This window comes from Shewanella indica (assembly GCF_002836975.1).
In the GTDB taxonomy this organism is placed as follows: domain Bacteria; phylum Pseudomonadota; class Gammaproteobacteria; order Enterobacterales; family Shewanellaceae; genus Shewanella; species Shewanella indica.
In genome coordinates this window covers 1-50,491 of the sequence record NZ_NIJK01000050.1, presented here as the reverse complement: position 1 = coordinate 50,491, position 50,491 = coordinate 1, and the positions used below count along the sequence as shown (strand labels likewise).

The following is a 50,491-nucleotide window of genomic DNA, read 5'->3' as shown; positions in this document are numbered from 1 at the left end:
GACCCTGTCACGTCTTTCGCGTTGCCGCTGTGCCGTGTCAGTGGGAGCGCATTATAGGGAGCCTGAACTTTTGTGCAAGGGGGATTTTTGCAAAACCACACCAAGCGAACACTATTTAGGCATTACCAGGTTACTGTCAACTTTTAAGCAACACAGACATTACCCTAAAGTCCCTTTTCATCTCGATGAGTAACTTGAACCAACTGAGATGGCTATGCAAACTGACTTGCTCACTAACCTGAGTTGCTCGTCAAAAGGCTATTTCACTCAAGGTGGGATCTAGGTTTAGCACATATTTCGCCGCTTTGCAGAGTAAAAGCCTTTTGAAATGGCAGCCCAAAGTTATCATTATCACGAGAGAATCATGACTTGAGCTTGTCTAGACTCGCTTTATCTACCGTATCTTCTTTTTCTTCGGCGCTTTCTTTGTTATCGCTATCTCTATTATCTCGGGCATGGGAAGTGGGAGAACCCTCTGCACTTGATGCTTTGCCATCACTGTCATCTGTCTCATCGTCATCACCCAAAACGTGAGACACCTTGAGTTTTCTAACGCTGCGAATGGTAACCACAGGCCCCGAGAGAGCATAGAGATAAAACAGCAGACAGAGAATTAATGCAGGTTCGACCGAGATCACCACAAATACGGCCACTACCAGCAGAATCACCAGGAAGTTCACCTTGCCACGCCAATCGACTTCTTTAAAGGAGTGATAGCGGAAATTACTCACCATCAACAGACCGGCAACGGCCGTGACCAGAGCCACCAATATACCTATATCATGCCCTGAGACGCCGTAGCCCTGCCCCAGCCAGACACTGCCGGCAATAAGAGCCGCTGCGGCCGGACTGGCAAGCCCTTGGAAGAAACGTTTATCGGCCACTCCTACTTGGGTATTGAAGCGCGCCAGACGCAAGGCAGCCCCGGCGCAATAGATAAACGCCGCCAACCAACCTATTTTGCCCAATTCAGAAAGCCCCCAGTTATAGGCTATCAAGGCCGGAGCCATACCGAAGGACACCATATCTGCCATCGAGTCGTACTCGGCACCAAAGGCACTCTGAGTGTTGGTCAAACGCGCCAGACGACCATCCAGTCCATCAAATAACATGGCAACAAACACAGCAATAGCCGATGCCTCAAAGTGCCCATTCATGGAAGCGATAACAGCATAGAAGCCCGAGAACAATCCTGCCGTTGTCATCAGATTGGGTAACAGATAGATACCACGGGTTTTTATTGTTGGCTTGGATAAATTTTGCATACACTTAACCTGATGGTGTAATCAAACTCATAACGGCAAAGATAACACACTTGCTCAGACAAGCTCACCCTGCAGAAACGGAAACAAACAATGATAAGGATCAGCCTATTTATGGCTCTGCTGGCATTACTCGGAGCCAACGCTGCCTCGGCAACCCCCATTTATACTTGGGTCGATGAAAATGGCGTCACCCACTACAGCCAGGAGCCGCCGCCACAACAGCAAGCCACCGAACTGGACAGCCAAAATCTGCAACCCGCCAGAATCGGCACGGTCGCGCCGCAGCGAAAAGATGACATTGTGCTGGAGACTGAGTCTGAGAAACAGGCCAAATTGCTCAAGGAGAAAGATGCAGTCCAGGCTCAGGCTATATGCGATAAGGCCAAATTCCAATTGGATGTCCTCAATACCCACACCAGGCTACAACGTAAAGATGAGGCCTCAGGTGAAATGATTAAGATGACTGAAGAAGAACGGCAGGCGCAGATAAAGGAGCAGCAGGAAAGAATTCGGCTATTTTGCCAAAGAAACTAGCCAGCAAGGCCAGAGTAAAATAGGTTCTAGTAGCAAAAAGGAGCGCCGAAGCGCTCCTTGTTATTCCCGGAGTCGACTTACTTAACGAAGTCTACACCCAGTTTGATATCCGCCTTCAAGGTATCCAGCATGGCATCACGGGCGTTGCTTTCAAACGCGCTCAGTTCACCATATGGAAGAACCTTTTCGATACCATTTTTGCCGAGTACCACTGGCTGGGCAAAAAATTCAGCGTGTTCACTGCCACCGTCTACATAGGCGCACTCGATCACATTGGCTTCACCCTGCAGACCGCGGATCAGCGACAGACCGAAACGGAAAGCGGCCTGGCCCATGGACAGAGTCGCGCTGCCGCCACCGGCTTTGGCTTCAACCACTTCAGTACCGGCGTTTTGAATACGCTTGGTCAGGGCAGCAACTTCTTCATCGGAGAAGCTGACACCTTCAACCTGAGACAACAGAGGCAGAATGGTCACACCGCTGTGGCCGCCAATCACATTGACTTTAACATCGGCAACGTTCAACCCTTTGGCTTCGGCGATAAAGGTTTCAGAGCGGATGACATCGAGAGTCGTCACACCGAATAGACGGTTCTTGTCGTAAACACCGGCTTTTTTCAGTACTTCAGCCGCAATGGCCACAGTGGTGTTCACTGGGTTGGTGATGATACCGATCAGCGCCTTGGGACAAGTCGCAGCCACCTTTTCAATCAGGTTACGGACGATACCGGCATTGATATTGAACAGATCAGAACGATCCATGCCAGGCTTACGGGCAACACCGGCAGAGATCAGCACCACATCAGCACCTTCCAGTGCAGGTGTTGGGTCTTCACCGGCAAAACCTTTAACTTCAACTGCTGTCGGGATATGACTCAGATCCACGGCAACCCCAGGCGTTACGGGGGCGATATCATAGAGTGACAGCTGAGAGCCGGCAGGTAATTGGGTTTTCAACAGAAGGGCAAGAGCCTGGCCAATACCACCAGCAGCACCTAGTACAGCAACTTTCATAGTTATCTCCGTCAATTCTCGGAATTATGTGTGACATAGATCTAATTCTGTGATGGCGCAACATTAAAGGATCGTCACAAAAATAGCAATTATCCCTTAGTCATATGACTCTGCTTCATCAAAAGCTGAATTAACTTCAGCATTTGCTCTCGCCTACTGAGGCTTCTTTTACCCAACAAATGACCCAAACTGCATTTTTATGCAGACATCCTGGGTATTTGTTGACACTTACCCGTTTGATATGCAGAATGAGCGAGATTTTCTGAATAACGACAGAAGAAGATAATGCAAGCAAGCAAAAATCAGGATGAGCTAATCAGAACCTTCAAGGCTCTGCTTAAAGAGGAGCGCTTCGGCTCCCAGAGTGAAATAGTCAATGCACTGCAAGCCGAAGGCTTTGCCAATATCAACCAGTCCAAAGTCTCGCGCATGCTGAGCAAGTTCGGTGCCGTGCGCACTCGTAACGCCAAGCAGGAGATGGTCTACTGCTTACCGGCTGAACTAGGGGTACCTACCGCCGGCAGCCCGCTGAAGAATCTGGTATTGGATGTGGATCATAACCAAGCCATGATAGTGGTGCGTACCAGCCCGGGGGCGGCGCAGTTAATTGCCAGGCTGTTGGACTCCATCGGCAAGCCAGAAGGTATTCTGGGCACTATCGCCGGTGATGATACTATTTTCATCTGCCCTTCCAGCATCAAGACCATTGATGAAACTCTGGAAACAGTGAAGTCGCTGTTCAATTACACAGACTGAGTTGAAAATGCCATAAAAAAACGCCCTTCAATGAGGGGCGTTTTTGTTTTTATCGCGCTATTAATCATCAAACTGGATCATGAAATCCAGAGATGGGGCAAAGAAAGAGGAACCAGTTACCGCCTGAGTAAAGTGCATCAGGTGATCATGGTGTCCTTCTCCGTCACCGAAAACCATACTGTGAAGCATCTTTTCAAAATGGTTAGGTGTCTTACAGGTGGAAATAAACATCAAACCCTGCTGTTTTACAGAACCATAGGGCATGCTCTGACGCAGGATCTCCATCGACTCACCATTGTCATACTTGAGATTTACCCGCTTGATATGTGCCGTCAGCGGTTTGTCTTCCGAAGCGTACTCTATGTTGTCCTGCTTGGTGCGGCCTATGATGTCTTCCTGCTTTTTCTGCGGCAGTCTGTGCCACTTACTCAGATTATGGACATATTTCTGTACATGAATGTAGCTACCGCCGCGAAATGCATCGTCTTCATCACCTACCAGGGCCACAGCTTGACGGCCTCTGCCTTTGGGGTTTTCTGTGCCATCGACAAAACCGGTCAGATCGCGGCTGTCCATAAAGCGGAACCCCCGCTCCTCCTCTTCCAGCTCGGCCAGGCCTTCCAGCATTTCGTTGACCTCATTGGCCACCAGATGAAGAATATCCAGGCGATCACAACGCAGGTGAATAAAAATATCGAACTCTATCGCCGGCGCATCCCGGTTACCCGACTCCATAGCAGGGAATGGCTTGAGTTCAGTTGGCCTGCTTCCCGGATAGAGATGATCCCAAAAATTGGCACCAATCGCCACAAAGGCGTTAAAGGCACTGTCAGCATACTGATCTGCCAGCTCATACAAATACTGGGCAACATTGGCCAGACAAGGGCGCAGTTGTGACTCCCCGCCTTCGTTGGCATTGAACATCAGATAAACACTGTGCAGATTTCCCTCTGCGCAGATCCCCAGCTGTTCCCGTGGCATAACCTGTGTATCCATTTGCAATCTACCCTTTCAGATTAATTCATCTTCGGCCTTATTATCCGCAACTTGAGCATTAATTTGAATTAGCTCACGCACGTTTTTGCCGATTACTTTCAATAACCTGATGCTTGTCCGTCTTTACGGGACTCGGACGCTCCCCGATAAACGCCACTTTCAACATTGACGCCTATGGCCTGATAACCACCGAAAGCCCCGAGAGAATCACTTAAAGTATGCCCCTTTTTCATCAGCTCACGGCGGGTTTCCATGGAAAAGCCCGACTCGAGGCTGATATAACCGCCATCTGTCATCTGCTCGCCGGTCGGTTGGCTGGAACCTGTATGCAATATTCTCGGAGCATCGCCCGCCTCCTGCAGGTTGAGGCCAAAATCAATCAGATTAATCATGATCTGGGCATGCATCTGGGGTTGGGTGGCTCCCCCCATGACACCAAAGCTGAGCCAGGGCTTGCCATCTTTGGTGACAAAGGCCGGAATTATGGTATGAAACGGTCTTTTACCCGGTGCATAGGAATTGGCACGCCCGGGAGTGAGATCAAACAGTTGGCCTCTGTCCTGAAGCACAAATCCCAAATCCGGAGGCGTCATGCCTGAGCCCATGCCACGATAATTGCTCTGGATGAGGGACACCATATTGCCTTCTTTATCGGCGGTAGTGAGATAGATGGTATCACCGTGTAAAAGATTGGGATTACCCGGCTCAACACTGGCGGCGGCTTTGTCAGCATCGATAAGCTTGGCTCTGGCGTAGTTGTATTCTTTGGAGATAAGTGACGCTACCGGCACTTTGGCAAAGTCCATGTCAGCGTAGAACTTGGCTCGGTCGGCAAACGCCAGCTTTTTTGCTTCCACGAAATGATGCACATATTCGGCGCTGTCCAGCCCCATGGCCTTGAGATTAAATGGCTCCAGGGTTTTAAGGATCTGCAGTGCCGCTATCCCCTGGCCGTTGGGGGGCAGCTCCCAGATATCATAGCCCCGATAATTAACCGATACAGGTTCAACCCACTCACTCTTGTGAGAAGCGAGATCTTCATAGGAAAGATAACCGCCCTGTTGTTGCATATAGGCGGCAATACTGCGGGCTATCTCTCCTTTGTAAAAGACGTCCCTGCCCCCCTTGGCAATTTTTTCATAGCTGTTGGCCAAAGCCGGATTTCGAAACAATTCACCGACGGCCGGCATGCGGCCGCCTGGCATATAGGTTTCTTTAAACCCCGGGTATTTGGCCAGCTTGTCACCGCTTCGCGCCAGATAGAAGGCGATGAGCTCGGAAACCGGAAATCCTTCACGGGCATAATGAATAGCCGGCGCCAGGTTATCCTTCATGGGCAATTTGCCGAACTTGTCATGCAGTTCATACCAGCCATCCACGGCACCGGGCACGGATACGGGCAAAGGTCCATAAGGCGGCAGATGCTCAAGCCCTTTGGCCTTGAGCATCTCCAGCGTCAGAGAAGCCGGACTGCGGCCAGAGGCATTAAGCCCATAGAGCCGCTGCTCTTTGGCGCTCCAGACAATGGCAAAAAGATCGCCGCCTATGCCAGAACCCGTAGGCTCCACCAACCCCAGCATGGCATTGGCGGCAATCGCGGCATCCACGGCGCTGCCACCTTGTTTGAGAATATCGACCGCCACCTGAGTCGCCAGTGGTTGGCTGGTTGCCGCCATACCATTAACCGCATAGACTTCAGAGCGGCTCGCAAAGGCCGCGCCCGTGATTCTATCCATCGCCATGCTTCCCGTGCTGCAGCAAACAGCCAAACTCCCGATGACGCCGAGTAACAGCTGACGACATGAGCTGTTGCTGATATTCCGTATCCCTTGTGCGTCCTGCATTTTATTATTGCTGTGGTTATGCATCTCGCCTCCGCTCTCATCCCGGAGCGGCGCATGGGCGAGTCCGGGGTTCAGTGAATACCTATGGTGAATTCAATCAAACCGATTGTTTGGTATAACACAGAGACAAACAAATTATCACCCACAGCAAACTTATGAAACAATTGTTGTTAACAGCCATTACCGAACAACACCAGCGGATGTTCCAGTGTCGACAGCCTGACTCTCTGCCCTGGAGAAAACTGTACCTGATGACTACGGACCTCTAGAGTGACGCCCTCTTGCTGCACATCATAATGGCAAACATTGCCCAGAAAACGCCGCTCGGTAACCACAGCCAGGCCCTGTTCGTCGGGTCGTAACTCCAACTGCTGTGGCCGCAGCAACAACTCGCCCTGCCAGTTCAGTGGCAAACCATGGGGCAAAGAGCTTTTAAGTCGACCGATTTGAGTATCGACACAGTGTTCGCAGCTGACCAGGGCCTTAAGATAATTACCGCTGCCGAGAAAGTCCGCCACATAGCGATTGACCGGGTTGGCATAGAGAGTTTCAGCACTGCCTTGCTGCACTATTTTTCCATCTTCAAACAGCGCCAGGGTATCGGCAAAAACAAAGGCCTCATCCTTACTGTGGGTCACAAATACGGCGCTGACGTTACGGCTTTTGAGGATCGCGCGAATCTCCAGCATCAGCTCGCCGCGTACCTGGGCGTCTATGTTGGAGAATGGTTCATCCAACAACAGCAGTTCAGGCTCATAGGCAAGCGCCCTGGCAATCGACACCCTTTGCTGTTGACCGCCGGACAACTCGTGGGGATAACGTTCAGCAAGCCCCGGGAGCTTGACCAAATCCAACATCTCCTCGAGCCGGCTCAGACGCTGCGCCTTGTTCAATCCATTGACACCAAAGAGGATATTCTGCGCGACCGTCAAGTGGGGAAACAGGGCATAGTCCTGAAAGATCATCCCCACGCCACGCTCCTCTCCCGGAACCTGCAGCTTATCCGTGGTTACTGCACGGCCGCTGATATGAATTTCACCGGCGGAGACCGGCTGCAGTCCGGCAATGGCTCTGAGCAGAGTCGTTTTACCACAACCACTGGGTCCGAGCAGGGCGGCAATTTCACCGGCTTGCAAGGTAATGCTTAGCCCTTTGAGCACTTGCTGGGTGCCATAATGGCTGTGGAGTTGCTTGACACTCAGGGTCGACATCAGTTGTTTTGCTCCAGCGAACGGTTGAGATAAATCAAGGGCACCAGCCCCACCAACACAATGACAATAGCCGCCAGCGCCCCCTGCTCCAACTGCTCATCGGAGACGTATTGGAACACTTGGGTAGCCAGGTTGTGAAACCCGACAGGGCTTAGCAGCAAGGCAGCCGGCAACTCTTTCATCGCCTCGATAAATACCAGTAGCAGAGCGGCAAAAATACCGCTGCGCAGCAATGGCAGATGGATTAATGCCAGTACTTTACCCGGTGTCTTGCCCAGGCTGATGGCCGCCATGTCGAGAGAAGGCGACAGCCGTTTGTAACTGCTCTCTATGCTGCCGATGGCGATGGCGGCAAAGCGAATACAAAACGCCAGCACCAGGGCGGCGATACTGCCGGTGAACAAGAGCCCCGGGCCTTGGCGCTCGAACAGAGCGTAGAGCTCATCGATTCTGAAATCGAGCCAGGTCAGCGGAATAAGCACGGCAATCGCCAGCACTGTGCCCGGCAGTGCATAGCCGGTACTGACCAGACGGGATGGCAACATGTCCCACTTTCTCGGGCTCAGGCGGCGAATGAACATCAAGAGGATAGCCAAAAGCAAACACAATATACTGCTGATGGCGGCGACCGTTAGGCTGTTGAGACTGTACTGCCAAAAGTCGCTGTTCCAGCTCTGTTGCCAGTAATCCAAGGCGTAACTGCCGAGAATGACAAATGGCAAAACAAACGCCAACAGCAGCAACAGCGAGCAGTAGCCGAGCGCCAACCACTCACGCCAACCTTTGAGCCGGTAAGGCTCTGGCGCCTCCAGCAACAGCTGCTTTTGAAACAATTGCTGTTTACGCCTCGCCATACGCTCCAGCGCAAACAGAGTAAAGACACCAAGCAACATCAATAGCGAAATTTTAGCCGCGGCCGCCAAGTCACCATAGGCTCGCCAGGTGTCGTAAACAGCCGTGGTCAGGGTGGATACCGCAAAATAATTGACCGTCGCCAAGTCAGCCATGGTTTCCATGGCCACCAGGGCGACACCGGCCGCCAGCGCCGGGCGCGCCATTGGCAGCGACAAACGCCAGAAACTCTGCCATGGCGAGCAGCCCATCACCTTGGCTGCATGCTGCAAACTTAAGGATTGTTCCAGAAACGCGGTGCGCCCCAAGAGGTAAACGTAGGGGAAGAGTACCAGCGACAACATAACAGTAGCGCCGCCCAGAGTTCGAATATCGGGAAACCAGTAGTCGGTTACCGATTGCCAACCAAAACTTGCGCGTAAAAACCTCTGCACAGGCCCGGCATAATCCAGTAAATCGGTATACACATAAGCGACGATATAGGCCGGCATGGCCAGCGGCAACAACAGAGCCCACTGGAACAGGCGCCGGCCCCGAAACTCACAGCGCGCCACCAGCCAGGCAGCCGGCACCGCCAAAAGCAGACTGCCGACACTCACCCCCAACATCAGCCAGAAGGTATTGGCTATGTATGACGGCAACACAGTGGCAAACATCTGCCCAAAGCGGGTTTCACCCGGTTCGAATGCCTGCATGACCAGCGCCAGCAAAGGCGCCACCATAAGGCCGCAGACGGTAAACCCCGCCCACGACCAGCTCCTGGAGAAGGTCAGGATCACAGCTATTCCCCTACAACCTTTGCAAAAACGCCTTCAAGCTCAGAGATCAAACTTAACCTCATCGAGCAGTCTCAGCGCCGCCTGATGGTGCTCTGCCAATTTGTAGACAGGCAAGTCATCGGCTTTGAAGTCACCCCAGGATGCCACCAGTTCTGAGACAGGCACATCGACCTTGACCGGATATTCCATATTGACCTCGGCATAACTCTGTTGGGCGGCATCCGAAGACAGATACTCCATCAACTTGAGGGCATCGGCCGAGTTAGGTGCATGCTTGGCCAGCGCCATACCCGAGACATTGATATGGGCACCGCGATTTTCCTGGTTCGGGAAGTTGATCACCGCCGCTTCGGCCCATGGCCGCTGTTTGGGGTCTTGCAGCATCTTGCCATAGTAATAGCTGTTACCGATGGCGATATCACACAAGCCTTCTTTTACCGCCTGCACCTGCGCCCTATCGTTACCCTGAGGCTTACGGGCCAAGTTACTCTTCAGCCCCTGAAGCCAACTCTTGGCATCGGCTTCACCATGGTGGGCTATCATGGAGGCCACCAGCGCTATATTGTAGGGATGCTTGCCACTACGCATACAAACCTTGCCCTTGTAGCGGGCATCGGCCAGGTCTTCATAGTTGATCGCCAGCGGCCCGAGGCGCTCCTTGCTGGAATAGAGATTACGCACTCTCATGGTTAGGGCGTACCAGTTTCCTTCTGGATCCCGGTATTGGGCCGGAATATTCTGCTTGAGCGTGTCGCTTTCCACCTGTTTGACCAACTGCTTGTCCACCAATTCCTGCAAACGGGAAAAGTCAGACGTCAGCACCAGATCCGCCGGTGACAAACGTCCTTCACGGGCCAATCTATCGGCGATGCCATCTTTGGCAAACACAAAATTAACCTTCACCCCGGTAGCCTGACTGAAGTCATCCAGAATGGGCTTGACCAAAAACTCCTGACGATAGGAATAAACCGTCACCTCTCCGGCGGCGGCCACCGGCAGCGTCAGGCTGGATGCGGCCAACGCACTGCAAAGTATCAGACCTGTTTTGTAGCTCATATTCTTCGGCACTCCATGTTGGGATGAGTAATTTAATGAGAACTATTTCTAATCTACTTTGTTTTCAGCCTAGTGCAAAAAATTCTGGCAAGGGGAATACAAATGAAATAGACAGAATGGCAGCAGCTGGGAGCAAAGCGATTGGAATCGGCCGAATTGTCGCAAACTAAACTAAACTGAACCTTAAAACCCATGCATGGCGAGGGGGAAAACGCCTTGGATATGTTGGAAATCTTGCTGGCTGTGGTGTCTTTGCTGCTGATCTTGTTTCTGTTCCGCCACAGATTAAGGCCAGGAAAGCGACGGCTGGCCAAGCCTGTTACGCCGCAGGAAAAGCAGTATCACTGTGTCTCCATAATGTTGACACCAACTGCCTGCCAGGCGATAAGAGCGCTTGAAGGCAAGCGTTTTTTGTCGAAGGAGGCGCCCAGGCTTCCCTTGCCTGAGTGCGATTGCAGCCAATGCGACTGCAAGTATCAACATCATGAAGATAGAAGGGTTCCCTTCAGCGACCGACGGCTGGATTATGGCATGAGCCATGATCTCTACGGTGCCTTCGGTGAAACCAACCGCAGGGACAACCCCAAAGGTAGGCGTTACTCCGACTTGGCCAAACCGCAAATTACCGAGAAATCATCTAGGACGAGTATCTCGGAAACTCTGCCTGAGTGACGCCGATTCCTGCCAGTGTGCCAAGGCTGGCACTACTTTACGCCAATCGAGATCCGGATGACGAAAATCAAGGTATTCGAGTAGCACCAATAGCAGCACCTGCCTGGCATCGAGTGGACCGCTTGCGATGATTCCCTGACGCTCCACCTCCATCAAGGCTCTGAGCAGGGCCTGCTCGAAACGGCCGCTCCAGAAAGGAGAACGAACCCCCTCCTCTTCACGCATCTGTTCCTGCCTTAGGCCTACGGCGCTATCCAGCGCGCCTTTAAGCAGTGAGAACTGGCACTCATAAGCCCAGTTTCTGGATGACCCAAAGAAACGATCCTGGCCGAATCTGTCGTCCAGAAAGCGGGCTATGACTTCGCTGTCGAACAGTGCGGCGCCATCTTCCAAAAGCAGACAGGGAATTTTCCCCAAGGGGTTAACTGACAGTAACTCGTCACTGTTATCGAAGGGATTGACCAGCTTTTCATCCAGCGCCAAACCCAGCTCGCGGGCAATGACCCTGACCACGCGGGCATAAGGCGAAGCTGTAGAGTAATAGAGCTGCATCCAGACTCTCCTGTTACCAGTATTTTTCGACTGTTATCTGTCCAGGGGCCCGGCGCAGGTTTTTGGCCAAGCCTTTATCGATAAGCACCGCCGTAGCCCCCTGGATCATCCCGGGATTACCACAAAGCATCAATTGCGAGTCCTTTGCACTTATGCTCAGTTCGGCCTTGGCCTCTATCTCACCGCTTTGCAACCCATCCGGGATGCGACAACGCAGCGCACCGTCAAAGTCTTCACGAGTGACACTGGGCACAAACACAAATTGCTCGTGATAGGTCTGTTGATAGCCGCGGATCTTATCGAGATAGGCGAGATCCTGCACTTCTCTTACCCCGTAAACCAGAACCACTTTATCAAACCGTTGCCAAGGCTCCTGAGTATCCAGCATGGAAAGAAACGGCCCCACAGCAGTACCTGTTGCCAAAAACCACAGGTGGCGCCCCTGTAATTCCCCTTTAGGGATCTCATCCAGGGTCATAAAGCCGGTGGCTTTGTCTGTCACACTAATACTGTCACCCGGCTGCAAAGATTGCAGGTCTGGCGACAACTGGCCTTGATCTACCGCCACCGCCAGTATTTCAAGATAGTCAGTCCCGGGGGCATTCACCAGAGAATAGGCCCGGGCGATACGTTTATCATCCCGCAGCTGACTGAGCTTGATAAACTGGCCGGCAATAAACGGTGCTATCTCGGCGGCAATCCTCAGGCTGAATAACTTGCTGTTCCAATCGATACGCTCAATGACCCGACCTTCAGTCCACATAGCTTCTCCTTAGGTAACACAAGACGATTATTGCAGCATAACCCCATATTCAACCAACAAAAACCCCTCATAGTGAGGGGGTTATCTGCAGGTAAGGTTTCGCATGATCTCGATTATTCCTGCTCTGTGCTAAAGCTATCTCTGAATGTCTGCAACCCTTGCTGTACCAGAGAGTAAGTTTCATCCACCCCAGTCTTGATTTCGCCTTCCAGCACCTTGAGCCCGGAGAGAATATCCGTCGCCTCTTTAAAGCCCTGATCTATGGCGCCGCCGATAACGTCCATAAAACCGGATAGCTGACTGTCAAAGTCCATGCTGGAATTTTGCTGCTGGTAGACACTGAAGAACTGAGTAGCAAAGCTAACAATTCTGTCGGCCGTGGCCTCGGGAGAAGTATCTATCTGCTGCTCCTGCACCTGCTGCAGGGCATTTTCACCCATGTAGGGTGCGAGTTCTTCATTGATGGCCTCAATCGCGGCGCGATACAAGAGACTCATGGGTTCGTTGCCACTATTGAGACTTACCTCCTCCTGCGCCGCCAGAATAGCGTTATTCATCAACTGCTGACTGACATGGCGGATGCTCTTGCTACTGGCGACTTCAGATACCGCCTTGCCATGATTACCATCCAGTTGTTGGGTCTTATCCTTGGCTACCTCAGAGACCTGAGCGCCATGATTGCGGATTTCCATCTTGGTTTCCTCGTATGAAAAGCATGTCCCAGGTTAATTATCGACCAATTCAGCAATTAGTTTAGTGATTGTTTACCCAGGCCGATACTCAAGCTATGATCCCACATGTTATTTAAGTATTTGATAGAAAATAAAAATGGTAAGAATTTTTCTACTGCTTTGTCTTTCAGTGCTTTTTAGTTGGCCATCCCAGGCCACCGCCCCCCATCAAACCATATTCTTGGTTAGGCATGCGGAAAAAGCTCAGGGAAGCGATCCCGGGCTGACAGCCGTCGGCAAGGCGCGCGCCGAAGCTCTGGCAGCGGCATTACGGGACACCCGACTGCACAGGCTGATGTCGAGTGAGTTTCGCCGAACTCAGGAAACCCTGGCACCGATTGCAACAGCCAAACAACTCAAGATTGAGGTGTTTCCAGCCAAAGGCGGCTTGGAGGCTCACATCAATGCCATAACAGATGCAGTCAAAGCCAGCCAAGGCAATGTGCTGATCGCCGGCCACAGCAATACGATTCCGGCCATCATCAAGGCACTCGGTGGCCCCCTTGTTAGTTTGGATGAGCAGCAATACGATCAACTTTTTATTCTCACCTTGGCAGAACAGGGGCCCACGGGCCTGGTAACCAGCCACTTTGGCAGTCAATAAGGATAGAAGATGCGCGAGCAAAACTGGTTTATGTGGGGCCTGGAACTCTTTTCCGGCCTGTTTTTGATAGTCGTCGGCTTAGGACTCTTGGTAATCACTTATATGTATATCGCCGATGTGATGCAAACCAAGCAGGCGGTGCGGCATAACTACCCTGTTGTCGGACGATTCCGATATTTCTTCGAGAAAATGGGCGAATTCTTCCGCCAGTACTTTTTCGCTCTCGATCGGGAAGAACTCCCCTTCAATCGTGCCGAGCGTAGTTGGGTCTACCGAGCGGCGAAAAATGTCGACCGCACCATAGCCTTCGGCTCCACCAGGCCACTGGAAGCCAACGGCAGCATACTGTTTATGAACACCGCCTTCCCCACACTGGATCAAGACGTTGTACCGCCAACACCTGTGATTATTGGCCCTGACTGCGAACATCCCTTTGCCACCAGCGCCATTTGCCATATTTCCGCCATGAGTTTCGGCGCTCTTTCTCGCCCAGCTGTTACCGCCCTTTCCCATGGGGCAGCCCAGGCAGGATGCTGGCTCAACACAGGGGAAGGCGGCCTCAGCGCCCACCACCTCAAGGGAAACTGCGATCTGGTATTCCAGATAGGCACTGCCAAATATGGCGTTCGCAACGCTGAAGGGCACCTGGATGATGACAAGCTCAGGGAAGTGGCCGTTCACTCTCAGGTGAAAATGTTCGAAATCAAACTCAGTCAGGGAGCCAAGCCAGGCAAGGGGGGAATTCTTCCCGGGGTAAAGGTAACCGAAGAGATAGCCGCGATTAGAGGGATCCCAGCAGGAGAGGATTCCATCAGTCCCAACGGCCATATCGAGTTTCATCATGTCGGCGACATTCTCGACATGATAGCCAGAGTCAGACAGGTGACAGGCAAACCCACAGGGATCAAAGCGGTCTTGGGTGATACTCACTGGTTGGAAGATTTTCTGGAAGAGATTAACCAACGCGGTCATGACTCGGCTCCCGATTTCTTCACCCTCGACAGCGCCGATGGCGGAACGGGCGCAGCGCCGCAAACCTTGATGGACTATGTTGGCCTACCGCTGAAAGAGAGCTTGCCACTGTTGGTCGATCAACTGCGGCGGCATGGACTGAAGCAAAGGATCAAGGTGATAGCCTCAGGCAAACTTATCACGCCCTCCAGAGTCGCCTGGGCGCTGGCGCTGGGGGCGGATTTCACCGCCTCAGCGAGAGGGAATATGTTCGCGCTGGGATGTATTCAAGCGCTGCAGTGCAACAAGGATACCTGCCCCACCGGGATAACCACCCATAACAAGAAACTGCAACAAGGATTGGATCCCAGGGATAAATCCACCCGAGTCGCCAACTACAACAAGGCATTGCACCATGATCTGGGGATGCTGGCCCACTCCTGCGGGGTTACTGACCCAAGACAACTCAAACCACGCCACGTCAGAATCGTTACCCAAAGTGGCCTGTCGGTATCTTTGGATAAATACTACGCTCACTTCGATCAATGACGGTATTGTCACTGTCACCGAAGCGTAATAATGGTTAGATTGTGCGTTGCATCACAAAAGTGGTAAGATCTTGCGCCTAATCAAGACTTGCCACTTCCAGAGGATTTTGAAGTGAAAATGACATTTGTCAGTCAGGTCCCCAAGCCGGAAACGAGCAAAACTGCATCGCTCAGCTGCAAGAATTGCAGCCGTTTAATTGAGATTGAGGGAGAGATGCTCTGTTATCGCGGCGGTAAAATAACTGAACTGACACCGCTAAATGAAGCGAAAAATAGTTTCAACCTACTGTGCGACGGCTGGCAAGCCGACCGCAACCAAACCAAGAAATAGCATCAACTCAGGCTCAGCTACGCACTTCCCCTTGCGACTGAGCCTGCTTTCTTGACTCACTGATAATTCCTTCCAACGCCTCATTAAAGGGTTCTGCAGATACCATAGACAGAGTCAGGCCGCGGGTGGATACTCTCAGCCCGGCACGTAACTCGGTATGTAATTGATTGAGGGCAACATCATCCATACCTCGGGCCTTAAGCTCATCCGCCAGACAATTCCAATCTGTACGGACTTTGTCCTGCATTCCTTCAATATTGACCTGCAATACAATGTTTTCCATCTGTGCTGCCCCCATGGCTGACGCGACTTTGGACTTTCGAGTATGCGGCAGCCAGGCTGAATCAATGCTGAACTTGCACCGACTCATCAGCCTGTTTTGTGTGCTGGATCCGCCATAAACGCGCGTAATATCCATCGGCGGCCAGCAGGCTGTCATGGCATCCGGATTCAACCAACTGGCCTTGGTGCAACACTAAGATTTTATCGGCATCCACCACTGTCGATAGCCTGTGGGCAATCACCAAGCTGGTATGGCCCTTGGCAACTTCGTCGAGCGCCTTGAGAATTGCCCGCTCGGAGCGGCTGTCCAGTGATGAGGTGGCCTCATCGAAGATCAGTATCGGCGAGCGCTTCAATATCGCCCTGGCAATTGCCACTCGCTGCTTTTCACCGCCAGAGAGTTTCATGCCTCTCTCACCCACCTTGGTCTGGGCCTGCTGCGGTAATGCCTCAACAAACTGCTTAAGGTGGGCCAACTCTATCGCCTGCCAGATTTCGGCGTCCGAAGCATCGGGGCGGCCATAGCGAATATTCTCAAACAGAGTATCGTTAAACAGCACAGTATCCTGAGGTACTATGGCAATGGCTCGGCGCAGTGCATCTTGGGTCATATCGCGAATATCAATACCATCGACCCGAATCGCTCCTTGGCTGACATCGTAAAAGCGGAACAACAAGCGCACCAACGTCGATTTACCGGCGCCGCTTTCACCCACGACAGCCACCTTCTGCCCGGGCTCTATCTCAAAACTCACGCCCTTGAGTATCTGCCTGTCACCATAGCCAAAGCCAACCGAGTCAAAACTGATTCGGCCCTCTGTCAGCGATACGGCTTTAGCCGTAGGACTGTCTTTTACCAGAGGGGTCTTATCCAGCAGCGAGAACATCCGCTCTATATTGGCCAAAGCACCCCGAATTTCACGATACACAAAACCCAGGAAGTTGAGCGGCATAAAGAGTTGCATCATAAAGGCGTTGATCAATACAAAGTCACCCACAGTCATCTGCCCACGGGTCACTTCAAAGGCCGCCAGCCCCAGCATTAAAGTCATGGCGACAGCAATAATGGTGGCCTGACCGGCATTGAGGGCGAACAACGACAGACGATTCTTGCGCTTGGCCACTTCCCAGTCTGCCAACGCCTTGTCATACTCATTCGCCTCATAGGCTTCATTGTTGAAGTATTTGACGGTTTCATAGTTAAGCAGGCTATCGATAGCGCGGGTGTTGGATACCGAGTCGGCCTTCGCCGCCTCACGGACATAAGAGGTACGCCACTCTGTCGTCACAACAGAAAACAAACCGTAGGCCAGCACGGAACAGAAGGTTATCAGCGCAAACCAGATACCATAATTCCACAGTAAAATGGCCACCACCATCAGGATTTCCAACAAGGTGGGTACTATGTTGAACACCATAAAACGCATCAGAAAACTGATGCCGCTGGTGCCGCGCTCTATGTCCCGCGATAATCCGCCGGTGCGCCTGTCGAGGTGAAAACCGAGATCCAGCCGGTGCAGATGTTCAAATACCTGCAATCCCAGGCGTCGTATCGCCCTCTCGGTCACTCGGCCAAAGAGGGTATCCCTGATCTCCCCGGTGAGCGCATTGACTAATCTCAAGCTGCCATAAGCCAAAACCAGCGCTATAGGCACGGCCAACAGCTGCGCCGTTTGGGCGCTCCCCAAGTCATCAACCAAATGCTTCAACAGGAAAGGCAAACCGACACTGGCGAGTTTTCCCACAACAAGACACAGCAGCGCCAGGATAATCCGGCCCTTGTATTCCAACAGATAGGGCCAGAGAAGTTTGAGCACTTGCCAGTTGAGCTTATCGACGGGACCTTCAAGGTAAAGAGTTGGACGCATACATCTTGCCAGGAGAAAAGAGTGTTCCGAGTGTAGCAGTGAGTGGGGCCCAAGTCTGCGATCTGTTTGGCTGACCGCCCGGAAATAATCATCAGAAGCAGCACTTTAGAATGACAAAAATAACATTTAACCTAGACTAAATGGCTAGCAACGGAATTTTTATCGCCAAAATTCCTCCAAAGAGCGGAAAGATGGTTATGCATGAAAAAAGAATTTGCTACTCTTTCCTGCTAAGTACGGGCGGCAACGAGTGTTCAAAAATGTCAAACAAACCGGTCCGCACCGATTTTTTACTGTATCTGTTGAAGGAAATCTTATGTTGGATTCAAAAGTTCAATACCCGCCCCTGCCACTGATCCAAACCTGGGTATGGATGATGATCGAATCAGGCAACCCCGAGATCCAGGAAAAAGGCCGTAACAATCTGATAGCTTCCTTTGGCAGCCTGGCCAAGGCCAACGAATACCTGGCACAGCAAGCCCAAAAGTAAAGGCGCCAATGGCGCCTTTAACCCTATAATATTGACGCTCAACCCTGACGGCGCTTCAGCACGCTGTCATTGAGCATTGACAGCAGTTTCTCTGTATCATCCCAACCGATACAGGCGTCGGTAATACTTTGCCCATAACAGAGAGGATGCCCGGGATTAAGATCCTGACGCCCTTCCACCAGATGACTCTCCACCATCACTCCGAAAATCGCCTGCTGTTTAGCGGCAATCTGGCCGCAGACATCTTCAGCCACCAACATCTGACGCCGGAAGTCTTTACTGGAATTGGCATGACTGAAGTCAATCATCACCTTAGGTTTCAGGCCAACCTTCTCAAGCTGAGAACATATCCGGCTCACATGAGCTGAGCTGTAGTTAGGTTCGCGTCCACCACGCAGAATGATATGGCAATCATCATTACCCTTGGTTGACACAATTGCCGAATGGCCAAACTTGGTCACCGACAGAAAATGGTGGGGCGCGCTGGCGGCCCCAATGGCATCTATCGCCACCTTGATGGTGCCATCTGTGCCGTTTTTGAATCCCACAGGACAAGACAGGCCTGACGCCAACTCGCGGTGAACCTGAGACTCTGTGGTACGGGCGCCGATGGCGCCCCAACACATGAGGTCGGCCATATATTGAGGGGTGATCATATCGAGGAACTCACCTGCAGTCGGCACCTGGCTGTCATTCAATTCCAGCAGCAGTTTGCGGGCCGTTCTCAGGCCGTCGTTGAGCTTGAAGCTGTTATCCATGTAGGGATCGTTAATCAGCCCCTTCCAGCCCACTGTCGTTCTGGGTTTCTCGAAATAGACCCGCATCACCACTTCCAACTGATCCTGATAGGCCGTTCTGAGTTTGGCCAAACGCGCACCATATTCCAGCGCGGCCTCAGGGTCGTGAATAGAGCATGGGCCTATCACCACCAGCAGGCGATCGTCCTGTCCATGCAGGATTTTGTGAATATTCTTCCTGGCTTTAAAGACGGTGGATGAGGCGCGTTCGGTTGCCGGAAATCGTTCCAGAATGGCTATCGGTGGCAGTAACTCTTTAACTTCATTAATCCGTACATCATCATTCTGGTAATACATAAACGTCACACAGCTCCGGCTATTGATAAGAATCTCTTGTTTTGAATAACAGTTTCAATCTATCCGCTATATTCAACCAATGCAATTAACTTATATAGATTTCTCTGCAATTCATGTTATTTCTTATTTTTTGTATGATAATCTCTGCCTTCCAATGAGAAATTACCTAAACACAGCCTTGTTGATAAACAAACCACCAACACCACCTTTCAATCAAGGATTAGCCCTTATCGCGACAAGCTCTCACATGGTTTGAATCAAACCCTATTGAATTCCTATTTATAGGCAAGTAACTCATTTATAGAGTGCGCTCAAAAGTGGCTCCCACCTCTCATGATCAACAGTTATATTCAACTAAAAAACCAATAAATTCTTACATATACAACTACCCATTCCAATTGGCTTAACCTAGCCAATATTTCAGTAATTGACTTGCCGCAAGCAAACATTGCAACTAACTTGATTAGCGGATAAGCATATTTATCCATTCACAAAATAATGATACTCAACAAGAGAAATGCGACATGAAAATATCCACCACCCTGATGATGTTGGGTCTTTGTAGTGTCTGCTCCCTGAGTCATGGCGCCACCGGCGTCGCCTTTGTCCATGGAACAGGAAAACAAACCGATGCCCTCAACGATTACTGGACCCGCGAGTTTGTCGATTCAGTTCGTCAAGGTATCAGCACCCCGAGTAACTATCAGGTCATCAACTGTGACTTCGAACAATATATGTGGGATGAGGCCGCTGCCGGCTGTCTGGTCGATCAGCTGCAGAGCTTTATCAACGCCCGCAATCTGGATCAACTGATCCTCATCACCCACTCCAATGGCGGCAACATAGTGCGCTGGGTCTTGTCCAATCCCACCTGGGATGGGCGTTATCCAGCTGTGATCAACAGCATCAGCCGAGTGATAGCGCTGGCGCCTTCCAGTGCCGGTACCCCACTGGCCGATGCCGTCACTCAAGGCAATGTGTTTGAAACCAGTCTCGGCTGGCTGCTCGGTTACGACAGCGATGCCGTCAAACAACAGCAAGTGGGTTGGATGGCGCAATACAACAGTCAATGGCTATACGGCACAGCCGGGCGTCCTTCTCTGGGTAAGCCTTTTGAAGCTGTTGTCGGCTCAGACGTGGAGTCGGCAGTTTGGGACAGCGACAGCTATTGCGGCGGTTATCAGTACCAAGTCGGGTTGGAGACTACCCAAAACTGGTTGGATAACTGCTCCGACGGTTTTCTTGAGTGCAGCTCCCAGAGTGCCGCCGGCAGTGTCTGGTTTACCGATAAGCAGAAAACCCGTGACAGAGAACCTTTGAGCCACCATCAAAGCCGCCGGGCCTGTTTTAATCTCGACACCCTTCTGCGCAATCATATCTGAGGAGGTAAGTATGAAGATGCATATCAGCAAGACACCGCTGCTGGCAGCGATACTCCTGAGCCTCGCGGGTTGCCAGGATGATGCCAAGGTAGCACAGAACCAGCAGCCCAAAAGCCTGACCTTGGCCATGGCTCCGCCCCAGGCAAGCGATATCAAGGCTTCAGAAGAGCTTGATACAGGGCAATTGCCGCCCTTGAATACCTCCAGGGAAGATGTCAGCTTTGTCAGGGCGCTGTCAGGGGAGTATCAAGCCCAGCTGCCGGACAAAACCGCCAGTACCAGCAGTGATGAATACTGGTTGATGGTTACAGGCGCCGAGCTTAACCAAGGCATAGAGCTGCCATTAACCCAAGGCAGCAGCGTTATCCGTCTGGCGCCTCGCTGGGATAAAAGCAGCGGCGCCCCGACGGCCCCCAAAAGTATTGCTCCGGACGCAGTTCAACTCAGCTCGGCCGCAGGCAAAACTGAGAACAAGCGTCTTATCCGCCGCGCCGTAGACTCTGAGTCTCTGGCCTGCGCCGGAATGGATGATGACTCCAGTGCCCTGTTGCTGAGCTCAGATATCAAGCCCGGCCTCTATCGCCTGCAGGTCGCCGCAGCGCTGACCGCCACTGACAACTATCTGGTTAATGTCAAAGAGAAAGGCTCTGCCTATCGTCTCAAGTTAAGCACCCCATCATCACTCGAGGCCAACACCCATCTCGAGTTGGAGCTGGCGCTTGAAAACGATAAGACCCTGGGTTCACCTCGTTTGGCCACTGCCCGGCTGCAGCAAGCAAGCGGCAAGCAAACCCCACTGCAACTCAGCCAAAGAGGCAACGGCTGGCGACTACAAAGTGAGCAGCTGCCCATGCCCTCAAGCAATGCGGGGTTCAGTGAATTGGTAGTCGATATTGAGACCCAGGTGGATAACACCTTGGTACGACGTACAGTCAAGACCGCCTTCAAGCAGTTCTATCCATCGGCGCGGCTGGCACCCGAAATCAAAGTTGGTTGGCAAAATGGTCTGCCAAGCGCCCTCAACTTTACGCTGGAGCTGGCCCAAAGTGGTCGTTTTGGGGTGTCGGCAATACTCACAGGGACCGATGCCCAAGGTCGGGAAATCGCCATACTTCAGAGTGAGACAGCGGCCTGGCTGACACAAGAGCAAAACAGTCTGCAGTTGCCTCTAAACCTTGAGCTAATCCAAAATTCGGGCTTAAAACCGCCCTATGGTGTCAGGGCAGTTGAGCTCAAGGATATGGGGCAGATGGCGCGCTTGAGTTACCGCGACAAGGCGCTGAGTTTCGATGCCCTTTAAGGCCAGCTTTCAGGTAGAGAGAAACTTATAGCCCAAAGCAACTTATAACCCAAAAGCAACAAAGCCCGATGCAGATCTCAGCATCGGGCTTTTTACCCTGCAACTTGGCTTAACCAATTGCGCCTTTATAACCCCGCTCTTTTAGCCAAGCTTTTGAATCAATGCCCTTCCATCGCATGCAACTTGGCCTGATAGCGTTTTTTCTGCTCGCCGTCACCGGCCAGCGCCAACGCCTTTTGCAGATTGCTCTTCGCCCGGTCGGAGTCCCCTTTTGCCCAGTAGGTTCTGGACAAACCAAAGTAAAACTCGTGACGATAATCCGCCTTCTCAATCGCTCTTCGATACCAACTCAGCGCCTCATCATATTGGCGATCCATGTAGGCTTGTTGCGCCATATCATAGTAGTAATAAGGATTACGGATCCGGGCAAGCTCCAGTACCTTGTGCACTTCGGCCCATTCATCCAATCTGTCCTGGCTGCTCAGCATGACCGCCAGGTTATAGAGGGTAGTCATGTTTTCCGGCTCAAGCGTCAACGCATAGCGGTAGACCCGCTCGGCCATCTGTTCCATGCCCCTGGCGCGATAGAGCACCGCCAGGCTGTTGAGCGCCGGAATAAACAGACTCTGCTGTTGCAGGCTCTTTTTCAACAAGCCGTATGCGAGATCCCAATTCTCATTGATCAATGCCTCGGCCGCCGCATTGTTGTAATACATGGCGACCACAGTACTTTGGCTGATCTTATTGACCTTATAGCTGCGCACAGCACGCTCGGGCAGGAAATCCACCAAAATGGAACGCTCGGTAACATGGAAGACCTGATTGCTCTTGGGCGGGTATAACTTGAGGTTGATATGACCATTGACCAGATAAAAGGCGCCTTGGCGATCCCAGATCGGAGGCACTTCCACATCACGAAATTCAACCTCTATCCCCAGTTGTTGCGCCATGGCCGCCGTCAGGATCACCAGTGACATGCAGTTTCCAGACCTGTCATGAAAGGTTTCGGCGGCGGTGCGGGTATAGTTGTCCTGATAGCGAAAGCCGCCCTTGTCGGCATGGATATAGTCAGCCAACCACTCGTGGGCCAACTGCTGATTGGAGATGAGTGCACCGCGGCTATAGGCACCTCTGAGCAACTGCACCGCCTCGGGAGGCAAGGCGAATAACTCGGCGGGCTCGGGGATATTCCCTGCCTCTTTGAATTGGTTATCCTGAAACAGGCTGCCAAGAGCCATCTTGCTTGGCACCGGGGTACTGCTGCAACCGCAAAATAGCAGCAGCAAAACCGCACCAATTAAGCGACTCAAGATGGTAGTGGATAGAGTGCCAAAGAAAGAATGAGTGAGAGAGCCGGAGAAAGCGCTTGAGAAAGTGCCTGAGAACATAAGGCCTCCTGAGTTAAGGCTTTTCTTTACTGAAAGCTTAAGTCAGACTGGCCACTCCTGCCGCGCCAAAGGGTGACAAAATGTGAATATCCCCTAGTTCAAGCCTTCATTCCCGGGAGCGATAACTTCAGAACCCGGCTTGGGGATCCCTATATAGAGCTGCTGTTGCCGGTAAAGATAGGGGCGATAAAAATGGCCATTGCAGGAAAAGTAGCGATAGGGGCGCATGTAAGGAACACATATGGCAGGCAGGCTGCGGAGGATCTCCAGTTGTTGCTGCGAGCGCAGTAGTTCCTGCCACTCATGCTGACGCAGTAATTCATCCCTGACGGCAAAGGCATCGAAGGGCTCACTGGCATCACGAACCACCACTTGACCTGCCTCGGCATTGCCAAGCCACAGCAAGGTAACTAACAAAGCGCCGAAAAAAGTACCGGTCAGCTTCATTACACTGAGAGTCTTCATCGCCATCCCCTTAGGCTCCAGGCTGTTTCTGCTTTCAGTCTGCCCCCAAGAGCGTCTGTCATCAAGCGCCATAGCCGCAAAATACGCTTTTCCTGGCCGACTCCCGCCAAGCCAGGTAACAACAAGGCCGGTAACCCCAAAGCCAGCTCTAACCAAAAGCCACCTCACAAGAGATGGCTTAAAGGTGAAGGAAGCTTGCTTGATCTCTCAAGAACACTCATGGCTTATCAGCTGGCGTTCTTGACTTATCAATTGGCGTTCTTGGCCTCTCAGTTGGCGTTCTTGGCCTCTCAGTTGGCGTTCTTGACAGTCACAAACTCAGGATAGGCATCGATACCACAGTCCGACGCGTCCATACCGTTGTACTCTTCCTCTTCGGTCACCCGGATCCCCATGGTCACTTTCAAGGCGCCCCACACCAGCAATGACGCCAGGAACACCCAGGCAGAGATCACCGCAGCGCCAAACAGCTGCCCTGTCACACTGGCATCGGCATTGGACAGAGGCACCATCATCAAACCGAAGAAACCGGCGACCCCGTGCACCGAGATAGCCCCGACAGGATCGTCTATCTTGATGCGGTCAAAGCCCACAATGGAGAACACCACCAAACCGCCGGCTACCAGGCCTATCACACCCGCCATCGGCAGCGAGGGCGACAAGGGATCGGCCGTGATAGCCACCAAACCAGCCAAAGTACCATTGAGTATCATGGTCAAGTCGGCCTTGCCCCACACCATCTTACAGACGATCAGTGCAGATACCGCGCCGAAGGCCGCTGCCGAGTTGGTGTTGACGAAGACTTTGGCCACAGCGCTGGCATTTTCGGCATCAGATACCAGTAACTGAGAACCACCATTGAAACCGAACCAACCCATCCAGAGGATAAAAGTCCCCAGGGTTGCCAGCGGCAGGTTGGAACCCGGGATAGGGTTAACCTGGCCATTGGCGCCATATTTACCTTTGCGGGCTCCCAGCAGCAAGACACCGGCCAAGGCCGCGGCCGCACCGGCCATATGCACTATGCCGCTACCGGCAAAGTCGACAAAGCCGGCTTCGGAAAGGAAACCACCGCCCCAAGTCCAGTAACCTTCCACCGGATAGATGACAGCCGTCATTACCAGGCTGAATGCCAGGAAAGCCCACAGGCGCATACGCTCAGCCACGGCGCCGGAAACAATCGACATGGCGGTAGCCACAAATACCACCTGGAAGAAAAAATCAGACTCCAGCGCATGGTCGGCGTCGGCGGCTTGAGCTCCTATCAAGGTGCTGATGCTCGGCAGCCAGCCACCTTCGACATTGTCCACATACATGATGTTGTAACCCACAATCAGGTAGGTAATACAGGCAATTGAATAGAGACAGATGTTTTTGGTGAGTATCTCTGTGGTATTTTTGGAACGCACCAACCCGGCCTCCAGCATGGCGAAACCCGCCGCCATCCACATCACCAGCGCGCCGGAGATCAGAAAGTAAAAGGTGTCCAGCGCAAAACGCAGCTCTGTGACCGTAGTACCCAATTTGCTCAGTTCTTCCATCTTCTCCCCCTTACAGCGCTTCTGTGTCTGTTTCGCCCGTACGAATACGGATAACCTGTTCCAGATCTGTCACAAAGATCTTGCCGTCACCTATCTTGCCGGTATGAGCGGCATTGCTGATGACCTCCAGCAAGTGCTCAAGATTCTCCGCCTTGGTAGCTATCTCGAGCTTAACCTTGGGCAGAAAGTCCACCTGATACTCGGCTCCCCGATAGAGCTCTGTATGTCCCTTTTGCCGACCAAAGCCTTTAACTTCGGTGACCGTCATCCCCTCGATGCCTATGCCCGCAATCGCTTCGCGGACATCATCGAGCTTGAACGGCTTAATGATTGCGCTGACTAATTTCATCCAAACCTCCAGAATCGCCTTGCTGTATTGGTGTTATGCCAAAAGCAATTCAAACATTAGGCCAAAATGTTAATTTTTTGTTTTATAAAGAGTTAGTTTTTACGGACCAGGTTGAGAGCTGCAGATATGCACCAATTAAGTGCAAGCAAGGCTCAGGCGCACAAAAAAAGCGCAATCATCTACGACCTAAGGCCTATTGGCTTAAACCCTGTCCTGTCGTTAACTGAATGTCCTTAGGTTAACTGAAGCAAAAGCAGGGCTCGTTTACACCTGTCCTAAGGCCAACCAGAAGGAGAACAAGATGTTAAAAGCGGAAGAATGTGTGCTGGTCATAGTGGATGTTCAGGGTAAACTGGCGCAGATAATGGACAAGAGTGAACAGTTGCATCAGCAACTGGCCATGCTGATAGAAGGCACAGCCTTGTTTGATATCCCGGTGCTCTGGCTGGAACAGTTGCCGCAGAAGCTCGGCCCCACTACAGAGTCACTGGCCGCCCTGCTATCCAAAACCACATCGCCGATTGCCAAGCATCACTTCAGTGGCTGGCACTGCCCGGCATTCCGTGAGGCACTGTTGAGCGCGGGCCGCAAACAGGTACTGCTGGCCGGGATAGAGACACATGTCTGTGTCTATCAAACCTGTGGTGATCTTATCGAGCAGGGTTTCGATGTGCACTTGATAGCCGATGCCGTCAGCTCCCGCAGTGAAAGCAACAAACGCTTGGGAATAGAGATGATGAAGCAGCAGGGAGCCAGGCTCAACAACAGCGAATCTTTACTGTTTGAACTGCAACATCAGGCAGAAGGTGAACGCTTCAAGGCTCTGCTTAAGCTGATCAAATAGGTCTGTAATCCCTCACGGGCTACCACTGATTTCTTGTAAGATAAAAAAATCCCCGCGGTGCGGGGATTTTTCATTTACGAGTGTTAACGACTGTTACTTGTAGGTCGCTTCACGCTTCTTGGCTTCAGCATCCCACTTGGGCAGAACATTTTTCTTGAAGTCTTCCTTGTCGGAAACCATCTTCTTCATGTCCATACCCAGAGCGGCCTGAGCCTTGGCCTTGGTGGAGATATCAGGCAGAGCGACAGGATCAACGATACCTTTCTTGGCCAGCAACTGCGCCAGTTTCACCCGGGCGTTGGCAGCCTTGTCAACCGCAGTACCCAGTACCCGCAGCGCTTCATCAGGAGCGTGAGCCGCGACACCGTGAGAGGCGATAGCATAATCCCAGCGCCATTGAGCATGACGGATATCAGTCAGGATTGGCTTCATTTCGACTTCAGTCGCACCGGCTTTCCAGGCGGCAGCAGCTTCGAAGTGCGCCTTGACGATTTGATCTTCAGCCTTCAACTTCAGCTCATTAACCTTGGCTTTACGCTCGGCAGTCAGATTCTCCATAAACTCTTTGCTCTGAGTGTGACACTGAGCACAGGTTTCTTCGAAGCGGTCGAAAGGATTACCCACTTTGTGATCGGTGAACTTACGCCCCTTGTCGTTGGTTACTTTCGGCATGTGACAGTCAACACAAGTCACGTTGTTCTTACCGTGTACCCCCAACTGCCAAGTTTCATAGCCTGGGTGCTGTGCCTTCAACATAGGTGTCTTGGACAAGGCGTGAGTCCAGTCGGCAAACTCAATGGCATCGTAGTAGGCTTCCATGGATTCCACTGTAGTACCTTGATCCCATGGGAACTTAACAAAGCCCTTACGGCCTTCCACTTTCTCAAAGTAGTATTCTACGTGACACTGACCACAAACCATGGATTGCTTGTCTTTACGGGAGGCCTTATCAAATGGTGTACCCAGGGTATCCATGGCGCGCTCGGCAAAAGGACGGCCCAAGCGCAGCTTAGGCGAGCCTTTCTCGTGACAGTCACCACAACCTATGGCGTTAACCACTTCAGGGCCACCTTTGGCCCACTTGCCGGTGAAGTAACCATCTTCACCCTGCTCTTCAATCAGGCGAGGTACATCCGGGCTCTTACAGCTCCAGCAGGCCATTGGCATTGGGCCATCTTCGGCACTCTTTGGCGCACCGGTACGCAGGGTGTTGCGCACATCTGTCACGGCATAAATGTGGCCACGAGGGGCATTGTAGTCCTTGGCGAAACCATAACCGGCCCACATGATGACCAGGTTGGGATCTTCTGCCAATACATCAACAATTTCAGAACTCTTTGCAGTGTCATGCCAACTGGCATATTGATTTTTGTACTTGTCTTTGTAGACTTCGTTGCGAGGCTCAGTCTTGTCACTCGCAAACGCACCGGCAGCCATTAGGCTTGCGGCGACCAATGCACTGAGTGCAAAGGATTTTTGGTTTAATTTTTTCACCATCTCATCTCCGTGTTACTTTATCGTTATTTGCAATAACCACGACATCTCCAAGGTCAAAAGTAGCCGCTTGAATACACCAAAAATATACCTCTTAGGGGGTATCCGGGGCGAAGTTTGCGCCAGATCAAAATGTGAAGGCGATGTTGTTCACATTTTTGTACTCTTGTTAATGTATTCAAGTGCTGGCTAATGTAGAACTCTGAGACCCAAGTCCTTTTTTATTCTCGACAATCTTATCGGCGCGTTTCCTTTCCGATAATCGAGAGTAACGCTGCAGGGACTGAGGAAACCTTAGCAAAAGTGAGTGAATATTTCATGAAACGAGGCAGTTTGACCTCTACCATTTTAGGCTTAATGCTGACCCTTATCCTGCTCTCAAGCGGTTTGGCCACTTTTGCCATTATCAATCTGTCTTACAGCCTGGGAGATGCCAGGGCGATAAACGCCTCCGGCTCATTACGAATGCAGAGCTACCGGCTGATGTTTTATGCCAACTCCGGCAGTGAAGAAGCGCTGCAAAAAATTCGCGAATTTGAAAATACCCTCTACTCAGATGCCTTGGTGCGCTCGATGGACTGGTCATCGCCTGCCAGGCTCGGGCAGCAGTACCAACTGGTGATCAGCAAGTGGAAGGTCATGAAGTACTACATAGAGCAGGAAGACTCGCGCAACTATGCCTCCTCGCTGAAAGACTTTGTCGATACCATAGATTTGCTGGTATTGGAGATGGAGCACCATGCCGCCTTCAAACTAAGATTGCTGGCCGTCAGCCAGATAGTAGGCTTGGGGTTGATGCTGCTGATTGCCTTTATCGCCGTGCGCTTTACCAAACGCAAGGTGGTGGTGCCGCTGCAACAGATGATGGAATCGGCCAACACTATATCCAAAGGTAACTTTGCCGTCGAAATGCCGAAGACGGAATATATTGAGCTCAGCGCTCTTTCCGATGCCCTGGACAGTACGGCTCAGGAGCTGGCAACTCTCTACGGCAACCTGGAAACTCAGGTAAAGGAGAAGACTCTGGCGTTGACCCGTGCCAACCGTGAGCTCAAATTTCTTTATGACAATCTGGTGTTGCTGCATTCGGGCAAACTCAATTTCGAGGTGATGCGGCAGTCGCTGCTGCAACTCAAGGAGTATGAGCACCTGCAACATCTGCGGCTGATTATTCAGCAGGATGAAGATGCCATGGAGGTGATCGCCACCGACGAGGATATCTGGCCGCAATCCGGACAGACCATGCAGTTTCCGCTCAAGTTTGAACAACAGGAACTCGGCTTTCTGGAAGTGATAGGCGAGCACGATATCAATGTGCCCCTGTTTGAAAACTTCGCCATCATGCTGGCTCGCTCGATAGTGATTCACAACGCCTCCGAACAACGCCAACAGTTGGCCCTGCTGGAAGAGCGGGCGGTTATCGCCAGGGAGCTGCACGATTCTCTTGGGCAACTGCTGTCCTTCCTGAAAATCCAGATAAGTTTGTTGCGTAAAGGCCTCGACCAGAGCTGCAAAAGCCCGGCGGTGACCCAACAGCTCGAAGAACTCAATGAGGGGGTGACCACAGCCTACGCCCAGCTCAGAGAACTGCTGTCTACCTTCCGCCTGACCGTTAAAGAACCCAATCTCCGCAACGCCCTCGAGGCCATGCTGGAGCAACTGCGCAGCCAAACAGACACGGAGCTGGAACTCAGCTATCGCCTGCCGCCACAGTTACTGGCGGCGCACCAACATATTCACATTCTGCAGCTCACCCGAGAAGCCACCCTCAATGCCATTAAACATGCAAATGCGAGTCGTATTTGTATCAGCTGCGAAAAGAACTCTGATAACATGGTGGTTATCAGTGTCGAAGACAACGGCATAGGCCTGGCGCATATCAAGGAAAGGGATCAACATTTCGGCATAGGGATAATGCACGAGCGAGCCAGCCGCCTCTCGGGTATGGTTGAATTTTCCAGCAATGCGTCGGGAGGCACCAGTGTTGTCCTGACTTTCCCACCTCAGCAGGAGCCACATCATGGGTAAACCTTATTCAGTTCTGGTAGTCGATGACCATCCCTTACTGCGTCGCGGTATCTGTCAGTTACTGGCATCCGATCCTGACTTTAGTCTCTTCGGTGAAGCCGGTACCGGGCTCGACGCCTTGGCGGCTACCGCCGAAAACGAGCCGGACATTATCCTGCTGGATCTGAATATGAAAGGCATGACGGGTCTCGATACCCTGAACGCCCTGCGTCAGGAGGGAGTCACCTCCAGAATCGTTATCCTGACGGTTTCCGATGCCAAACAGGATGTTATCCGTTTGCTGCGAGCCGGCGCCGATGGTTACCTGCTCAAGGATACCGAACCCGATCTGCTGCTTGGGCAGCTGAAAGAAGCCATGTCCGGCCACCGAGTGATCAGCGCCGAAGTGGAAGACTATCTGTTTGAATTGAAAAATGCCGCCGACGAGGAAGCCTGGCTCGACAGCCTGACACCGAGAGAGTTGCAGATACTGCAGCATCTGGCTGAAGGCCAGAGCAACAGGGTGATCTCCGAGGAACTGCATATCAGCGAAGGCACGGTCAAGGTGCATGTCAAAAACCTGCTTCGCAAGGCCAATGCCAAGTCCCGCACCGAAATGGCGGTGCGTTATCTCAACCGTTAAGCCACGAAAAAGGGACGCTACCGCGTCCCTTCTCATTTCTGCCAATGCCGCTTGTTCAGCGGCTCTGGTGCAGAAAGTCACACCAACTCTCAAGCACATCCTGAAAATCTTCCAGGCCGCACCAGGCTTCTGACTCGGCATCATAAAGGGAGAGGGACTCATCCAACTCCTGACTCTCACCGAATTCGAGCACATTGGCGTAAACCCGCACCTGCTCCTGATCCAGTTGCAGCGTCAGATCCCGGCCAATCAACTGCCATTCGCGAATGCGCCCTGACTGTAAATCCGCCAATGCCTGTTTGACCTGAGTGCAGATCTCGGCGTTATCCGCCAACTCTTCAGAGAACCATTGCCCCAGTACATGATGCTCCATACTGAAGCGGGCCATTGCGGTTCCCGTCAGTGAATTGCGCCGAAATTCGTATTCCATGGTGCCACTTCTTTTGCTGTAATCAAACCTATCCTAATTTTAACCCAGAGCCCAGGGGATTGCCCATAGTTATGCCTGGGCTTTACTTTCTATCGTAATATCATTCCCTATAGAAGTTTGACTTGCTCAGAACTGTGTCAACCATTGGGGTTCAAGCCAGATTGGCGATGGCATAGTGATGCTACGACGAGACAAGTTGGTGTAGTCATCTGGTGGCTGACAAGCTCCCCAAGGTCGAGTTGAAAAAGCACGTATGCGGCGCAAGCCAATGTCGCTTTATCCCGATATCCTATTACTTTACTTGCCTGACTTGCCTGCCCAGCTTTTCATCGTCACTGAGTGAGTAAATTCCTATGCCCAGTGGTATAACTAGGTTAGCTTGAACTAAAGCAAACCTATGAGAGTGAATCTATGGCCGAAAAACAGTTTTGTGCCTTGCTGCTCAGCGGGGAGATGGCAGGCAAGGAGTTGACGCAGCAACAGGTCAGCGACTGGCGCCCGGAGCAGGGCATACTCTGGCTGCATCTGGACTATAAGAAGAAATCCAACCGTCAGTGGTTGCAACAACACAGCGGCCTGGAAGCGCTGGAAGTGGCAGCACTGTTGGCGCAGGACACTCGCCCCAGGGTGGTACAATCCGGCCAGGGCTTCCTGCTGGCGCTCAGAGGGGTCAATCACAACCCCGGGGCCGACCCGGAAGACATGGTATCGATACGCCTCTACCTGGACAATCACAGAATTATCAGCACCAGCAGTCGCGAGCTGTTATCGGTCAAAGACATCATCCAGAGCGTCAGCCAGGGAGCTGGCCCCGGCAATACCGGGGAGTTTTTGCTGGCACTGACGCAGCGTCTCACCCAACGTAAGACGGAGTTTATCGACCGGCTGGAAGAAACCGTCGACGATCTGGAAGACAAGGTCATGGCCGGTAACGACAGGGATCTACGCAGCGATATCGCCGAGCTCAGGCGCCAGATAGTGGTGGTCCGGCGCTACCTGGCGCCGCAGCGGGAAGCCTTTACCCGCCTGCTGGCAGACTCGGCCAAGGTATTTGATGAACAGCAGCGGCTTAAATTCAACGAAATCAATGATCAACTCATTCGTTGCATCGAAGATCTGGACGCAATCAGAGACAGGGCCAGCGTCACCCAGGAAGAGTTACAAAACCGTCAGGCCGAGGCAGTCAATCGCCGCCTCTATTTCCTGTCGCTGATCAGCGCCGTCTTTCTGCCGCTGGGTTTTCTTACCGGTCTGCTCGGGGTCAATATCGCCGGGATCCCGGGCGCCGATGTCGGCTGGGCCTTCGGAGCCTTTTGCCTGTTCCTGTTGCTATTGGTAGGGGGACAGTTGTGGCTGTTCTATCGCTATAAGTGGCTTTAGAATCACTGACGTAATAAGTGACTGTAAAAAGAAAGGACGCCGGCGGCGTCCTTTTCAATATCGGGTATCCACTTTCCGTGAAAGAAGGGATTACTTGGCAGAAGCCTCGGCTTCGGTCGGCTCTACGGGGGCATCGGCCTTTTTGACCTTGAGCAACTCGACTTCAAAGATGAGTGTGGAGTTGGCAGGAATAGTGCCCATATCACGCTCGCCATAGGCCAGCTCAGATGGGATAACAAAGCGATACTTGGCGCCTACCGGCATCAGCTGAACCCCTTCGGTCCAGCCAGGGATCACCCGGTTCAGGGCAAATTCTGCCGGTTCACCGCGGGAGTAGGAGCTGTCAAACTCAGTGCCGTCGATCAGAGTACCACGGTAGTGAACTGTCACTACGTCTTCGGCGGCCGGCTTCTCACCCTCGCCTGGAGTCAATACTTCGTATTGCAGACCGGACTCAGTGGTGATCACACCCTCTTTGGCCTTGTTCTGTTCCAGATAAGCCTTGCTTTCCTGCATCGACTTGGCCGCCATCTCCTGGACCTTGGCCATACGTTTTTCATTCAGCTTCTGGTCCAGACCTTCAAGCACTTTCTGCATCTCATCTTCAGTCAGTTGCAGCTCGTCTTTCAGCCCCTGTTGGAAACCAGTCACAATCAAAGCACGATCGACTGAGAAACCCAGCTCTTCCTGCTCCTTGATATGGCCGGCCATGTAGCGGCCAATAGAGGCGCCCACGCTATAGGCTTCTTTCTGCTCGACAGAGCTCAGTTCCACTTTGTCGGCACTCGCTGTTTTTTGTTCTTGGTTACAGGCGGAAAGGCCGATCAGGGCCAGTGCGACCAGTGAAATTTTGTAAATCGGTTTCATTAAAGGCATCCTCAGGATCTTCAAATGGTTACAATTAACCCAAAATATGTAAGACGACTCACTTTATACCAGTTAACTTTGAGATACAAAGCAGATTATCCATACTGGTTAACAAGGGAAAGCGGCCGACAAACCGATAACCCTTGCATGGAAGCGACAGCGTTTTACCCTTACTCAAAATGACAAGTCGAGGCGGTATAAGTTCATGGCAATAAACAGATTGCTACTTATTTGCACGCTCAGTTTTACTTTGCTTGGCCTTGGTGCCTGCCATCCAGGCCCCAATAGCAGCCAATCCTTGGCGGCCGATCCCAGCTACAGCGCCAGCCTCTCTGCCGATGGCCGCTACGCTTTGATAAGCAGCCAGGAGGGGATCAGGCTTTGGGATCTCAAACAAGGCGCGGTCAAGTATCAGTGGGCTCAAGGCAGTGAAGCCAATGATGTCATCGCCACGGATATCTCGGCCAATGGAGAATATGCGGTGACGTTAAGCCGCGATTCAGTTGCACTGTGGAAAATCGCCGACGGCCGGGCGGCGGGTTGGTGGTCACTGCCGGCAGTAGCTCAGGCTGTGGCCGTGGCCGACAACGGCCAGTTGCTGGTGGGGTTGGCCGATGGCGCGGTAATGTCGCTGACCCCGACCACCGGTGTGCTGGTGAAATTTCTTGGCCACAGCGAAAAAGTCAACAGCGTTGCCCTCTCTGCCGATGGCCGCCTGGCATTGACCGGGGCCAATGACGCTACCGCCCTGCTATGGCGCACCCAGGATGCTCAGGTACTGAGGCGCTGGCAGATGGACTCCAGGGTACTGAAGGTTGCCCTCAGCCGCAGCGGTAACCTCAGCTTAGTGTCCGACAGTACCGGCAATGCCGACATTTGGCACAATGACTCAGGGAAACTGGTCAGCTCGCTGGCGATAGTACGGCGGCAAATGAACTTTTCGGCGGCGCGCTTTATCCAACAGGAGCAGGCCTTGTTAACCGGCACACCAGCCAGAGAATTGAGTCTGTGGCAGGTCGATTCGGGGAAAAGAGTCGCCGACTGGCAAGTTTCACTGCCAAAAAAGCCTTTGCCCCAAAGCGCCGTAGTATACTCAGTGTCTGAATCCGACAACGGCCAACTTCAAAGTATCAGTAGTGCCAGCTTGCTGGAACGCTGGTCGGCGCCAACACAGAGGTAAGTAATGCAAGCAATCCCGGACAGGATCGAAGAACTCGAAACCAAGCTGTCATTTCAGGAAGCCACACTGGAAGAATTGAGTCAGGAGATTTTCGAACTCAATAAAGTCGTGGCCGAGCAGCAGTTTCAGATCCAGTTGTTAATCAGTAAACTCAAAGCGGTAGAACCGAGCAATATCGCGTCTCAATCGGAAGAAACGCCGCCGCCTCACTACTGAGTCGAATAAAGGGGGATAAGGATGTTAGCCATAGCAACCTACGGAGAACGTATTCTGGGGCAGGCTGCCCAGCCGGTTCAACTGTTCGATGAACCTTTGGCGGCCCTGGCCGAGAAAATGCTCGAGACCATGAAACTGGCACAGGGCGTAGGCATAGCCGCGCCTCAGGTAGGCCAAGGTATCCGCTTGTTTATTATGGCATCCCATCCCAACGACAGATACCCGGATGCGCCTTTGATGGCGCCCCAGGTGGTGATCAACCCACAGATACTCAAACGCTCAGGCAAGATGCTGGCCGGGGAAGAGGGTTGCCTGTCTCTGCCCGGTGAGAGAGTACAGATTCTGCGCCATGAAAGCATTGAGGTACGTTATCAGGACCTCAGCGGCGAGTGGCAGCAAGAATGGTTACAAGGCTTTGTCGCGCGCATTTTTCAGCATGAATATGATCATCTGGAAGGACTCACCTTGAGAGAACGACTGGAGATCCAAAACCAAGGAGCCGACTCTTGAAGTCAGGCAAGTTACTGCTGCCACTGTTGTTGTCATTGAGCCTCACTGGCTGCGCCTTCAACAGTGTATTGGTCAACTATCCATCCCAACTGGCCGGCGTTCGCGCCGAACTCGACTCATCAATGCCGGGCAATGCCGCCAAGGAATTGGCAGGCGGGATCAGCAGCCGAGATGGCCTGCTCTATGCCCAGGAAGCGGGGCGCGCCGCGCAGATAAGCGGCGATTTCACCGCCAGCAAAGACTATTACCAAAGCGCCATAGCCGCCTATCAGGCATTCGACGACAAGGCCAAGCTCAGTTTGTCCGAGCTGGGTTCACAGGGCGGCAGCCTGCTGCTGAACGACAATATCATTCCCTATCGTGGTCCCGGGTATGAGCGCATCATGCTGCACCAATATCAGGCTCTCAATTATCTGTTTGCCGGCGATGCCGAAGGCGCGTTGGTGGAGGTGCGTCGCAGCAATGAACTGCAATCGCTGGAGCAGCAAAGGTACGAAAAATCCAGCAGTGCGGTGCAGCAGATGGCCAACGGCACTATCAGCGCTGAAATGGATAAACTGGGCAAGGCGGCCGGCAGTGTCACCAGCTCGTTTTTGAACGCCTACAGTTACTACACCACAGGGGTACTGCACGAAATCCTTGGTGAGCGCAACGATGCCTTTATCGACTATCGCAAGGCGGCGCAGATTATGCCGGATAATCCTTATCTGCAGCAGGATCTGGTGCGCTTGGCCAAAGAGCTTGCCATGCCTCAGTATGATGAGTTCAAACGCCGTTGGGGAGAAGCGCCCACGCCCGCCAAGGGGCAAGGCCAGGTCATCTTGCTGCTGGAGCGCGGCTTTGTGCCCGCCAAGGAGAGCCTAACAGTTCCCTTCACCATTCACGGCAACTGGCAAACTGTCTCTCTGCCCACCTATATGCCCTCCAGAGTGCCGGTAAGCAGTGCCAATATCCGCGGCTTGTCAAAACCTATGACTGCAGCCCCGATAGCCAATATAGATGCCTTAGCCATCACGGCGCTCAAGGAGGAACTACCCTACCTGCTGGTGCGCCAGGCCGCCAGGGTCTATGCCAAGTCGGAAATGGCCCGCAAGGCCGAACGCAAAGACGGTTCGGACCTTGGGGTGATCGCCATGCAGATATTCAACGTGGTCACAGAGCAAGCCGATCGCCGCAGTTGGCTCACGTTACCTAGGCAGGCACAGATAGCAAGGCAGTTTGTCGATGCCGGCAGCTATCAACTAACCCTGGACAATCAGGGCACGGAAATTCAGGTTCAGAGTGGCAAGACCACTCTGGTCTGGGCAATAGACACTGGCAATGTCACACGTTTTTATACAAAATTGATTTGATAACCTTGAAATGGAACTGACTATGAAACACTTGAAGCTGATACTGATACTGGCAATGGCTATGGGCATGGCAGCCTGTCAATCCAAAGTGGAATACGGTGATGCCACTGAGGTAGAGACAGTGAATGAAAACTTCGGTTCGACAGATCTGCAAGCCATTGCCGCCAAAATGGTCGACAGCATGCTGACTTTCCCGCCTGTGGTGGCCATGACAGCCAACGACAGACCTATCATCTTTGTCGACAAGATCAAGAACAAGACCTCTGAGCATATAGATACTGAGTCAGTAACCGACTCCATCAGCAACAAGCTGCTGCGCTCAGGCAAGTTCCGTTTTATCGATATGACCAAGGTGGATTCAGTGCGTAAGCAACTGGACTACCAGAACAACGCCGGCATGGTTGACCCATCCACCGCCATCAAGTTCGGTCGTCAGATAGGCGCTCAATACATGCTCTACGGCAACCTTTCCAGCATAGTCAAACAAGATGGCAGCACCCGTGATGTCTACTACAAGATGACCATGCGCCTGATGGATCTGGAAACCGGCTTGATCGAATGGTCCGATGAAAAAGAGATCCGCAAAGTGAAGTCCAAGTCCTTCCTCGGGCTCTAACCAAGCACCACACTCCTTCCCAAAAGCCGCTGTCACAGCGGCTTTTTTGTAACATTTCTCCTTTGTTCTTTGTCGGCAAATAGCGTAATTTATGCCGCGGGCGCCAAGCCTGACAGGGTATTAACTCTAGGTGTATCCCTCCCCTTTCATTCCTGTTATTCCTGTTGTGAGGGAAAACACCGACACCTAATGGTAAAACAATAAAAAGCAAGGAATCTGTTTGTGAAATCTCTTCCCCGGTTGTTTGGTCTCAGCCTGTTGGCTGCCGGACTGCTATCACTCAGCGGCTGCAGCAGCACTCAATCTTCTGCAGGTGCGCGGGATGGCAGCGGTTATATCAGTGAGCAACAGGCGATGGCCCGCTCTGCCAGAGTCAGCAATGTCAGCTATGAACTGGACTTTACCTTGGATGGCAGCGAGCGATTTGCCAACCGCACCCTGGTACGTTTCAGTCTCAGCGATAACCAACAGCCCCTGACACTGGACTTGAGCGAGGCGCAGATCATCAGCCTTAAGATCAACGGCCACAGGCTCTATCCCAAATACAATGGCGCCTACCTGGAGATCAGTGCCAAGTTGCTGCTCAAAGGCGACAATGAGATAGAAGTCAGCTTCACACGCCAGCACTCCAGCAATGGTGAAGGACTGCATCGCTTTGTGGATCCCGTCGATGGCAAGGTCTATCTCTACTCCCACTTTGAGCCCGCCGCCGCGCAGCAGATGTTTGCCGTATTCGACCAACCGGATCTCAAGGCCAGCTACAAGTTAACCGTCAGAGCCCCCAAAGACTGGCAGGTGATCAGCGCCACCCAAGAATTGAGTGTGACCCCGGAGGGTGACAACCAGCTGTGGCAGTTTCCGGCAACGCCCAAGTTGAGCCCCTACAACTTTTCCATGCATGCCGGCCCTTACCACGTCTGGCAAGACAACAGCGGCAAATACCCCATGCGCCTGTTTGCCCGCCAATCTGTGGCGGCCCAGGTCAATGCCGCCGACTGGTTCAGATACACAGGCGCCGGGCTTAAGTTTTTTGACGACTATTTCGGTATCGACTACCCCTTTAAAAAATACGATCAGCTGCTGGTGCCTGACTTCCTCTATGGTGCCATGGAAAATGCTGCTGCCGTCACCTTTGCCGAAGGGCGTTTTCTTGGCAGTGGTGAGATGACAGCCAATCAGCGCCAGCGCTTGGCGTCTGTGATCATGCATGAAATGGCGCACCAGTGGTTTGGCGATCTGGTGACCATGAAATGGTGGAACGGTCTGTGGCTCAATGAAAGCTTCGCCTCCTTTATGGGCATGCTGGCGAGCGCCGAGGCCACTGAGTTTGACAATACCTGGCGCAGTTTTTACGCCAGGGGCAAACAGAGTGCCTATCAACAGGACTCAGGCGTTACCACCCACCCCATAGAAGTGCCAGTGGCCAGTAGTGCCAACGCCTTCGATAATATCGATGCCATCACTTATCAGAAAGGTGCCGCGGTTCTGATTCAACTGCGTCACCTGCTTGGGGAGCAAACCTTCCGCCGTGGCGTCAGTGAATACCTCAAACGCTACTCCTGGCAAAACGCCACACTGGAAGACTTCATTAGCAGTCTCGGCCAGGCCGCCAAGCGGGATCTGAGCCAGTGGACCCGGGATTGGCTCTACAGCGCCGGTGTCAACAGCCTCAAGGCCGAGTTCCAGTGCCAAGATGGCCGCATCAGTGAATTTGCCCTGTTGCAGTCAACAAGCGATCCCGCCTACCCGACTATCAGAGAGCAAAAAGTTCAGCTAGCCTTACTGAGCAATGGCCGCCATGAGATGCACCTGCTGCAAACTCTGGCCGTTAGCTACCAAGGTGAAAAAACCTTGGTGCCGCAACTTACAGGAGCATCCTGTCCTGATTTGGTTTATCCCAACTATCAGGACTGGGGCTATGTCAAAGTCGAGCTCGACCCTCGCTCGTTCGATACCGCCTTCAATCACCTGGCCAGGGTAGAAGATCCCCTGCTGCGCGCCATGCTCTGGCAAAGCCTGTGGGACAGTGTCCAGAGCGGTAAGTTGCCTTTGAACAAGTATCTGGAAACCGTGCTTATCAATGCTCCCAAAGAGAGCGATTACACCCTGCTGGGGCAAATTCTTGGCAATATGCGCTACAGCAAGGCCTTGCTCGAGTCGATGGCTCCGATTCACTCGACCTATGCCGAGCGCGCCATCAGAGCGCTGGCGCAGATGAGCCTGCGTCTGACCATGCAAAACGCGGATAATAAAGATCTGCAGCGGCGCTGGTTCGATGCCTATGTGGACTTTGCCCGCGACGGGGACTCGCTGGATCACCTGCTGTCACTGCTGCAGGGCTACAGTAAGATAAAGGGAATAGAGCTGGATCAAGATACCCGCTGGCAGCTTATCTATCAGTTGAACCGTTACGATTACCCCACCAGCAAACTTCTGCTGCAGCAAGAAGCCAAACTTGATATCAGCGATTCAGGGCAAAAGGCGGCCATCGCCGCCGAAGTAGTGCGTCCGGACACCGCCGGTAAACGCCGCTGGCTGGAAAAAATCAACCATTCGGCGCTGCCGTTTGCCAAGCTGAGGGTGGCGATGGAAAACCTCTATCCCAGCAGCCAAGGGCAACTGCAGGCCAGCACCGCAGAGCAGCGCTTGAATCAGTTAGCCACTCTGGACGCCGAAAAAGACCCGGTATTTATGCGCAGTTACGCGCCGGCATTATTACCGCGTCAATGCAGTCACGCCTCAGTGCTGCGGCTCGAAAAAGCCTTGCAGGCCAACCCAGAGCTATCGGCCCAGACCCAGCGCAATCTCAAGCAAGCAATAGAAAGGGAGCGGCACTGCGTGTTGATAAAAGAAACCCTTAAGCCTTAATTGGCAAAGCAAGTTCAAGGGCCTCAATGAGGCCTTTGGCGTATTATTGGTCCAACCGAGCCACACAATAGTGCCGTAATGTGCGAGAATAATGTGCCAAAATATTCAATATGCTTAACACCCAAGGAGTCATTATGGGATTAATGAGTCTGGTAGCCGTCATAGCCATAGGCTTTTTTGCCATGGTACTCATCAAGGACTACAACAGTAAGCAGCAAGACGGTCAAAGCCGTGAGATAGAAAAACTGCAACGGGAAGTGGACGAACTGAAGCAGCGGATTGCCAACCTGGAAACCATAGTTACAGACAAGAGCTACGATCTGAAGGACAAGATCAATCGACTCTAAGACTAACGCAATGGTTCCTCTTCAGTATATCCGGAACAAGATACTGTATTAATTAAGTTAGTTGTCATAATTTTACTATCCGGCTGTCATTTAGCATCCTTAGCTTAAGAAATACCATGCTCGTCAGGCGAGTAAACTCCTGTGCGAAATAGCAAAAGGATCTGCTTAATGAAGGTTTTTCACTCCCAAACAACGTCGGCATTACTTGGCTCTGTACTGCTTGGTCTGTTGCTCGGTGGCTGCAACAGCAATGACAACAACGCCAATACTTCAACTCCGGCTCAGGATCAGCAGGAGAAAGTTGGCGCCAACCTGGGCCCCCGTCCCCTGTTTCTGGTAAATGACATGGATGAAGGGCCGCTCAAAGATAAACTGGCACAATGCAGCAAGGGGCCCTTTTATCGCACCGACTTCAGCATAGGCCACCGCGGCGCCTCCATGCAGTTTCCAGAGCACACCAAAGAAGCCTATTTGGCGGCTATAGATGCCGGCGCCGGGATAGTGGAATGTGATGTCACCTTCACCGCCGATAAACAGCTGGTTTGTCGGCACTCCCAATGCGATCTGGCCACAACCACCAATATCCTCGGCATCCCTGAGTTGGCAGCCAAATGCCGTCAGCCTTTCTCTCCCGCCGATGCTGCCAATGGTATTAACGCCAGCGCCGAGTGCTGTACCAGCGATATCACCCTGGATGAATTCAACCAGCTTTGCGGCAAGATGGATGGTTTTAATCCCAAGGCCACCACGGCGCAAGCATTTATGGAGGGCACTCCTGCCTGGCGCACGGATCTTTACGCCAGTTGCGGCACATTGATGACCCATGCCGAGAGCATAGCTCTGTTTAAAGAAGCCAAGGTCAAGATGACGCCTGAACTTAAGGCTGCCAGCGTGCCCATGCCCTTCGATGGCTTCAGCCAACAGGACTATGCTCAGAAGATGATCGACGAATATCAGGCCGCCGGGGTGCCGGCAAAAGATGTCTATCCCCAGTCATTTAATCTGGAAGATGTGCAGTACTGGTTGGCCAATAATACCGATTTTGCCAGGCAGGCCGTCTATCTGGACGGCAGGTATGACTCGGACAGCAGCTTTAACCCCAATGATATGGGCCATTGGCAGGCCGATATGCAAAGGCTCAAGGCGCTGGGAGTCGAAATCATTGCGCCGCCCTTGTGGGTATTAGTCGTTCTGGATGACAGCGGCAAAATAGTTCCCTCGGCCTATGCTCTGGCGGCCAAGGAAGCCGGGCTTAAAATAATCACTTGGTCACTGGAGCGATCCGGCCCCCTGGCACAAGGCGGTGGTTGGTACTACCAAAGCATCAGCGGCAGCATTAATAACGATGGCGATGTTTATCAACTACTGGATGTACTGGCCAAAGAAATAGGAGTACTGGGGGTCTTCTCCGATTGGCCGGCGACCGTAACTTACTATGCCAACTGCATGGATATCTAGCCATTGCTGACAACAAAGAGGGCGCCCATCGGCGCCCTCTTTGTATTGGATTTTTTATCAGAGAAACAGCTCTTTGATATTTTTGAGATCGCCCTTACCTTCGGCCAGCTCTTGTGCACTCAGGCCGGAAACTTCATGGGGGAATACCAGCCATTCATCCGAGGCGTGGATATAGTAGTCGGGTTTCAGTGGCACCGCAGTATTCTGTGGCTTGTAGTAAGGACAAGCGATACGGATATCCTTGGGCATATTCAGACGCATGGATTGACTGAGCTTTTCCTTGAGAGCAAAAACGCTGCGCCCGGAATCGAAGACATCATCAACAATCAACAAACCATCATCGGCATTGGCATTTTCAACAATGTAATGCAGACCATGAACCTTGATCTCCTTGCTCTGCTTGTCTGTACCTATGCCGTAATAGGATGAAGTGCGCACCGCTATATGGTCGGTTTCCACCTTTTTGAAGTCGAAAAACTCCTGTACCGCGATCCCTATTGGAGCGCCGCCACGCCAGATCCCAACAATAAACTGCGGCCGAAAACCACTGTCATAGACCTGTGCAGCCAGACGAAATGAATCCTCCAGCAATTCCTGAGCGGTAATAAAGCGTTTTTCTATCATAGGTATACGACCCCATCTTGTTCTATTTTGTGTGCTTCGCTGTCTGCTTTGGCAGGTACTGAATTGGAGGCCTGTTCCAAAATCCGGAGTGGGCTTCCACCATTGTAGGCAGGCAGAGGATTTTGGGCGCGCATTTTATAACAAATTTTTCCTCGGTGCTGTGCCAAATGCACATTCTTGTGTCTCAGGCGACAAAAAATCTTCTCTAGTTGCTCAGCCCTAATTGAGCAATCTCTACTTTATTCATTCAAGCATGTTCAATTAATAAATAACAAACTAATTAACAATGTTTTTTTAACACCAAACGAATCACGAGTGAATACTTAAGCATTTTTTATGATTAGTTATTGATTGAGATATGGGAACTGGCTATAGTGCCAGTCATACGGTTCCTCAAGAGTATCTCCAAGATGAAAAAATCCCTGCTTATGGCCACTATCACGGCCTTGCTGTTGACCGGCTGCGGTAAAGATCAAGATGTACTGGTCGTCGGCACCAATGCCGCTTTCCCACCATTTGAATACATGGGGGGCGCCAATGGTGATGAGGTAAAAGGGCTGGATATCGACATTGCCAAGGCGATTGCCGCCGATGCAGGTAAAACCCTCAAGGTAGAAAACCTCAAGTTCGACTCTCTGATAGTGGCGCTGAACTCAGGCAAAATCGATTTTATCGCCTCTGGTATGACAATCACGGATGAGCGGCAAAAGAGTGTCAACTTCTCTACGCCATACTATGAAGCCACCCAAGTGGTGATAGTCAATCAGGACAGCCAGGTATTCAACACTCCGGCTGATCTTGCCGGCAAGAAGATTGCGGTGCAGTTGGGCTCTACCGGCGACATCATGGCCAAGGAACTCAAGGCCGAAGTCGTCGCTTTCAATACGGGTTTTGAAGCCTTTATGGAGCTGAAAAACCACAAGGTAGACCTGGTACTGTTCGACAGCCAACCGGCAGCCACTTATCTGGCCAAGAACCCCACTCTCAAACGGCTGGATATCGACTTCTCACCCGAATTTTACGGTATTGCAGTTGCCAAAAATCAACCCGAACTGCTCAGCCAGATCAATGCCACACTGGTACGGCTACAAAGCTCAGGCGAATACCAACAACTCCTTGAAAAATATCAGAAGTAGTCTTAGATGGATGCAATAATCTCTTCGCTGTTTACCCCCATAGGGGAAGACGGCATGATCGGTATTTTGCTGATCCTAAACGGCCTCAAGGTCACCTTGACTGTGACCTTCTTCGCCATGATCCTCGGCGCCATTCTCGGGGTGCTCACCACCTTGATGGGCATGTCCGAGCGCTGGTATCTGCGCTGGCCGGCCAAGCTGTATGTCGGGGTGATCCGCGGTACTCCTGTAGTAGTGCAACTGGTGATCCTCTACTTTATCGTGTTGGCCGCCATGGATGTCGACAAGGTGACCGCCGCCATCATCGCCTTTGGCCTCAACAGCGGCGCCTACATCAGTGAGATCATCCGCGCCGGTATCCAGGCGGTCGACAAGGGCCAGGCCGAGGCCGCCCGCTCTTTAGGGATGAGCCATTCACTGACCATGCGTGAAGTCGTGTTACCGCAGGCAATCAAGAATATTCTGCCGGCGCTCGGCAATGAATTTATCGTGCTCTTGAAAGAAACCGCCGTCATCGGCTTTATCGGTGGCGTGGATCTGATGCGCGCCGGTGAAATCATCCGCAGCCGAACCTTCGAAGATGTGGTGCCGCTGCTGACTTGTGCCCTTATCTATTTGTTATTGACCTACAGCTTCACCTGGCTGTTGGGTAAGTTTGAAGCGAGGCTGAAACAAAGTGATTGAGATAACCAACCTGCATAAGTCCTACGGCAAACTGGAAGTACTCAAGGGCATAGATCAGCATATCGCCAAGGGAGAAGTGGTCAGCATCATAGGCCCAAGTGGTAGTGGCAAGAGCACTTTTCTGCGTTGTATCAACCTTTTGGAGCAACCGACTGAAGGCGAAATACGAATAGCCGGTGAATCGATAACGGCGCCTGGCGCCTGTGTCGACAAGCTCAGGCAGAAAGTGGGCATGGTATTTCAGCACTTTAACCTGTTTCCCCACAAGACGGTATTGGCCAACCTAACGCTGGCACCGGTCAAGCTGGGATTGATGAGTTTGGCCGAGGCCGAAGCCAAGGCTTTGGGATTGCTGGCTAAGGTTGGTCTGGCAGATAAGAAAGATGCCTATCCATCCAGCCTGTCCGGCGGCCAGAAGCAGAGGGTGGCCATTGCCAGAGCCCTGACCATGTCTCCGGAGCTGATGCTGTTTGACGAACCCACCTCGGCGCTGGATCCGGAAATGGTCGGCGATGTGCTGGACGTGATGCAATCTCTGGCTCGCGACGGCATGACCATGGTGATAGTCACTCACGAGATGGGATTTGCCCGCGAGGTGTCTGACAGGGTGATCTTCATGGATGAAGGAGTGATCCAGGAAGCGGGCACGCCGGAGCAGATTTTCAATGCGCCGCAAAACCCCCGTACTCAAGGCTTCCTTGCCAAGGTGCTGCGCTGATCACTGGTAACTTTTTAGTACAAAAGTGCCATAAATCTGCCATCTTAATTCTCTATGTTGGGTGCTTCCCAAAACGCCCAATATAGAGAGGTTATTCGTGCGTCAATCCCATCAAGTCGCAGCATTGTCACTGCTGTCTCTGGCCCTGCTGGCCGGCTGTAACTCAGATAACGACACTCAAACTCCGGAGCCGGTAACGGGTCGCTGGCTCAAAGGCGATCTTCATGTTCACACCGCGGTTTCCCAGGATGCCAGAGAGACCCAGGCCGATATTCTCAAGTGGGGCTTCGAGGACTTTGGCCTGGATTATATGAGCCTGACCAACCATATGCGCAACAACAGCCAGGACAATGACGATAACGACCTAGGCGGCATTCTCTTCTATGATGCCCTCACCCGCTACGAAAAACCCGGACTCGCCAGCCTGATGCCCAACTACCCGGGCAAGTTGGTTTACTCCGGCTTTGAGTGGGATATGCCGACTCACGAGCACTTCAATATCGTCATCCTGGCCGATGAACAGCAGACTCTGGATGCGATTAAAACCTTCGAGTACAGCTTCAGCGCCAAGAATGAGCCGGAGGATTTCGCAGCCGAAGATCTCGCCGCCTGGGAGGCCGCCGGCGTCAAGCGTCAGAATCAAACCCATGCAGATGCCGTAGCGGCGCTTGCCTGGCTACAGCAACATTTTCCCAAACAGAGCTACGGCATGCTCAATCATCCCAGACGCTATCTCGACAGCTACACCATAGCCGAAGTCAGGGAGCTTCATGATGCCGCGCCTGAGGTCTTCTTCCTGGTGGAAGGTATGGTTGGCGGCCAGTTCAGTGGCAACCGCGGTGACTATGGTGACAGCTCGAGCGGTGTTTACGGCGGTGTCGATCCCGTCGTTGCCGAAGTCGGCGGTTGGTGGGATGCGCTACTGGGAGAAGGGCGCAGGATTTGGAACATGGGTAACTCGGATATTCACTTCAAGACCAGGCCACCCTACGCCAGCAGTTATTATCCCGGCGAATATGCCAAGAATTACACCTGGGTTGAGGGTGAAGGTACCCAGGCACTGCTTGAAGGGCTACGCTCGGGGAACAGCTTTGCGGTATTTGGCGATCTCATCGACGGGCTGGATCTCCAGATGAATAGCGGTGAGCAAACCATCACTATGGGACAAACCTTGAGCGCCAAGGCCGGCGACAAGGTCACTATCAATATCAGGTTCCGCAGCCCTGAGCTAAATAACAAGGAAAGCGATATCGGCAATGAACACTACGCTGGCATTAATCCTGGAGTACATCATATCGATTTGATTGCCGGTGATATCGGTGAGCGAGCCAAGCCGGGAACGGCTGCCTGGCAAAAGGAAACCAACGACAGCACCCGGGTGATTAAGTCTTTCACCCAGGCTGACTGGCAAAAAGACAGCGATGGTTTCTACAGCATGAGCTTCAGCTTTATCGCCGATGGTAAGCAGTATTTCCGCCTGCGTGGTACTAACCTGGATTACAACGTCAACGGCTTGACCAACAAGGGCACACCTCTGCGTTCAAAGGTACTGCCTCAGGCTGAAGGGGAGCAGGTGCAGCAATGGTACAACGACATCAATGAGCGTAACTACGGCGATCTCTGGTTCTATTCCAACCCGCTGTTTATCACCACCCAATCCTGAAGTAATTTCTGTTCTCAGGCGGGACGCGGCAACTGCCCGTCCCGCAAAAAGTCTTTTAAAAACCAGGTCAATGGCATGCTGCGGCTATTACGACGACTGAAAGCAACCTTGTCTGCGGAGCTTTGACAGAGCCAATATTCACACTCCTGCGGCTCGGTTGATAGCAACACCAAAGGATCGTGCAGCGCCAAATTGACGCCCTTTTCAGCTCTGGCCGACGTGTAGCGGATCATCTGTGCCTGCTGTTGCAGCAACCAGGCCCCCAAAGCCTGGGTATAGGCATAGCTCGATTTGTGAGTCAGTTGCTGCTGCAATTCCGGCCCCTGCAATAGCGTCAAGTCAGCACAATCGCGGGCATTGATATCCACAGAGTACAACATATGCTCAGAGCGCAGCGGCTCCAGATAAGGCTCCAACATATCGGCCATAAAGACAAAACGATAATAGGCGACTTCGGCCAAACAGGTCTGCCAGGATTCACTGGCATAAAAGAAGCTTTCCATTGTGATACTGCCAAAGCGCGAACCATGGCGCAGCGGCGGATAACGAAACGGGGTCTTGAGCAGATAATGCAAGTGCTCAGTCCCGCTTCGGTAAGGCGGTTTAACCTCATCGAGCAGGGATTCAAGCAGCATCTGTTCGTCAAAATCATCCACCAGACTCAGGGTGGCGGCTTCTTCCTGGGACTCGACCAGGCGATAACCGCGGCCAAAGTAGTGGCGAGGAAAAAAGTCCTGCGGCTCTAACGCACTAAAATCCATTTTCAGTTGTTTGTCTCCTGTCACCGGTTATGGCTGTCAGACCTTGCCTCTCATAGCATCCAGATATTGGTTAACACTCACCAGACCAACCACGGTTTGCAATAAAGTCTTGGGGGTTCCATTCAGCGCCTTGTTGGGACTGTTGAGCCAGTGACGCATAAAGGCTTTTTCACCACCCGCTATGGCATACAGCGAGCGATATAGACGGATAAGTTGCAACTGCAACTCCCCCTGCTTGGAATCGGGTTTAAACCCCTTGCCGCTGTTACGGCTCAAGGTGCTGGGATTTACGCCTATGATACGGCTGGCCTCGGCCTGGGTAAGTTGTAACTCGCTGCAAGCATTGGAAAACGCCTTGAACAATACCTCGGCTGCATTGGCTTTCTCTAGGGTATTCATCTTTGCTGCTCCGCCATAAACCTGTCCATATATTAGCCAACCAGCACGGCAAACGCAATTTAAGACTCAATATAAATGCAAAAGCAACCCCACTGACACCAATTAGTGGTTCCCACCAGCGTACTTTCAATTTATTTTTGATATAGCTTGCAGCAGAAACACTGTTGTAAAGCGCAACAGAGATCGTAGAATGCCAAAACAATTTCAGCCTCATTTGTCCGGAGCAGTGACATGACAGATCTGACATACCTTGCCAAAAAGCGCTATACCACCAAGGCTTTTGATCCCAACAAGAAGATCCCCCAGGATAAAATTGAAGATCTGCAGAGTCTGCTGCAGTTCAGCCCCTCCTCGGTGAACTCCCAGCCATGGCACTTTGTACTGGCCGCGACAGATGAAGGCAAAGCCAAAATTGCCGAGTCTACCGCAGACTATGGCTTCAACACGCCAAAGATCCTCAACGCTTCCCACGTGATTGTGCTCTGTACCCGCAACAACATGGACGAAGCCCATCTGCTGCGTCTGCTTGAGCAGGAAGAGGCCGATGGCCGCTTCGCCGACGAAAACGCCAAACAAGGCCAACACAACGGCCGCTCTTTCTTCACCAATATGCACAAGTTCGAACTTAAGGACCTGCAGCACTGGATGGAAAAACAAACCTATCTGGCGCTGGGTACTCTGCTGCTGGGCGCCAGCGTATTGGACATAGATGCCACTCCTATTGAAGGCTTCGATGCCAGCAAACTCAATCAGGTTCTGGGTTTGAGAGAACAAGGCCTGACGGCCAGCGTGGTTGTGGCCCTTGGCTACCATGACGAGTCAGACTTCAACGCCAAGCTGCCCAAGTCTCGCCTGCCTCAGGAAGAGCTGTTTACCAAAATTTAAGCAAGGCCTCCTTCCCTGCTTTTCTTTCAGAACCCGGCTCCACGCCGGGTTCCATTATTTTCACCTTGCACCCACGGACACCTGTGGCATAGTAGATTTTATCGTCAGTTCAGGATGAATGATTGCTACCATGCTGCTTGCCAAACCCGCGCTGAACCAGGCCGACGTTACTGAAGTCAAGCCGACCCGACTCAAGGGCGATAACCCGCTTATCTGGCCAATTCTCGGTTTGCTCAAACGCAGCAACCGCTCCTGGAAGGTGCATCACCTCGCCACCGAATTACAGCAGCAGGGACTGATGCACGACTTGGATCCTCTGCCCGAGAAAGATCTGTTCAAACGCAACTTTCTGCTGATGAATGCCCTCTATGAACTGCAACACATACTGCTGCCGGGCCAATGGCTGCAGGTAGAAGCCATGAATATCATATTGCTGCGGATCCCACCGGCCAATGTGCTGCAACTACAACAGGATGACTCAGCGCTTAGAGACTACTACCTCGACTGGAACAACTATGACACCTGCGTCAATGTCGTTCGTGAGATGCTGGAGTCCTTCTGGAACAGTTATCAGGATTATATTGGCGTACGACGCGGCCGTTTTGCCCAGCGAGAGGCGCTGCGGGTATTGGAACTGGAAGCCGACGCCAGTGACAAGGAGATCCGTCGCCAGTGGCGTAAACTGGCGCTAAAGTGGCACCCGGACAGGCAAGGCGGTGATACCGCCAAGTTCAGACAGATCTGCGAAGCCTGGCAAGCCCTGCGAGGTTGAATAACCAGGCAAAGCGCCAAAGCTTAGCCTCGCTCACAGAAATGACCGCCAAAGGCACCGACGCTTAAGTCATAATTAAGCCAGTCACACTAACCTGACAGCAAAGGGCGCTGCGCCCGGTCAATTCTGAGGAGATTATTTTGCTCAAGCCACTGGTTGCCGCAATGGCACTTACCCTAATCCCGCTGGCCGCCAACGCCGCCGACTTTATCGAAGGTAAACACTATACCCAGATAGCCAAGAAAGGCAGTGAAGAACCCAAGCTCACCGAGTTCTTCTCTTTCTACTGTCATAACTGCTTCAGCATGGAAACCCAGTATCTGCCGGACATCAAGGCCGGTCTCAATAAAGAAGTCAGCTTTGACAATAAGCATGTCGACTTTATGAACAGCGATCTGGGCACTGAGGTGATGAAGTCACTGGCCATCATGCAGGAGCTGGGCGCGACAGAGAAGTTGACTCACCCCATGTTTGCCGCCATTCAGGGCGAGGAAGGAGCCCATGGCCATGACCATTCTGCCCCTGGACACAAGCACACCTCTGCTATCAATAGCCGCGACGATATCAAGCAACTGTTTGCCGCCAACGGCGTGGATGTCAGCCAGTATGATGCCTTGGCCGACAGCAAGAAAATCAATGATGTCATCGCCCTGTGGCGTAAACAGCAGAATGAATTTGCCATTCAGAGCGTGCCAAGCTTCGTGGTAAACGACAAATATATGGTTAACCTGGGAGAAATTCGCACTCTGGGCGAACTGACCGATCTGATCAATTTCCTGGCTACCGAAAAAGATGCCAAGCAAGATGAAGGCGGCAGCCTGGGTTGGTTGTTCCTGGCCTTTGCCGGTGTCGCTGCAGTCAGCAGACGCCGCCGCTGAAATCAGACGCTATAGCGACAAAACACTCTATTCGCCAACAATTTAAAGGCCACCCCAGGGTGCAACGTAGATCAGATAAGGATCGGTTGACCGATCCTCCTGATGAGAGACAATCGGAAACCTGTTTGTAGGTTTCCGATTT

At 52.3% G+C, this 50,491-nt stretch carries 51 protein-coding genes; 28 read left to right on the top strand and 23 right to left on the bottom strand.

Translation table 11 applies throughout. The annotated features are described in order from the left end of the window. Window positions 1-362 precede the first annotated feature (362 nt). Window positions 363-1,265, bottom strand: coding sequence for a CDP-diacylglycerol--serine O-phosphatidyltransferase (gene pssA / locus CX650_RS18025; protein ID WP_101096624.1), 903 nt, complete (start codon window positions 1,263-1,265; stop codon window positions 363-365). 90 nt (window positions 1,266-1,355) lie between these two features. Here pssA and CX650_RS18020 point away from each other — a divergent pair, with 90 nt between their 5' ends. Next, window positions 1,356-1,799, top strand: a complete 444-nt coding sequence (locus CX650_RS18020; protein WP_101096623.1) for a DUF4124 domain-containing protein — start codon at window positions 1,356-1,358, stop codon at window positions 1,797-1,799. A gap of 77 nt (window positions 1,800-1,876) precedes the next feature. Here the strand turns inward: CX650_RS18020 and mdh are convergent, their stop codons facing one another. Next, the gene (gene mdh / locus CX650_RS18015) at window positions 1,877-2,812 is read right to left on the bottom strand and encodes a malate dehydrogenase (RefSeq protein WP_101096622.1); all 936 of its coding nucleotides are present in this window, start codon (window positions 2,810-2,812) and stop codon (window positions 1,877-1,879) included. A 285-nt stretch (window positions 2,813-3,097) separates the two neighbouring features. On the opposite strand from mdh, the gene argR reads away from it, so the two are divergent. Continuing rightward, on the top strand, window positions 3,098-3,568 hold the full coding sequence (gene argR / locus CX650_RS18010; RefSeq protein ID WP_025012091.1) for a transcriptional regulator ArgR: 471 nt from the start codon (window positions 3,098-3,100) through the stop codon (window positions 3,566-3,568). A 60-nt stretch (window positions 3,569-3,628) separates the two neighbouring features. Here argR and CX650_RS18005 read toward each other — a convergent pair whose 3' ends face one another. The 5 genes from CX650_RS18005 to CX650_RS17985 all read right to left on the bottom strand — a co-directional run bounded on the left by CX650_RS18005 (window position 3,629) and on the right by CX650_RS17985 (window position 10,306). Beyond that, entirely contained in the window at window positions 3,629-4,564 is a 936-nt protein-coding gene (locus CX650_RS18005; protein WP_101096621.1) for a Dyp-type peroxidase, read from the bottom strand. Between the two features lie 98 nt (window positions 4,565-4,662). Beyond that, window positions 4,663-6,306: a gamma-glutamyltransferase gene (ggt, locus tag CX650_RS18000; protein ID WP_226685229.1), complete on the bottom strand. Its 1,644-nt coding sequence runs from the start codon at window positions 6,304-6,306 to the stop codon at window positions 4,663-4,665. Between the two features lie 272 nt (window positions 6,307-6,578). Continuing rightward, a complete protein-coding gene (locus CX650_RS17995; protein WP_189484326.1) occupies window positions 6,579-7,622 on the bottom strand; it encodes an ABC transporter ATP-binding protein in 1,044 nt (347 codons plus the stop codon). Next, window positions 7,619-9,250: an ABC transporter permease gene (locus tag CX650_RS17990; RefSeq protein ID WP_101096619.1), complete on the bottom strand. Its 1,632-nt coding sequence runs from the start codon at window positions 9,248-9,250 to the stop codon at window positions 7,619-7,621. Before CX650_RS17990 ends, CX650_RS17995 begins: the two co-directional genes overlap by 4 nt. Before the next feature lie 39 nt (window positions 9,251-9,289). Next, complete coding sequence (locus CX650_RS17985) at window positions 9,290-10,306, bottom strand: Fe(3+) ABC transporter substrate-binding protein (RefSeq protein ID WP_101096618.1); 1,017 nt, start codon at window positions 10,304-10,306, stop codon at window positions 9,290-9,292. A gap of 216 nt (window positions 10,307-10,522) precedes the next feature. On the opposite strand from CX650_RS17985, the gene CX650_RS17980 reads away from it, so the two are divergent. Beyond that, window positions 10,523-10,978, top strand: coding sequence for a hypothetical protein (locus tag CX650_RS17980; protein WP_181316387.1), 456 nt, complete (start codon window positions 10,523-10,525; stop codon window positions 10,976-10,978). Here CX650_RS17980 and CX650_RS17975 read toward each other — a convergent pair. From CX650_RS17975 to CX650_RS17965, 3 genes are all read right to left on the bottom strand, one after another. After that, on the bottom strand, window positions 10,940-11,530 hold the full coding sequence (locus tag CX650_RS17975; protein WP_101096617.1) for a glutathione S-transferase N-terminal domain-containing protein: 591 nt from the start codon (window positions 11,528-11,530) through the stop codon (window positions 10,940-10,942). The two genes, CX650_RS17980 and CX650_RS17975, sit on opposite strands and share 39 nt — an antisense overlap. Window positions 11,531-11,543: 13 nt before the next feature. After that, window positions 11,544-12,293, bottom strand: a complete 750-nt coding sequence (locus tag CX650_RS17970) for a ferredoxin--NADP reductase (protein ID WP_101096616.1) — start codon at window positions 12,291-12,293, stop codon at window positions 11,544-11,546. 113 nt (window positions 12,294-12,406) lie between these two features. Then, window positions 12,407-12,985: a DUF5610 domain-containing protein gene (locus CX650_RS17965; RefSeq protein WP_101096615.1), complete on the bottom strand. Its 579-nt coding sequence runs from the start codon at window positions 12,983-12,985 to the stop codon at window positions 12,407-12,409. A gap of 136 nt (window positions 12,986-13,121) precedes the next feature. On the opposite strand from CX650_RS17965, the gene CX650_RS17960 reads away from it, so the two are divergent. The 3 genes from CX650_RS17960 to CX650_RS17950 all read left to right on the top strand — a co-directional run bounded on the left by CX650_RS17960 (window position 13,122) and on the right by CX650_RS17950 (window position 15,458). Beyond that, window positions 13,122-13,628: a phosphoglycerate mutase family protein gene (locus tag CX650_RS17960; RefSeq protein ID WP_101096614.1), complete on the top strand. Its 507-nt coding sequence runs from the start codon at window positions 13,122-13,124 to the stop codon at window positions 13,626-13,628. Window positions 13,629-13,637: 9 nt separating this feature from the next. Next, window positions 13,638-15,128 carry an FMN-binding glutamate synthase family protein gene (locus tag CX650_RS17955; RefSeq protein ID WP_101096613.1) on the top strand — a complete coding sequence of 497 codons (1,491 nt, stop codon included), beginning with the start codon at window positions 13,638-13,640 and terminating at the stop codon, window positions 15,126-15,128. Between the two features lie 117 nt (window positions 15,129-15,245). Continuing rightward, window positions 15,246-15,458, top strand: coding sequence for a hypothetical protein (locus CX650_RS17950; protein WP_202932803.1), 213 nt, complete (start codon window positions 15,246-15,248; stop codon window positions 15,456-15,458). A 13-nt stretch (window positions 15,459-15,471) separates the two neighbouring features. On the opposite strand, the gene CX650_RS17945 is transcribed toward CX650_RS17950, so the two are convergent. Beyond that, complete coding sequence (locus CX650_RS17945; RefSeq protein ID WP_039036010.1) at window positions 15,472-15,741, bottom strand: hypothetical protein; 270 nt, start codon at window positions 15,739-15,741, stop codon at window positions 15,472-15,474. 61 nt (window positions 15,742-15,802) lie between these two features. Then, window positions 15,803-17,608 (bottom strand): ABCB family ABC transporter ATP-binding protein/permease, encoded by a 1,806-nt coding sequence (locus CX650_RS17940; protein WP_101096612.1) that lies wholly within the window; start codon window positions 17,606-17,608, stop codon window positions 15,803-15,805. Window positions 17,609-17,924: 316 nt separating this feature from the next. Between CX650_RS17940 and CX650_RS17935 the strand changes: the two genes are divergently transcribed. After that, a complete protein-coding gene (locus CX650_RS17935) occupies window positions 17,925-18,098 on the top strand; it encodes a hypothetical protein (RefSeq protein ID WP_096142315.1) in 174 nt (57 codons plus the stop codon). Between the two features lie 38 nt (window positions 18,099-18,136). Here CX650_RS17935 and aroG read toward each other — a convergent pair whose 3' ends face one another. Further along, on the bottom strand, window positions 18,137-19,192 hold the full coding sequence (gene aroG / locus CX650_RS17930) for a 3-deoxy-7-phosphoheptulonate synthase AroG (protein ID WP_101096611.1): 1,056 nt from the start codon (window positions 19,190-19,192) through the stop codon (window positions 18,137-18,139). Between the two features lie 524 nt (window positions 19,193-19,716). On the opposite strand from aroG, the gene CX650_RS17925 reads away from it, so the two are divergent. Next, window positions 19,717-20,574: a lipase family protein gene (locus CX650_RS17925; RefSeq protein WP_025011517.1), complete on the top strand. Its 858-nt coding sequence runs from the start codon at window positions 19,717-19,719 to the stop codon at window positions 20,572-20,574. 10 nt (window positions 20,575-20,584) lie between these two features. Continuing rightward, the gene (locus CX650_RS17920) at window positions 20,585-21,874 is read left to right on the top strand and encodes a DUF4785 domain-containing protein (RefSeq protein ID WP_101096610.1); all 1,290 of its coding nucleotides are present in this window, start codon (window positions 20,585-20,587) and stop codon (window positions 21,872-21,874) included. 158 nt (window positions 21,875-22,032) lie between these two features. Here CX650_RS17920 and CX650_RS17915 read toward each other — a convergent pair whose 3' ends face one another. The 4 genes from CX650_RS17915 to glnK form a co-directional block, all read right to left on the bottom strand. After that, window positions 22,033-23,262 (bottom strand): tetratricopeptide repeat protein, encoded by a 1,230-nt coding sequence (locus CX650_RS17915; RefSeq protein ID WP_101096609.1) that lies wholly within the window; start codon window positions 23,260-23,262, stop codon window positions 22,033-22,035. 93 nt (window positions 23,263-23,355) lie between these two features. After that, the gene (locus CX650_RS17910) at window positions 23,356-23,727 is read right to left on the bottom strand and encodes a hypothetical protein (RefSeq protein WP_229800126.1); all 372 of its coding nucleotides are present in this window, start codon (window positions 23,725-23,727) and stop codon (window positions 23,356-23,358) included. 290 nt (window positions 23,728-24,017) lie between these two features. After that, complete coding sequence (locus tag CX650_RS17905) at window positions 24,018-25,268, bottom strand: ammonium transporter (protein ID WP_101096608.1); 1,251 nt, start codon at window positions 25,266-25,268, stop codon at window positions 24,018-24,020. A gap of 10 nt (window positions 25,269-25,278) precedes the next feature. Beyond that, window positions 25,279-25,617 (bottom strand): P-II family nitrogen regulator, encoded by a 339-nt coding sequence (gene glnK, locus CX650_RS17900; protein WP_101096607.1) that lies wholly within the window; start codon window positions 25,615-25,617, stop codon window positions 25,279-25,281. A gap of 301 nt (window positions 25,618-25,918) precedes the next feature. Here glnK and CX650_RS17895 point away from each other — a divergent pair, with 301 nt between their 5' ends. Further along, entirely contained in the window at window positions 25,919-26,461 is a 543-nt protein-coding gene (locus tag CX650_RS17895) for a hydrolase (protein WP_039036015.1), read from the top strand. A 93-nt stretch (window positions 26,462-26,554) separates the two neighbouring features. Here CX650_RS17895 and nrfA read toward each other — a convergent pair whose 3' ends face one another. Next, a complete protein-coding gene (gene nrfA / locus CX650_RS17890) occupies window positions 26,555-27,958 on the bottom strand; it encodes an ammonia-forming nitrite reductase cytochrome c552 subunit (protein ID WP_039035816.1) in 1,404 nt (467 codons plus the stop codon). A gap of 315 nt (window positions 27,959-28,273) precedes the next feature. Between nrfA and narQ the strand changes: the two genes are divergently transcribed. Both narQ and CX650_RS17880 read left to right on the top strand, forming a co-directional pair. Further along, the gene (narQ, locus tag CX650_RS17885) at window positions 28,274-29,983 is read left to right on the top strand and encodes a nitrate/nitrite two-component system sensor histidine kinase NarQ (RefSeq protein ID WP_028780137.1); all 1,710 of its coding nucleotides are present in this window, start codon (window positions 28,274-28,276) and stop codon (window positions 29,981-29,983) included. Then, window positions 29,976-30,605, top strand: coding sequence for a response regulator (locus CX650_RS17880; protein WP_025011524.1), 630 nt, complete (start codon window positions 29,976-29,978; stop codon window positions 30,603-30,605). The genes narQ and CX650_RS17880 overlap by 8 nt, the downstream gene beginning before the upstream one ends. 55 nt (window positions 30,606-30,660) lie before the next feature. Here CX650_RS17880 and CX650_RS17875 read toward each other — a convergent pair whose 3' ends face one another. Beyond that, on the bottom strand, window positions 30,661-31,035 hold the full coding sequence (locus CX650_RS17875) for a YacL family protein (protein ID WP_025011525.1): 375 nt from the start codon (window positions 31,033-31,035) through the stop codon (window positions 30,661-30,663). Between the two features lie 411 nt (window positions 31,036-31,446). Between CX650_RS17875 and CX650_RS17870 the strand changes: the two genes are divergently transcribed. Further along, window positions 31,447-32,415 carry a zinc transporter ZntB gene (locus CX650_RS17870; protein WP_096142320.1) on the top strand — a complete coding sequence of 323 codons (969 nt, stop codon included), beginning with the start codon at window positions 31,447-31,449 and terminating at the stop codon, window positions 32,413-32,415. A gap of 90 nt (window positions 32,416-32,505) precedes the next feature. Here the strand turns inward: CX650_RS17870 and fkpA are convergent, their stop codons facing one another. Continuing rightward, on the bottom strand, window positions 32,506-33,282 hold the full coding sequence (gene fkpA / locus CX650_RS17865; RefSeq protein WP_028780139.1) for an FKBP-type peptidyl-prolyl cis-trans isomerase: 777 nt from the start codon (window positions 33,280-33,282) through the stop codon (window positions 32,506-32,508). 205 nt (window positions 33,283-33,487) lie between these two features. On the opposite strand from fkpA, the gene CX650_RS17860 reads away from it, so the two are divergent. From CX650_RS17860 to CX650_RS17825, 8 genes are all read left to right on the top strand, one after another. Then, window positions 33,488-34,462 (top strand): WD40 repeat domain-containing protein, encoded by a 975-nt coding sequence (locus tag CX650_RS17860; protein WP_101096606.1) that lies wholly within the window; start codon window positions 33,488-33,490, stop codon window positions 34,460-34,462. 3 nt (window positions 34,463-34,465) lie between these two features. Continuing rightward, on the top strand, window positions 34,466-34,678 hold the full coding sequence (locus CX650_RS17855; RefSeq protein ID WP_025011529.1) for a SlyX family protein: 213 nt from the start codon (window positions 34,466-34,468) through the stop codon (window positions 34,676-34,678). A gap of 21 nt (window positions 34,679-34,699) precedes the next feature. Then, window positions 34,700-35,188 carry a peptide deformylase gene (gene def / locus CX650_RS17850; RefSeq protein ID WP_044733842.1) on the top strand — a complete coding sequence of 163 codons (489 nt, stop codon included), beginning with the start codon at window positions 34,700-34,702 and terminating at the stop codon, window positions 35,186-35,188. Then, the gene (locus CX650_RS17845) at window positions 35,185-36,540 is read left to right on the top strand and encodes a COG3014 family protein (protein WP_101096605.1); all 1,356 of its coding nucleotides are present in this window, start codon (window positions 35,185-35,187) and stop codon (window positions 36,538-36,540) included. Before def ends, CX650_RS17845 begins: the two co-directional genes overlap by 4 nt. A 22-nt stretch (window positions 36,541-36,562) precedes the next feature. After that, entirely contained in the window at window positions 36,563-37,156 is a 594-nt protein-coding gene (gene lpoB / locus CX650_RS17840; protein WP_170946744.1) for a penicillin-binding protein activator LpoB, read from the top strand. A gap of 222 nt (window positions 37,157-37,378) precedes the next feature. After that, the gene (pepN, locus tag CX650_RS17835; RefSeq protein WP_101096604.1) at window positions 37,379-40,024 is read left to right on the top strand and encodes an aminopeptidase N; all 2,646 of its coding nucleotides are present in this window, start codon (window positions 37,379-37,381) and stop codon (window positions 40,022-40,024) included. A gap of 134 nt (window positions 40,025-40,158) precedes the next feature. Then, window positions 40,159-40,371 (top strand): hypothetical protein, encoded by a 213-nt coding sequence (locus tag CX650_RS17830; RefSeq protein WP_039035807.1) that lies wholly within the window; start codon window positions 40,159-40,161, stop codon window positions 40,369-40,371. A gap of 168 nt (window positions 40,372-40,539) precedes the next feature. After that, window positions 40,540-41,829, top strand: a complete 1,290-nt coding sequence (locus CX650_RS17825; protein WP_071477152.1) for a glycerophosphodiester phosphodiesterase family protein — start codon at window positions 40,540-40,542, stop codon at window positions 41,827-41,829. Window positions 41,830-41,886: 57 nt separating this feature from the next. Here CX650_RS17825 and CX650_RS17820 read toward each other — a convergent pair whose 3' ends face one another. After that, entirely contained in the window at window positions 41,887-42,453 is a 567-nt protein-coding gene (locus CX650_RS17820; protein ID WP_039035805.1) for a phosphoribosyltransferase, read from the bottom strand. Window positions 42,454-42,863: 410 nt separating this feature from the next. On the opposite strand from CX650_RS17820, the gene CX650_RS17815 reads away from it, so the two are divergent. The 4 genes from CX650_RS17815 (at window position 42,864) to CX650_RS17800 (ending at window position 46,654) form a co-directional block, all read left to right on the top strand. Then, window positions 42,864-43,589, top strand: a complete 726-nt coding sequence (locus CX650_RS17815) for a basic amino acid ABC transporter substrate-binding protein (RefSeq protein ID WP_101096603.1) — start codon at window positions 42,864-42,866, stop codon at window positions 43,587-43,589. A 6-nt stretch (window positions 43,590-43,595) separates the two neighbouring features. Continuing rightward, window positions 43,596-44,273 carry an amino acid ABC transporter permease gene (locus CX650_RS17810; RefSeq protein ID WP_025011537.1) on the top strand — a complete coding sequence of 226 codons (678 nt, stop codon included), beginning with the start codon at window positions 43,596-43,598 and terminating at the stop codon, window positions 44,271-44,273. After that, window positions 44,266-44,991: an amino acid ABC transporter ATP-binding protein gene (locus CX650_RS17805; protein WP_039035803.1), complete on the top strand. Its 726-nt coding sequence runs from the start codon at window positions 44,266-44,268 to the stop codon at window positions 44,989-44,991. Before CX650_RS17810 ends, CX650_RS17805 begins: the two co-directional genes overlap by 8 nt. 97 nt (window positions 44,992-45,088) lie before the next feature. Beyond that, window positions 45,089-46,654: a CehA/McbA family metallohydrolase domain-containing protein gene (locus CX650_RS17800; RefSeq protein WP_101096602.1), complete on the top strand. Its 1,566-nt coding sequence runs from the start codon at window positions 45,089-45,091 to the stop codon at window positions 46,652-46,654. A 14-nt stretch (window positions 46,655-46,668) separates the two neighbouring features. Here CX650_RS17800 and CX650_RS17795 read toward each other — a convergent pair whose 3' ends face one another. After that, a complete protein-coding gene (locus tag CX650_RS17795) occupies window positions 46,669-47,415 on the bottom strand; it encodes an RES family NAD+ phosphorylase (protein ID WP_052248263.1) in 747 nt (248 codons plus the stop codon). A gap of 36 nt (window positions 47,416-47,451) precedes the next feature. After that, window positions 47,452-47,814, bottom strand: a complete 363-nt coding sequence (locus tag CX650_RS17790; RefSeq protein ID WP_025011540.1) for an MbcA/ParS/Xre antitoxin family protein — start codon at window positions 47,812-47,814, stop codon at window positions 47,452-47,454. A gap of 231 nt (window positions 47,815-48,045) precedes the next feature. Here CX650_RS17790 and nfsB point away from each other — a divergent pair, with 231 nt between their 5' ends. The 3 genes from nfsB to CX650_RS17775 all read left to right on the top strand — a co-directional run bounded on the left by nfsB (window position 48,046) and on the right by CX650_RS17775 (window position 50,349). Then, window positions 48,046-48,699, top strand: a complete 654-nt coding sequence (gene nfsB / locus CX650_RS17785; RefSeq protein WP_039035801.1) for an oxygen-insensitive NAD(P)H nitroreductase — start codon at window positions 48,046-48,048, stop codon at window positions 48,697-48,699. Between the two features lie 130 nt (window positions 48,700-48,829). Next, on the top strand, window positions 48,830-49,471 hold the full coding sequence (locus CX650_RS17780; RefSeq protein ID WP_101096625.1) for a DNA-J related domain-containing protein: 642 nt from the start codon (window positions 48,830-48,832) through the stop codon (window positions 49,469-49,471). A gap of 140 nt (window positions 49,472-49,611) precedes the next feature. Next, complete coding sequence (locus CX650_RS17775) at window positions 49,612-50,349, top strand: DsbA family protein (RefSeq protein ID WP_039035800.1); 738 nt, start codon at window positions 49,612-49,614, stop codon at window positions 50,347-50,349. Window positions 50,350-50,491 lie beyond the last annotated feature (142 nt).

Bases quoted from the DNA above. Each gene is read 5' to 3' on its own strand.
- argR (WP_025012091.1), top strand. From the start codon at position 3,098: ATGCAAGCAAGCAAAAATCAGGATGAGCTAATCAGAACCTTCAAGGCT.
- CX650_RS17910 (WP_229800126.1), bottom strand. From the start codon at position 23,727: ATGAAGACTCTCAGTGTAATGAAGCTGACCGGTACTTTTTTCGGCGCT.
- CX650_RS17815 (WP_101096603.1), top strand. From the start codon at position 42,864: ATGAAAAAATCCCTGCTTATGGCCACTATCACGGCCTTGCTGTTGACC.
- CX650_RS17940 (WP_101096612.1), bottom strand. From the start codon at position 17,608: ATGCGTCCAACTCTTTACCTTGAAGGTCCCGTCGATAAGCTCAACTGG.
- CX650_RS17820 (WP_039035805.1), bottom strand. From the start codon at position 42,453: ATGATAGAAAAACGCTTTATTACCGCTCAGGAATTGCTGGAGGATTCA.
- def (WP_044733842.1), top strand. From the start codon at position 34,700: ATGTTAGCCATAGCAACCTACGGAGAACGTATTCTGGGGCAGGCTGCC.
- CX650_RS17895 (WP_039036015.1), top strand. From the start codon at position 25,919: ATGTTAAAAGCGGAAGAATGTGTGCTGGTCATAGTGGATGTTCAGGGT.
- CX650_RS17830 (WP_039035807.1), top strand. From the start codon at position 40,159: ATGGGATTAATGAGTCTGGTAGCCGTCATAGCCATAGGCTTTTTTGCC.
- mdh (WP_101096622.1), bottom strand. From the start codon at position 2,812: ATGAAAGTTGCTGTACTAGGTGCTGCTGGTGGTATTGGCCAGGCTCTT.
- CX650_RS17955 (WP_101096613.1), top strand. From the start codon at position 13,638: ATGCGCGAGCAAAACTGGTTTATGTGGGGCCTGGAACTCTTTTCCGGC.
- CX650_RS17920 (WP_101096610.1), top strand. From the start codon at position 20,585: ATGAAGATGCATATCAGCAAGACACCGCTGCTGGCAGCGATACTCCTG.
- CX650_RS17875 (WP_025011525.1), bottom strand. From the start codon at position 31,035: ATGGAATACGAATTTCGGCGCAATTCACTGACGGGAACCGCAATGGCC.
- CX650_RS17935 (WP_096142315.1), top strand. From the start codon at position 17,925: ATGTTGGATTCAAAAGTTCAATACCCGCCCCTGCCACTGATCCAAACC.
- CX650_RS17825 (WP_071477152.1), top strand. From the start codon at position 40,540: ATGAAGGTTTTTCACTCCCAAACAACGTCGGCATTACTTGGCTCTGTA.
- CX650_RS17915 (WP_101096609.1), bottom strand. From the start codon at position 23,262: ATGTTCTCAGGCACTTTCTCAAGCGCTTTCTCCGGCTCTCTCACTCAT.
- narQ (WP_028780137.1), top strand. From the start codon at position 28,274: ATGAAACGAGGCAGTTTGACCTCTACCATTTTAGGCTTAATGCTGACC.
- fkpA (WP_028780139.1), bottom strand. From the start codon at position 33,282: ATGAAACCGATTTACAAAATTTCACTGGTCGCACTGGCCCTGATCGGC.
- CX650_RS17855 (WP_025011529.1), top strand. From the start codon at position 34,466: ATGCAAGCAATCCCGGACAGGATCGAAGAACTCGAAACCAAGCTGTCA.
- CX650_RS17870 (WP_096142320.1), top strand. From the start codon at position 31,447: ATGGCCGAAAAACAGTTTTGTGCCTTGCTGCTCAGCGGGGAGATGGCA.
- CX650_RS17790 (WP_025011540.1), bottom strand. From the start codon at position 47,814: ATGAATACCCTAGAGAAAGCCAATGCAGCCGAGGTATTGTTCAAGGCG.
- CX650_RS17860 (WP_101096606.1), top strand. From the start codon at position 33,488: ATGGCAATAAACAGATTGCTACTTATTTGCACGCTCAGTTTTACTTTG.
- CX650_RS17975 (WP_101096617.1), bottom strand. From the start codon at position 11,530: ATGCAGCTCTATTACTCTACAGCTTCGCCTTATGCCCGCGTGGTCAGG.
- CX650_RS17970 (WP_101096616.1), bottom strand. From the start codon at position 12,293: ATGTGGACTGAAGGTCGGGTCATTGAGCGTATCGATTGGAACAGCAAG.
- CX650_RS17795 (WP_052248263.1), bottom strand. From the start codon at position 47,415: ATGGATTTTAGTGCGTTAGAGCCGCAGGACTTTTTTCCTCGCCACTAC.
- CX650_RS17880 (WP_025011524.1), top strand. From the start codon at position 29,976: ATGGGTAAACCTTATTCAGTTCTGGTAGTCGATGACCATCCCTTACTG.
- CX650_RS17960 (WP_101096614.1), top strand. From the start codon at position 13,122: ATGGTAAGAATTTTTCTACTGCTTTGTCTTTCAGTGCTTTTTAGTTGG.
- CX650_RS17905 (WP_101096608.1), bottom strand. From the start codon at position 25,268: ATGGAAGAACTGAGCAAATTGGGTACTACGGTCACAGAGCTGCGTTTT.
- nrfA (WP_039035816.1), bottom strand. From the start codon at position 27,958: ATGGTGAAAAAATTAAACCAAAAATCCTTTGCACTCAGTGCATTGGTC.
- lpoB (WP_170946744.1), top strand. From the start codon at position 36,563: ATGAAACACTTGAAGCTGATACTGATACTGGCAATGGCTATGGGCATG.
- CX650_RS17950 (WP_202932803.1), top strand. From the start codon at position 15,246: ATGACATTTGTCAGTCAGGTCCCCAAGCCGGAAACGAGCAAAACTGCA.
- CX650_RS17985 (WP_101096618.1), bottom strand. From the start codon at position 10,306: ATGAGCTACAAAACAGGTCTGATACTTTGCAGTGCGTTGGCCGCATCC.
- nfsB (WP_039035801.1), top strand. From the start codon at position 48,046: ATGACAGATCTGACATACCTTGCCAAAAAGCGCTATACCACCAAGGCT.
- CX650_RS17945 (WP_039036010.1), bottom strand. From the start codon at position 15,741: ATGGAAAACATTGTATTGCAGGTCAATATTGAAGGAATGCAGGACAAA.
- CX650_RS17780 (WP_101096625.1), top strand. From the start codon at position 48,830: ATGCTGCTTGCCAAACCCGCGCTGAACCAGGCCGACGTTACTGAAGTC.
- CX650_RS18020 (WP_101096623.1), top strand. From the start codon at position 1,356: ATGATAAGGATCAGCCTATTTATGGCTCTGCTGGCATTACTCGGAGCC.
- CX650_RS17810 (WP_025011537.1), top strand. From the start codon at position 43,596: ATGGATGCAATAATCTCTTCGCTGTTTACCCCCATAGGGGAAGACGGC.
- CX650_RS17965 (WP_101096615.1), bottom strand. From the start codon at position 12,985: ATGGAAATCCGCAATCATGGCGCTCAGGTCTCTGAGGTAGCCAAGGAT.
- aroG (WP_101096611.1), bottom strand. From the start codon at position 19,192: ATGTATTACCAGAATGATGATGTACGGATTAATGAAGTTAAAGAGTTA.
- ggt (WP_226685229.1), bottom strand. From the start codon at position 6,306: ATGGCGATGGATAGAATCACGGGCGCGGCCTTTGCGAGCCGCTCTGAA.
- CX650_RS17925 (WP_025011517.1), top strand. From the start codon at position 19,717: ATGAAAATATCCACCACCCTGATGATGTTGGGTCTTTGTAGTGTCTGC.
- glnK (WP_101096607.1), bottom strand. From the start codon at position 25,617: ATGAAATTAGTCAGCGCAATCATTAAGCCGTTCAAGCTCGATGATGTC.
- pssA (WP_101096624.1), bottom strand. From the start codon at position 1,265: ATGCAAAATTTATCCAAGCCAACAATAAAAACCCGTGGTATCTATCTG.
- CX650_RS18005 (WP_101096621.1), bottom strand. From the start codon at position 4,564: ATGGATACACAGGTTATGCCACGGGAACAGCTGGGGATCTGCGCAGAG.